At 67.0% G+C, this 54,213-nt stretch carries 59 protein-coding genes (2 of these 59 running past the window's edge); 27 read left to right on the top strand and 32 right to left on the bottom strand.

The window, feature by feature from the left end:
• Window positions 1-111, top strand: the 3' portion of a protein-coding gene (locus J2X09_RS17530) for an NAD(P)/FAD-dependent oxidoreductase (protein ID WP_204732063.1). Its footprint begins 1,215 nt before the window's first position; the window shows 111 of its 1,326 coding nt (coding positions 1,216-1,326); its start codon lies beyond the left edge, outside the window; it ends in the stop codon at window positions 109-111.
• Window positions 112-144: 33 nt separating this feature from the next.
• On the opposite strand, the gene J2X09_RS17525 is transcribed toward J2X09_RS17530, so the two are convergent.
• Complete coding sequence (locus J2X09_RS17525; protein WP_204732064.1) at window positions 145-885, bottom strand: class I SAM-dependent methyltransferase; 741 nt, start codon at window positions 883-885, stop codon at window positions 145-147.
• Between the two features lie 361 nt (window positions 886-1,246).
• On the opposite strand from J2X09_RS17525, the gene J2X09_RS17520 reads away from it, so the two are divergent.
• Window positions 1,247-1,537 (top strand): hypothetical protein, encoded by a 291-nt coding sequence (locus J2X09_RS17520; protein WP_204732065.1) that lies wholly within the window; start codon window positions 1,247-1,249, stop codon window positions 1,535-1,537.
• A gap of 33 nt (window positions 1,538-1,570) precedes the next feature.
• On the opposite strand, the gene J2X09_RS17515 is transcribed toward J2X09_RS17520, so the two are convergent.
• From J2X09_RS17515 to exaC, 6 genes are all read right to left on the bottom strand, one after another.
• The gene (locus tag J2X09_RS17515) at window positions 1,571-1,903 is read right to left on the bottom strand and encodes a c-type cytochrome (RefSeq protein ID WP_204732066.1); all 333 of its coding nucleotides are present in this window, start codon (window positions 1,901-1,903) and stop codon (window positions 1,571-1,573) included.
• 153 nt (window positions 1,904-2,056) lie between these two features.
• A complete protein-coding gene (locus tag J2X09_RS17510) occupies window positions 2,057-2,995 on the bottom strand; it encodes a quinoprotein relay system zinc metallohydrolase 1 (protein ID WP_374726517.1) in 939 nt (312 codons plus the stop codon).
• 38 nt (window positions 2,996-3,033) lie between these two features.
• Window positions 3,034-3,882, bottom strand: a complete 849-nt coding sequence (locus J2X09_RS17505; RefSeq protein ID WP_310308894.1) for a quinoprotein dehydrogenase-associated SoxYZ-like carrier — start codon at window positions 3,880-3,882, stop codon at window positions 3,034-3,036.
• On the bottom strand, window positions 3,882-5,981 hold the full coding sequence (locus J2X09_RS17500) for a TonB-dependent receptor family protein (RefSeq protein ID WP_204732068.1): 2,100 nt from the start codon (window positions 5,979-5,981) through the stop codon (window positions 3,882-3,884). The genes J2X09_RS17505 and J2X09_RS17500 overlap by 1 nt, the downstream gene beginning before the upstream one ends.
• Window positions 5,982-6,112: 131 nt before the next feature.
• Window positions 6,113-6,484 carry a DUF779 domain-containing protein gene (locus J2X09_RS17495; protein ID WP_204732069.1) on the bottom strand — a complete coding sequence of 124 codons (372 nt, stop codon included), beginning with the start codon at window positions 6,482-6,484 and terminating at the stop codon, window positions 6,113-6,115.
• Between the two features lie 127 nt (window positions 6,485-6,611).
• Window positions 6,612-8,132, bottom strand: a complete 1,521-nt coding sequence (exaC, locus tag J2X09_RS17490; protein ID WP_204732518.1) for an acetaldehyde dehydrogenase ExaC — start codon at window positions 8,130-8,132, stop codon at window positions 6,612-6,614.
• A 200-nt stretch (window positions 8,133-8,332) separates the two neighbouring features.
• On the opposite strand from exaC, the gene J2X09_RS17485 reads away from it, so the two are divergent.
• A complete protein-coding gene (locus J2X09_RS17485) occupies window positions 8,333-8,521 on the top strand; it encodes a hypothetical protein (protein WP_204732070.1) in 189 nt (62 codons plus the stop codon).
• A gap of 60 nt (window positions 8,522-8,581) precedes the next feature.
• Here the strand turns inward: J2X09_RS17485 and J2X09_RS17480 are convergent, their stop codons facing one another.
• From J2X09_RS17480 to J2X09_RS17445, 8 genes are all read right to left on the bottom strand, one after another.
• Window positions 8,582-8,992, bottom strand: a complete 411-nt coding sequence (locus J2X09_RS17480; protein ID WP_204732071.1) for a DUF3597 domain-containing protein — start codon at window positions 8,990-8,992, stop codon at window positions 8,582-8,584.
• A 102-nt stretch (window positions 8,993-9,094) separates the two neighbouring features.
• Window positions 9,095-9,940, bottom strand: a complete 846-nt coding sequence (locus J2X09_RS17475) for an ABC transporter ATP-binding protein (protein WP_204732072.1) — start codon at window positions 9,938-9,940, stop codon at window positions 9,095-9,097.
• Entirely contained in the window at window positions 9,937-10,935 is a 999-nt protein-coding gene (locus J2X09_RS17470; protein ID WP_204732073.1) for a FecCD family ABC transporter permease, read from the bottom strand. The genes J2X09_RS17475 and J2X09_RS17470 overlap by 4 nt, the downstream gene beginning before the upstream one ends.
• 2 nt (window positions 10,936-10,937) lie before the next feature.
• Entirely contained in the window at window positions 10,938-11,981 is a 1,044-nt protein-coding gene (locus J2X09_RS17465) for an iron ABC transporter substrate-binding protein (RefSeq protein ID WP_310308891.1), read from the bottom strand.
• A complete protein-coding gene (locus tag J2X09_RS17460; RefSeq protein WP_204732075.1) occupies window positions 11,968-12,702 on the bottom strand; it encodes a molybdate ABC transporter substrate-binding protein in 735 nt (244 codons plus the stop codon). Before J2X09_RS17460 ends, J2X09_RS17465 begins: the two co-directional genes overlap by 14 nt.
• Before the next feature lie 173 nt (window positions 12,703-12,875).
• Window positions 12,876-13,694, bottom strand: coding sequence for an ABC transporter substrate-binding protein (locus J2X09_RS17455; protein WP_204732076.1), 819 nt, complete (start codon window positions 13,692-13,694; stop codon window positions 12,876-12,878).
• Window positions 13,691-14,476: an ATP-binding cassette domain-containing protein gene (locus J2X09_RS17450; RefSeq protein WP_204732077.1), complete on the bottom strand. Its 786-nt coding sequence runs from the start codon at window positions 14,474-14,476 to the stop codon at window positions 13,691-13,693. Before J2X09_RS17450 ends, J2X09_RS17455 begins: the two co-directional genes overlap by 4 nt.
• Before the next feature lies 1 nt (window position 14,477).
• A complete protein-coding gene (locus J2X09_RS17445; protein ID WP_204732078.1) occupies window positions 14,478-15,215 on the bottom strand; it encodes an ABC transporter permease in 738 nt (245 codons plus the stop codon).
• A gap of 121 nt (window positions 15,216-15,336) precedes the next feature.
• Between J2X09_RS17445 and J2X09_RS17440 the strand changes: the two genes are divergently transcribed.
• Complete coding sequence (locus J2X09_RS17440) at window positions 15,337-16,464, top strand: substrate-binding domain-containing protein (protein WP_204732079.1); 1,128 nt, start codon at window positions 15,337-15,339, stop codon at window positions 16,462-16,464.
• A 1-nt stretch (window position 16,465) separates the two neighbouring features.
• Here J2X09_RS17440 and J2X09_RS17435 read toward each other — a convergent pair whose 3' ends face one another.
• Together J2X09_RS17435 and coaBC are read right to left on the bottom strand one after the other, a co-directional pair.
• A complete protein-coding gene (locus J2X09_RS17435; RefSeq protein WP_204732080.1) occupies window positions 16,466-17,056 on the bottom strand; it encodes a nitroreductase family protein in 591 nt (196 codons plus the stop codon).
• An 11-nt stretch (window positions 17,057-17,067) separates the two neighbouring features.
• Entirely contained in the window at window positions 17,068-18,294 is a 1,227-nt protein-coding gene (gene coaBC / locus J2X09_RS17430) for a bifunctional phosphopantothenoylcysteine decarboxylase/phosphopantothenate--cysteine ligase CoaBC (RefSeq protein ID WP_204732081.1), read from the bottom strand.
• Between the two features lie 107 nt (window positions 18,295-18,401).
• Here coaBC and pyrG point away from each other — a divergent pair, with 107 nt between their 5' ends.
• From pyrG to J2X09_RS17405, 5 genes are read left to right on the top strand one after another with little or no spacing between them, the layout of a single operon-like run.
• Complete coding sequence (pyrG, locus tag J2X09_RS17425) at window positions 18,402-20,078, top strand: CTP synthase (RefSeq protein WP_204732082.1); 1,677 nt, start codon at window positions 18,402-18,404, stop codon at window positions 20,076-20,078.
• 20 nt (window positions 20,079-20,098) lie between these two features.
• The gene (gene kdsA / locus J2X09_RS17420; protein ID WP_204732083.1) at window positions 20,099-20,956 is read left to right on the top strand and encodes a 3-deoxy-8-phosphooctulonate synthase; all 858 of its coding nucleotides are present in this window, start codon (window positions 20,099-20,101) and stop codon (window positions 20,954-20,956) included.
• Between the two features lie 38 nt (window positions 20,957-20,994).
• Window positions 20,995-22,281 (top strand): phosphopyruvate hydratase, encoded by a 1,287-nt coding sequence (eno, locus tag J2X09_RS17415; protein WP_204732084.1) that lies wholly within the window; start codon window positions 20,995-20,997, stop codon window positions 22,279-22,281.
• Window positions 22,282-22,292: 11 nt separating this feature from the next.
• A complete protein-coding gene (gene ftsB / locus J2X09_RS17410; RefSeq protein WP_204732085.1) occupies window positions 22,293-22,577 on the top strand; it encodes a cell division protein FtsB in 285 nt (94 codons plus the stop codon).
• A gap of 22 nt (window positions 22,578-22,599) precedes the next feature.
• Window positions 22,600-23,271 carry an AAA family ATPase gene (locus J2X09_RS17405; RefSeq protein ID WP_204732086.1) on the top strand — a complete coding sequence of 224 codons (672 nt, stop codon included), beginning with the start codon at window positions 22,600-22,602 and terminating at the stop codon, window positions 23,269-23,271.
• A 9-nt stretch (window positions 23,272-23,280) separates the two neighbouring features.
• Here the strand turns inward: J2X09_RS17405 and hslO are convergent, their stop codons facing one another.
• The gene (gene hslO / locus J2X09_RS17400) at window positions 23,281-24,258 is read right to left on the bottom strand and encodes an Hsp33 family molecular chaperone HslO (protein ID WP_204732087.1); all 978 of its coding nucleotides are present in this window, start codon (window positions 24,256-24,258) and stop codon (window positions 23,281-23,283) included.
• A 47-nt stretch (window positions 24,259-24,305) separates the two neighbouring features.
• Window positions 24,306-24,830, bottom strand: a complete 525-nt coding sequence (locus tag J2X09_RS17395) for a gamma carbonic anhydrase family protein (protein WP_204732088.1) — start codon at window positions 24,828-24,830, stop codon at window positions 24,306-24,308.
• A gap of 68 nt (window positions 24,831-24,898) precedes the next feature.
• On the opposite strand from J2X09_RS17395, the gene J2X09_RS17390 reads away from it, so the two are divergent.
• From J2X09_RS17390 to dbpA, 5 genes are all read left to right on the top strand, one after another.
• Entirely contained in the window at window positions 24,899-25,723 is an 825-nt protein-coding gene (locus J2X09_RS17390) for a ferritin-like domain-containing protein (protein ID WP_204732089.1), read from the top strand.
• Window positions 25,724-25,784: 61 nt separating this feature from the next.
• The gene (locus tag J2X09_RS17385) at window positions 25,785-26,378 is read left to right on the top strand and encodes a TetR/AcrR family transcriptional regulator (RefSeq protein ID WP_204732090.1); all 594 of its coding nucleotides are present in this window, start codon (window positions 25,785-25,787) and stop codon (window positions 26,376-26,378) included.
• A 3-nt stretch (window positions 26,379-26,381) separates the two neighbouring features.
• Window positions 26,382-26,681 (top strand): YciI family protein, encoded by a 300-nt coding sequence (locus J2X09_RS17380; protein WP_204732091.1) that lies wholly within the window; start codon window positions 26,382-26,384, stop codon window positions 26,679-26,681.
• Entirely contained in the window at window positions 26,678-27,289 is a 612-nt protein-coding gene (locus J2X09_RS17375) for a DNA-3-methyladenine glycosylase I (protein ID WP_204732092.1), read from the top strand. The genes J2X09_RS17380 and J2X09_RS17375 overlap by 4 nt, the downstream gene beginning before the upstream one ends.
• 6 nt (window positions 27,290-27,295) lie before the next feature.
• A complete protein-coding gene (gene dbpA, locus J2X09_RS17370; RefSeq protein ID WP_204732093.1) occupies window positions 27,296-28,690 on the top strand; it encodes an ATP-dependent RNA helicase DbpA in 1,395 nt (464 codons plus the stop codon).
• Window positions 28,691-28,694: 4 nt separating this feature from the next.
• On the opposite strand, the gene J2X09_RS17365 is transcribed toward dbpA, so the two are convergent.
• The gene (locus J2X09_RS17365) at window positions 28,695-29,123 is read right to left on the bottom strand and encodes a VOC family protein (RefSeq protein WP_204732094.1); all 429 of its coding nucleotides are present in this window, start codon (window positions 29,121-29,123) and stop codon (window positions 28,695-28,697) included.
• Window positions 29,124-29,193: 70 nt separating this feature from the next.
• Here J2X09_RS17365 and J2X09_RS17360 point away from each other — a divergent pair, with 70 nt between their 5' ends.
• The 3 genes from J2X09_RS17360 to J2X09_RS17350 are packed head-to-tail and all read left to right on the top strand — an operon-like array spanning window position 29,194 to window position 31,022.
• Complete coding sequence (locus tag J2X09_RS17360) at window positions 29,194-30,126, top strand: SdiA-regulated domain-containing protein (protein ID WP_204732095.1); 933 nt, start codon at window positions 29,194-29,196, stop codon at window positions 30,124-30,126.
• 15 nt (window positions 30,127-30,141) lie between these two features.
• The gene (locus J2X09_RS17355) at window positions 30,142-30,396 is read left to right on the top strand and encodes a DUF3297 family protein (RefSeq protein ID WP_204732096.1); all 255 of its coding nucleotides are present in this window, start codon (window positions 30,142-30,144) and stop codon (window positions 30,394-30,396) included.
• Window positions 30,397-30,446: 50 nt separating this feature from the next.
• Window positions 30,447-31,022 carry a DUF1439 domain-containing protein gene (locus tag J2X09_RS17350; RefSeq protein WP_204732097.1) on the top strand — a complete coding sequence of 192 codons (576 nt, stop codon included), beginning with the start codon at window positions 30,447-30,449 and terminating at the stop codon, window positions 31,020-31,022.
• Window positions 31,023-31,029: 7 nt separating this feature from the next.
• Here the strand turns inward: J2X09_RS17350 and xerD are convergent, their stop codons facing one another.
• Together xerD and J2X09_RS17340 are read right to left on the bottom strand one after the other, a co-directional pair.
• On the bottom strand, window positions 31,030-31,947 hold the full coding sequence (gene xerD, locus J2X09_RS17345; RefSeq protein ID WP_204732098.1) for a site-specific tyrosine recombinase XerD: 918 nt from the start codon (window positions 31,945-31,947) through the stop codon (window positions 31,030-31,032).
• Window positions 31,947-32,924 carry a tripartite tricarboxylate transporter substrate binding protein BugE gene (locus J2X09_RS17340; RefSeq protein ID WP_204732099.1) on the bottom strand — a complete coding sequence of 326 codons (978 nt, stop codon included), beginning with the start codon at window positions 32,922-32,924 and terminating at the stop codon, window positions 31,947-31,949. The genes xerD and J2X09_RS17340 overlap by 1 nt, the downstream gene beginning before the upstream one ends.
• Window positions 32,925-33,094: 170 nt before the next feature.
• Here J2X09_RS17340 and J2X09_RS17335 point away from each other — a divergent pair, with 170 nt between their 5' ends.
• Window positions 33,095-34,009: an AEC family transporter gene (locus tag J2X09_RS17335; RefSeq protein ID WP_204732100.1), complete on the top strand. Its 915-nt coding sequence runs from the start codon at window positions 33,095-33,097 to the stop codon at window positions 34,007-34,009.
• A gap of 110 nt (window positions 34,010-34,119) precedes the next feature.
• On the opposite strand, the gene J2X09_RS17330 is transcribed toward J2X09_RS17335, so the two are convergent.
• Window positions 34,120-34,791 (bottom strand): FadR/GntR family transcriptional regulator, encoded by a 672-nt coding sequence (locus J2X09_RS17330; RefSeq protein ID WP_204732101.1) that lies wholly within the window; start codon window positions 34,789-34,791, stop codon window positions 34,120-34,122.
• 145 nt (window positions 34,792-34,936) lie between these two features.
• Between J2X09_RS17330 and J2X09_RS17325 the strand changes: the two genes are divergently transcribed.
• On the top strand, window positions 34,937-35,809 hold the full coding sequence (locus J2X09_RS17325; protein WP_204732102.1) for a fumarylacetoacetate hydrolase family protein: 873 nt from the start codon (window positions 34,937-34,939) through the stop codon (window positions 35,807-35,809).
• Window positions 35,810-35,849: 40 nt separating this feature from the next.
• Complete coding sequence (locus J2X09_RS17320) at window positions 35,850-36,827, top strand: tripartite tricarboxylate transporter substrate binding protein (RefSeq protein WP_204732103.1); 978 nt, start codon at window positions 35,850-35,852, stop codon at window positions 36,825-36,827.
• Window positions 36,828-36,841: 14 nt separating this feature from the next.
• On the opposite strand, the gene J2X09_RS17315 is transcribed toward J2X09_RS17320, so the two are convergent.
• The 4 genes from J2X09_RS17315 to J2X09_RS17300 form a co-directional block, all read right to left on the bottom strand.
• The gene (locus J2X09_RS17315; protein ID WP_204732104.1) at window positions 36,842-37,297 is read right to left on the bottom strand and encodes an SRPBCC family protein; all 456 of its coding nucleotides are present in this window, start codon (window positions 37,295-37,297) and stop codon (window positions 36,842-36,844) included.
• Between the two features lie 43 nt (window positions 37,298-37,340).
• Window positions 37,341-37,991, bottom strand: coding sequence for a hypothetical protein (locus J2X09_RS17310; protein WP_204732105.1), 651 nt, complete (start codon window positions 37,989-37,991; stop codon window positions 37,341-37,343).
• Window positions 37,992-38,086: 95 nt separating this feature from the next.
• Window positions 38,087-39,097, bottom strand: a complete 1,011-nt coding sequence (locus J2X09_RS17305; RefSeq protein ID WP_204732106.1) for an MlaD family protein — start codon at window positions 39,095-39,097, stop codon at window positions 38,087-38,089.
• 5 nt (window positions 39,098-39,102) lie between these two features.
• Window positions 39,103-39,909, bottom strand: a complete 807-nt coding sequence (locus J2X09_RS17300; RefSeq protein ID WP_310308879.1) for an ABC transporter permease — start codon at window positions 39,907-39,909, stop codon at window positions 39,103-39,105.
• 119 nt (window positions 39,910-40,028) lie between these two features.
• Here J2X09_RS17300 and J2X09_RS17295 point away from each other — a divergent pair, with 119 nt between their 5' ends.
• Window positions 40,029-41,594, top strand: a complete 1,566-nt coding sequence (locus J2X09_RS17295) for an acyl-CoA synthetase (RefSeq protein WP_204732107.1) — start codon at window positions 40,029-40,031, stop codon at window positions 41,592-41,594.
• A 3-nt stretch (window positions 41,595-41,597) separates the two neighbouring features.
• On the opposite strand, the gene J2X09_RS17290 is transcribed toward J2X09_RS17295, so the two are convergent.
• Entirely contained in the window at window positions 41,598-42,407 is an 810-nt protein-coding gene (locus J2X09_RS17290) for a siderophore-interacting protein (RefSeq protein ID WP_204732108.1), read from the bottom strand.
• A gap of 74 nt (window positions 42,408-42,481) precedes the next feature.
• Here J2X09_RS17290 and J2X09_RS17285 point away from each other — a divergent pair, with 74 nt between their 5' ends.
• Window positions 42,482-42,922: a MarR family winged helix-turn-helix transcriptional regulator gene (locus tag J2X09_RS17285; RefSeq protein WP_204732109.1), complete on the top strand. Its 441-nt coding sequence runs from the start codon at window positions 42,482-42,484 to the stop codon at window positions 42,920-42,922.
• Between the two features lie 3 nt (window positions 42,923-42,925).
• Here J2X09_RS17285 and queG read toward each other — a convergent pair whose 3' ends face one another.
• Window positions 42,926-44,011 (bottom strand): tRNA epoxyqueuosine(34) reductase QueG, encoded by a 1,086-nt coding sequence (gene queG, locus J2X09_RS17280; RefSeq protein ID WP_310308875.1) that lies wholly within the window; start codon window positions 44,009-44,011, stop codon window positions 42,926-42,928.
• A 27-nt stretch (window positions 44,012-44,038) separates the two neighbouring features.
• Here queG and tsaE point away from each other — a divergent pair, with 27 nt between their 5' ends.
• Window positions 44,039-44,584, top strand: a complete 546-nt coding sequence (tsaE, locus tag J2X09_RS17275; RefSeq protein WP_310308873.1) for a tRNA (adenosine(37)-N6)-threonylcarbamoyltransferase complex ATPase subunit type 1 TsaE — start codon at window positions 44,039-44,041, stop codon at window positions 44,582-44,584.
• Window positions 44,581-46,035 carry an N-acetylmuramoyl-L-alanine amidase gene (locus J2X09_RS17270; protein ID WP_204732112.1) on the top strand — a complete coding sequence of 485 codons (1,455 nt, stop codon included), beginning with the start codon at window positions 44,581-44,583 and terminating at the stop codon, window positions 46,033-46,035. The genes tsaE and J2X09_RS17270 overlap by 4 nt, the downstream gene beginning before the upstream one ends.
• Here J2X09_RS17270 and J2X09_RS17265 read toward each other — a convergent pair.
• A complete protein-coding gene (locus J2X09_RS17265) occupies window positions 46,032-46,541 on the bottom strand; it encodes an aromatic-ring-hydroxylating dioxygenase subunit beta (protein WP_204732113.1) in 510 nt (169 codons plus the stop codon). The genes J2X09_RS17270 and J2X09_RS17265 overlap by 4 nt on opposite strands.
• Before the next feature lie 114 nt (window positions 46,542-46,655).
• On the bottom strand, window positions 46,656-48,005 hold the full coding sequence (locus J2X09_RS17260; protein ID WP_204732114.1) for an aromatic ring-hydroxylating dioxygenase subunit alpha: 1,350 nt from the start codon (window positions 48,003-48,005) through the stop codon (window positions 46,656-46,658).
• A 234-nt stretch (window positions 48,006-48,239) separates the two neighbouring features.
• Here J2X09_RS17260 and J2X09_RS17255 point away from each other — a divergent pair, with 234 nt between their 5' ends.
• A complete protein-coding gene (locus tag J2X09_RS17255) occupies window positions 48,240-50,939 on the top strand; it encodes a tannase/feruloyl esterase family alpha/beta hydrolase (RefSeq protein ID WP_204732115.1) in 2,700 nt (899 codons plus the stop codon).
• Window positions 50,940-50,957: 18 nt separating this feature from the next.
• Here the strand turns inward: J2X09_RS17255 and J2X09_RS17250 are convergent, their stop codons facing one another.
• Entirely contained in the window at window positions 50,958-51,614 is a 657-nt protein-coding gene (locus J2X09_RS17250; protein ID WP_204732116.1) for a DedA family protein, read from the bottom strand.
• Window positions 51,615-51,650: 36 nt separating this feature from the next.
• Between J2X09_RS17250 and mutL the strand changes: the two genes are divergently transcribed.
• Together mutL and gdhA are read left to right on the top strand one after the other, a co-directional pair.
• The gene (mutL, locus tag J2X09_RS17245) at window positions 51,651-53,564 is read left to right on the top strand and encodes a DNA mismatch repair endonuclease MutL (RefSeq protein ID WP_374726515.1); all 1,914 of its coding nucleotides are present in this window, start codon (window positions 51,651-51,653) and stop codon (window positions 53,562-53,564) included.
• 139 nt (window positions 53,565-53,703) lie between these two features.
• A protein-coding gene (gene gdhA, locus J2X09_RS17240) for an NADP-specific glutamate dehydrogenase (RefSeq protein ID WP_204732118.1) crosses the window boundary here: on the top strand, window positions 53,704-54,213 show its 5' end (the start). 834 nt of this gene lie beyond the right edge of the window; the window shows 510 of its 1,344 coding nt (coding positions 1-510); it begins with the start codon at window positions 53,704-53,706; its stop codon lies beyond the right edge, outside the window.

Here is a 54,213-nt window from a genome sequence, read left to right as displayed (position 1 = left end):
GTCGTGTCGATCACGAACTGGCGCCGCACCTACGCCGGCTGGAAGCGGCACCGCGTCAACATCCGCGACATGGGCCCCCTGCGCGGCGAGACGATCATGAAGGCCGAATGAGGCCCGGGCCGCCTGGCTCCGGGCTGTGCGCGGTCAGGGCCGGACGGCCGTGTACTCCGAGAAGATGCCCAGTTCGGTGTGGCGCTTGACCTGCTGGAAGCCCGCGCGCTCCATCGCCTGCAGAATGCGCTCGGGCGGAATGCAGGCCTCGATGGTGTCCCAGTAGTAGCGCCACAGCTCCGCGCTGTTGCGCTCGCGGGCCACGACGCGCGCCAGCGCCGGCACCACGCGGCGCATGTAGAACTTCACGAGGGCGCGCGAGACGCGGCTTGAAGGCTGGCTGATCTCCAGGATCAGCAGGCGGCCGCCCGGCCGCAGAACGCGGTGGAACTCCTGCAGCGCGGCGTCCACGTCCGAGACGTGGCGAAACGCATAACCAAAGCTCAGGAAATCGGCCTCCCCCGTTTCGCACGGCAGCGACTCTGCCCGGCCCGCCCGCAGTTCAACGTCCGGCAGGTCCACCTGCGACAGCATGCCGGGGCTCGGGTCAACACCGATCAGCCGGCCCTGCTCACCGATCACCGTGCAAGCCTGGCGCGCCAGCAGACCCGTACCGATGCCCACGTCGACGATCTTGTCGCCGACCGCAAGACCCGCGCGGACCAGGGCCTGCCGCCGGTACCAGCCGCCGGAGCCGAACGCCATGGCGCGCTCGATCCGGTCGTAGTCGACGGCGGTCTCGTCGAAGATGCGGCGCACGTATTGCGCATGATCGTCCTCGTCGCGGTAGTACGCGGGCAGCGGGGCATGCGGCAGGTGAGGTGTCGGCTCCATCGGAAATCTGCTCCTTGGGCGGGGGCCCGGACGGGTGGGTGGAATGCGGATCGCGCGGCACCGGTGGCCGCTGGACACGGGTTGCAGCGTAACGCAGGGTCGTGCTCATGCTTGCGGTGTGGCGCCCACGGTGCGCGGTTCGGAGCGGCCATCCACCGTCACGGGCGATGACAACATGACAGTGAACCGGAAGAGCAGGACCGTGACCGACATGAGTGCTCATTCGTTGGCGCAGCCCGAATGGTACTAGCGGACACGGTGCACCCTCTCGAGGCGACACCGGCCTGGCTTCGTCCTCTCCGTCAGGAACACGGCGCGTTGTCCTACCGGCCCGGCCACGCATCCCATGCATCGTAAGTGCATGGATACCCCATCATCGAAATTCCACGCCTGGAAAGCGGCAGAGGCGGAACTGGCGGACATCGAACGGACCTTCCGGGCGATGGCCGCCGACCTCACACCATCCGACCGCGACAACGTCGTGGCTCAACTGGAAGCACTAAAGCTCGCGAGGCTGCGCGTCCGCCTGTTGTTCGAAGAAGTGATGAGCGAGAGCGAGCTGACCGTCAGGCGGCTGGCCGAGGAAGAGGAGTCGATCGACGAGCCGCCCAGGCCCGAGGACCCTCCCGAGCAAGGGCACTGGTTGCTGTAGCGACGCCCAGCCCTGCCGGACGGGTCCTGCGCTTCAGGGCTTGACCGTCAACACCCACTCCGCCAGCCGCTTCACATCCGCTGGCGGGAGGCTGGCGTGCCCGGGCATGGGAATGCGGCCCCACTTGCCCGTCGATCCGTTCTGGATCGACTGGGCCAGGTCGGCTGTGGCGTCTTTCTGGCCGGCGTACTTCTGCGCGACGGCGGCGAAGGCAGGGCCCACCACTTTCTCGCCATTGGCATGGCAGGAGTAGCAGCCACTGGACCTGGCCAGTTCGGCGACGGCGCTCACGTCGGCGGCGCGGGCCAGGGTGGTGGCGCCCGACAGGGCGATGACGAGGGAGGCGGAGAAGATGAATCGGCTCATGGGGCAGTCCGGTTTGTCTCGATGAAGTTGGAATGGGGAACGGCGCAAGGGCTCGGCGCAAACTCCGTGCCCGCGTTTTCGGGGCCACATCTGTTCAGGAATGACACACCGCGAGGCCCAGGGCGCCACACGCTGCGACACACCACCGCCGGTTCAACGTCCGCCCAGTGCACGGCGTTCGTACACCGGATACCACTGCGCCAGCGTGCGGTGCAGTTCGGCGGGTTGCGCGGCCCAGTTCGCGAAACGGGCGGGCACGGGCATGTTCAGCACCTCGGTCAGATCGAGGCCGACCTCGGCGTGGCCCCGCATGTGCCCGGTCAGCCAGCGGATCCAGTCGCGCGTCTGTGCAATGCCCCGCCCGCCCTCATGCACAGGCCCATGGCTGGGCACCACCCAGCGGAAGTGCCCCACCCCGAGCAGGCTCTCGAGCCGGTCCAGGCTGGCGATCCAATGGTCGAAATCGGCGTTCGGCGTGGTGGGCACGCGGTCGGCGAACACGAGGCCGCCTGCGAACAGCACACCGGTGCTGTGGTCAATCAGCACGAGGTCGTCGCGCGTATGGCCCTCGAGACGCACGAGTTCCAGCCGGTGCTGTCCCAGCGTGTGCACGCCGGCCTGCGCGGCGGCGCGCGCGGGTGTGGCTTCGGTGCCCTGCATCCAGTCGCCGCACAGGCGGTACAGGTTCTCGGCGTAGGTGTCGCCCGAGGCTTTCATGCCGTCGATGCTGCCGGGCAAGGCGGTGGTGATGCGATCGGCCCAGGCCTGGTTGCCCAGGAAGTAGTCGGGGTGCAGGTTGAGGTTGAACACCTGAACCACGGGTTCACGGGTGGTGCGCTCGATCAGGTGGCGCTGCTGTTCGCCATAGCGGCGCGATGGGCCGGTGTTGATGACGACCACGCCCGCACCCGTGGCGATGAAGGCGGTGTTGATGATGTTGCAGCCGTTCTCGCGGCCGAAGTCGGCCACGGCGCCTTCGATCACCCAGGTGCGGGGTGCGACAGGCCGCGCCTGCAGTCGGTAGTCGAGCCGCTGCGCATCGGCGCGCGGTGCGGCCTGCGTGGGCTGGGGGTGCAGCGGTGGCGATGCCATGGTGATGAGGGTCGCGGTGAGCACGCAGAGCAAAGGCTTCATGCGGGCACCGCCGCGTCGATGCGGTTGCCGTTGTTGTCGCGACCGACGAGCCTGAAGTGCCCGGTGAGCTGCCGGGGCAGCTCGAAGGTAATGAGCGGGTTCTCGGACACGGGCTCGTGCAGCACGAGGCGCCAGCATGGGCGGTCGGTGGCATCGAGCAGTTCGAGTTGCTCCAGGTGGAAGGCCGGGATGCCGGCCACCAGCCCGGTGTCCATGGGGTGCATGATGCGCACGCGCAACCGCCGGCTGCCTTCGAGCACGCTGCTGAAGAAGCGCGCCTGCACCTGGTTGAGCGTCTGGCTCCAGCTGCCGTCGGCGCGCGTGGCGCCGGGCACGGTGCAGCCTCCGCCTGCGGCCTGCACCCAGGTGCCGCCCGCGTGCCAGCGCCCGTCCTGCGTCTGCACCAGCGCGCGCACGGGCGAGGCCTGTTCCAGCCGCAGGCGAAAGGCCAGCACGGGCAGCGACAGCAAGGGCTCGTAATCGAGCACGTGGCGGATCGGGTTGCGGTCGACCACCACGCGGATGCGGGCCACCGCCGCACCCGCGCTGGCCAGCGCACGGGCATCCACCATCACGGGCACGTTGAGTGCGTCGTCCGCGAACGCGGGGCCTTTCACGGAGACCTGCCCGCTGAACCTCACGGGGCCGGCTCCGACGAAGGCGCGTTGGATGTCGGGCCACTGCGTGGAACCCAGCGGGTCGCCCTCGGTGGGATCGCCAGCACCCCAGGCCATGTGCCACGGCAGGGCGCCCATCAGCACACCGGCACCGAGCAGCTGCCGGCGCCGCAGGCGTTCGCCCACCTGCCAGAAGGCCGAACGCCAGACGTGGTTCAGGGCGTTCATCAGAACGCATAGCTGGCGCTTGCGCCCAGCCCCCATTGCCGGCCAGGGGCCGGTTCGAAAAAGCGGCGGTTGCTCTCGTTCGCAATGACCGAACCCACGTAGGCCTTGTCGGCGATGTTGTCGATGCGCACGTATTGCTTGAATCGCCAGGCGCCCACCCGTTGTTCCCAGCCCAGACGCGCATGGAACACGGTGGCCGCATCGGTGCGGTCGGAATTGAGGTCGTCCACCGCCATGCGGCCGGTGTGCACCATTTCCAGCGCGGCGGTGAAGCCCGGCCAGATCTGCGGCTGCCAGACGACTTCGCCGAACAGCGTGCGCTGCGGCGTGCCGGGAATGCGGTTGCCGCGCGGCACCGTGCTGCCACTGCTGGAGAAAGCCTCGACAAACCGCGCGTTCAGCGTGGTGAGCGCCAGGTGGGTGCGCCACTGCGGCGTCCACTGCGCGCTGTGCGCCAGCTCGATGCCCGAGCGGCGCGTCTTGCCCGCATTGGTGTAGAAGGTGCGCCCACCACTGCTGGAAGCCACGACGATCTCGTCGCGGGTATCGACGTGGAAAAGCGCCACGTCCAGCCGCTGCCGCTCGGAGAGCCGGGTCTTGAAGCCGAGTTCGGCCAGGGTGCTGCGCGCATCGCGCAGGGCGAGGTTGGGGCCACTGGCACCCGCGCGGTAACCCAGCTCGGCAAAGGTGGGCGTTTCGAAACCGCGCCCGATGTTGAAGTACAGGTTGCTGTCTGCACCGAAGTGCCGCGTGAGGCCGATCACCGGGTTGGTGGCACTGAAGCTGGCGCGTCCGCTGTCATCGGGGTTGCCGGGGCGGATGAAGAAGTCGTTCACGCGGAAGACCACGCGGCTGGCGCGCAGACCGGCCACGGCGCTCCAGTCTTCGTTGATGAGCCAGTCGGCCTGCGTGTACAGGCCGGTGCTTTGCACGGTGTCGTCCTCATCGCGCTTGAGCGCGCCCTGCACGCCGAAGTTGTTGATGAAGCCCTGCCGGTGTTCGCCCATGCGCTCCACATCCAGCCCCACGCTGTAGCGCACCTGCCCCAGCCCCACCGCGTCGCGGCGGCTGTAGCGCAGGCCGGCGCCACTGTAGTCACGGTCCAGCCGCACCACACCGCCGGCGGAGGTGGCGGGCAGTTGCGCAGCCAGGGGAATCGAGAGGCGGTTGTCGAGGTCGCGCTGCCCGGCGTACACGCGTGCGGTGAAGTCGCTCTCGCCATCGATCCGGTGGTCCAGCACCACGCCCAGCTGCCGTTGCGACACATCCTTGCCGGCCTTGTAGTCGGTGGAGCGCACATCGGCCTGGCGCGGGTTGGCCTGCATCTGTGCGCGCGTGAGGCCCAAAGGGTCGCCCGACACGGGCTGGTCGAACACGTTGGCCACCACGGTCAGGCGTGTGTCTTCGCCGACGCTGGTGCGCAGCCTGGCGTTGAGGTGGCGGCGCTCGGCGGCGCTGTTGGCGCGCCAGCCATCGGTGCGGAAGTCGCTGTAGTCCACCACGTAGTTCACGCCGCCTTGCTGACCGGCGGCCTGCACCCCGTAACGCCTCAGGCCCTGGGCGCCCGCGTCGACGCTGAAGCGCAACTCGGGGCGCGCGGGTCCATCGGCCGTGAACACCTGCACCACACCGGCGGACGAGTTGCCGTACAGCTGCGCGAGCGGGCCGCGCAACACCTCGATGCGCCGGGCGGACGCCAGGCTGATGGTGGAGGCCTGGCCCTGCCCGTCGGGCATGGTGGCGGGAATGCCGTCAACGATGAGCCTGGCGCCCCGTATGCCGAACGGCGCGCGCGAGCCGGAACCCCGGATGGACAGCTGCAGGTCTTGCGCGTAGTTCTGGCGGTTCAGCACTGTGATGCCGGGCACGCGGTTGAGCGATTCCGACAGGTTCACGCGCGGTCCGGCGGACTCGATCACGTCCTGCCCCACGGCCTGGATCGCGGCGGGCGCGTCGAAGCTTTGCTGCTCCTGGCCGCTGGCCGAGATGACGACCTCCTGCAGGATCTGCGCGTGGGCCCCGTCAGAGAGGGCCAGGAAGGCGGCCAGGCAGGGGGCGGCGCGCAAGGGCCGCATCGGGGCGGTGAATCGCTGGGGCATGTGTGTCTCCGGTATGGCGGCGGGGACGTGCCCTCGCCGTCTTCTTCTGTGTCTCACCTGGGCATGCAACAAGAAACATGCCATGCCCCAGGCGGGCCAGAGTGTTCAGAAATGGAACACCCGGTACAGCTTCACGGCGTTTCCTGCGCTTCCAGCTCGGCCATTTCCTTCACCGTGAACACCCGCGAACGCGTGTGGAACGCCTTGCCCTCGGGGCCTTCCAGCGAGAAGGTGCCGCCATGCCCTTCGATCACGTCGATGATGAGTTGTGTGTGGCGCCAGTACTGGTACTGCGCCTTGCCGATGTAGAACGGGCAGCCGCCGATGTCACCCAGGTAGACGTCGCCCGCCCCGGTGGTGATCTCGCCGAGCAGGTAGCAATTGGCCGCGCTGTTGTCGCAGCAGCCGCCGCTCTGGTGGAACATCAGGCCGGGGCCGTGCAGGCGCTTGAGGTGCTCGATCAGCTCCACGGCCGCAGGCGTGGCAATGACTCTTTCAACCATGAGAGATCTCCTTGGGTCTTACCGGAGCGAAATGTCCCGACAAGAACGCGGCGGGTCCGGCTTCACCGGCCCGCACGCGTTGCCCCCTTGAGGGGGTGACGCGCCGCGGGTGCGGCGCGGGGGTGGATCAGAAGAACCCCAGCTTGTTTTCGGAATAGCTCACCAGCAGGTTCTTCGTCTGCTGATAGTGGTCCAGCATCATCTTGTGGGTCTCGCGACCGATGCCCGATTCCTTGTAGCCGCCGAAGGCCGCGTGCGCGGGGTACGCGTGGTAGCAGTTGGTCCACACGCGACCGGCCTTGATGGCACGGCCCATGCGGTAGGCCACGTTGCCGTTGCGACTCCACACGCCGGCACCCAGGCCGTACAGCGTGTCGTTGGCAATGGCCAGCGCTTCGGCCTCGTCCTTGAAGGTGGTCACGGCCAGCACAGGGCCGAAGATCTCTTCCTGGAAGATGCGCATCTTGTTGTGGCCCTTGAACAGCGTGGGCTGCACGTAGTAGCCGCCCGACAGGTCACCACCCAGGTCGGCCTGGCCACCGCCGGCCAGCACTTCCGCGCCTTCCTGCCTGCCCAGGTCGAGGTACGACAGGATCTTGGTGAGCTGTTCCTTGCTGGCCTGTGCGCCCATCATGCTGTCGGTGTCCAGCGGGTTGGCGTGCTTGATCGCGGCCACGCGCTGGAGCACGCGCTCCATGAACCTGTCGTAGATGCTTTCCTGGATCAGCGCGCGGCTGGGGCAGGTGCACACCTCACCCTGGTTGAAGGCGAATAGCACCAGGCCTTCGATCGCCTTGTCCAGGAACGCGTCGTCCTTGTCCATCACGTCGGCGAAGAAGATGTTGGGCGACTTGCCACCGAGTTCCAGCGTGGCCGGAATCAGGTTGTTGGCGGCGGCCTGCGCGATCACGCGGCCGGTGGTGGTGGAGCCGGTGAAGGCGATCTTGGCGATGCGCTTGCTGGTGGCCAGCGGCATGCCAGCCTCGCGGCCATAGCCGTTGACGATGTTGAGCACACCCGCGGGCAGCAGGTCGGCGATGAGCTCGGCCAGAATCAGGATGGAGATGGGCGTGGATTCGGCGGGCTTGAGCACCACCGCGTTGCCCGCGCCCAGCGCGGGCGCGAGCTTCCAGGCCGCCATGAGGATGGGGAAGTTCCACGGGATGATCTGGCCCACCACGCCCAGCGGCTCGTGGATGTGGTACGCCATCGTGTTCTCATCGATCTCGCTGATGCCGCCTTCCTGCGCGCGCAGGCAGCCCGCGAAGTAGCGGAAGTGGTCCATGGTGAGCGGGATGTCCGCATTCAGCGTTTCGCGGATCGCCTTGCCGTTGTCCACGGTTTCGGCGTAGGCCAGCAGTTCCAGGTTCTGCTCGATGCGGTCGGCGATCTTCAGCAGCACGTTGGCGCGCGTGGCGGCGTCCGTCTTGCCCCACTTGTCAGCGGCGGCGTGTGCCGCGTCGAGCGCGAGCTCGATGTCTTCGGCAGTGGAACGCGCGGCCTTCGTGTACACCTTGCCATTGACCGGCGTGATGACGTCGAAGTACTGGCCCTTCACCGGCTGGACCCAGCGGCCTCCAATGAAGTTGTCGTACTGGGGCTTGTAGGTGATCTTGGCGCCGGCGGCGCCGGGTGCGGCGTAGAGCATGTTGTCTTCCTCTGGGTGGACATGGATGGCAGTGGCCTGCATGCGCAGGTTCCCACCTCACCTCAAGTTTCATGCCACCGGAAATGGCCAGCAAATCGCTGCACGACAGAACACCCGCCGGCGGAACATTGCTCCAGGGCCGCGCAACGCCGCCCTGCGGCTGTGCCAAACCGGCACAGGCGGTGTGCCATCATCGCCCGATGAGCAAAGACGCCAGCGAACGCTCGAAGACCGTCATGCAGGTGATCGGCATCGCCGGCCTCGTGGGCATCATGGCCATGCTCTTCCACAAGGGTTTCACCGACATTTCGGTGATCTGGCAACAGCACTCGGGGCCGGATTTCTGGATCGCGCTGGCGCGCTACCTCTTCCGCAACCTCGCGGGTTGAGCCCCGCAGAAACGGCAACGCCCCGCAAGCGGGGCGTTGTGCCAGGCCGAAAGCGGCCGATCAGCTGAACAGTTCCTTCGGCACGTTGCCGCCGTTGGCCGCGATGTGCGCCAGCACGTTCTTGTGCAGCCACATGTTCATCTGGGCCGAGTCCTTCATCAGCTCATCGGGGCAATACAGCTCCTTGGCCAGTTGCTTGCGCGCCTCCAGGCTGCTGTCGAGTTCCAGCAGCTTGAGCAGGTCGACAATGGAGGTCTTCCAGTTGAGCTTCTGCGGATTGGCCTTGGCTTTCTGCTCCATGAGGGCCATCACGTCGACCATGGTGATGGAGGCCACCGCCGGTGCGGCGGCGGGCGCTGGAGCAGCGGCCGGTGCCGGGGCGTCAGCGGGTGCGGACGGCGGCGTGATCACTGGTGCCGCGGCGGCTTTCGACATGCCGAGCTTTTCGAGAATGTTGCTGAAAAATCCCATGAAGGTACTCCTTGTCGTTGATGGCAGGCGGAACATGGACAAACCATGCGCTCGGCGAGTATGGCCGCTGTGCGATGACAGGGCAAGCGCGTTAACAGATCATCAAGAATTCGCGGCCGGCGATGCCCCCGGCGCCGGCTCGGGCAGGAACGCGGGCAGGCCACCGGCCGCATCGTGCACCGTCAACACACCGGCGCCGTACAGCGCCCGCAGCGCGCCGGCCTCGATCACCTGCCCGGCAGCGCCCTCGGCCATCACGCGGCCTTCGCGCATGAGCATGGCGCGATCGGCACAGCGCAGGGCCTGGTTGGGGTCGTGCGTGGTGAACAGCACCGCGAGGCCCTGGGCCGCGAGCGCACGGATGGCATGCATCACCAAGCCCTGGTTGCCGAAGTCGAGGCTGGCGGTGGGCTCGTCGAGCAGCACCGCGTGCGGCTGCTGCGCGAGCGCGCGGGCGATCAGCACCAGCTGGCGTTCGCCACCGCTGATCTCGTGCACCGAACGCACCGCGAGGTGCGCAATGCCCAGCCGCGCCAGTGCCTCGTGCGCCACGGCGCGGTCTTTCGCGCCGGGCCGCGCGAGGAGGCCGAGGTGGGCGGTGCGCCCCATCAGCACCATCTCCAGCGCCGTGAACCCGAAGGTGCTGGTCTGGCCCTGAGGCACGTAGGCCAGCACGCGCGCGCGCTCGGCCAGCGGCCATGCAGCGAGCGTGCGGCCTTGCAGTTGTACCGCCCCGCCCAGTGCGGGCAGCAGGCCCAGCAGGGTCTTGAGCAGCGTGGTCTTGCCACAGCCGTTGGGGCCGAGCAGCGCGAGCACCTCGCCACCCGTGAGCGAGAGCGAGAGGCCCGAGCCCACCAAGCGGCCCGGATAGCCCACGCCCAGATCGGTGGCCTCGAGCAGGGCGGTCCCAGGAACACCTTCGCCCTTTGGGGCCGACGCGGCGCTCATGTCCATCCCTTCGAGGCGCGCCGCAGCAGCACGATGAAGAACGGCGAGCCGATCAGCGCGGTGAGGATGCCCAGGGGAATTTCCACCGGGGCGGCCGTGCGCGCCAGCGTGTCGATGAGCAGGAGCAACCCGCCACCCAGCACGGCGGAGGTGGGCAGCAAGCGCACGAACGAGGGGCCGACGAGAAATCGCGCCAGGTGCGGCACCACGAGCCCGATCCAGCCCACGATGCCCGCCGCCGCCACGCTCGCGGCCGTCACCAGCGTGGCCGCCGCGACGATCAGCAGCCGCAGGCCGGTGGTGCGCGCGCCGAGCGAGCGCGCCTCTTCCTCGGGCAGCGACATCACGTCCATGCGCCAGCGCAGCAGCAACAGCACCACGGTGCCGAACGCCACCGGCACGATCAGCGACGGCACGTCGTTCGCGTGCGCCGCGGCCAGGCTGCCGAGCAGCCAGAAGGTCATGGCGGGCAACTGGTTGTAGGGATCGGCCAGCACCTTCACCATGCCGATGCCCGCGCCCAGCAGCGAGCCGATGACGATGCCCGCCAGCAGCAGCACCAGCACCGGGTCGCCATGGCGCACGGTGGAGCCCACGCCGTAGACCAGCGCCACCGCCATCAGCCCACCGGCGAACGCCGCCATCTGGATGCCGAAGACACCAAACGAGAAGAAGATGCCGAGCACCGCGCCCAGGGCCGCGCCGGCCGAGGCGCCGAGGATGTCCGGCGATACCAGGGGATTGCGGAACAGCCCCTGGAACGCCGCGCCGGCCACCGCGAGTGCCGCACCCACCGCGATGGCGGCCAGCACACGCGGGCCACGCACCTGGAACACGATGGTCTGCACCTGCTCGTTTGGCGCGGGCGCGCCCTGCAGCACCGACCACACCAGCTGTGCAAGGTCGGACAGGGGAATGTCGATGCGGCCCTGCGTGAGCGCCAGCAGCACCCCCATGACGAGCACCAGCACCGCCCACAGGCCGCCGCCCCGCATGTTCAGTCCCGGCCCGCCAGCACGCGCTGCACCTGCGCAGGCGTGAGGTCGACCTGGTAGAAGAGCTTGTAGAAATCGCGCGTGAGCGTGCCCAGGTCTTCGGGGAACAGCGCGGGAAACACCTTGCTACCCAGCCACCACAGGCCCGGCAGGCGGTTCACGCTGGGCGGAAAGTCGATCCAGCCGAAGGGCAGCTTGGGCGAGAGGTGCACGCGCCCGCTCTTCACCGCGCTCACGCTTCGCCACAGCGGGTTGTTGTGCACGGTCTGCGCGAAGGTCTGGTCGATGGTGACGATGACTTCCGGGTCCCAGGCGAGCACCTGTTCGATCGACAGCGTGGCCAGCCCGCCCTGCAGGCCGGCGGCCACGTGGCGGATGCCCATGGCCTCGAACATCTCGACGTTGATGGAGCCGCCCAGCCCGGTCTCCAGCCCCTCGGGGCCTCGCGCGTAGTACACGCGCGGTGGCGAGGTGGCGCGCGCGACGCGTTCGCGCACGGTGCGCAGCGTGTCGGCGGTGTAGCGCGCGAGCTGTGCGGCCCGTTCGGTGCGGCCGGTGAGTTCGCCCAGCAGCGTGTAGCCCTGCGCCGTGGCATCCAGCCTTCCATCGAGCAGCGCGTAGGGAATGCCGGTCTGCGCCTGCACCCGGTCGGCCAGTTCGACGAAGGTCTGGCGCGTGGAGCCGGCGTCGACGATCAGGTCCGGCTTGCTGGCCAGCAGCTGTTCGAGGTTGGTGGTGTTGCCGCGGCCGGTGAGCCGCCCCACTTCAGGCCGGTTGCCGATGCCGGGCAGCAGGAATTCGAGTTCGGGGCCGCGGTTGGCACGCGGCCAGCCGATGAGCGCGTCGGGCGCGAGCGTGTAGAGCCAGATGGCCGCCGGCGGACCGGCCGGAAAGATGCGCTGCACCCGCGCTGGCACGCTCACGCGCCTGTTGGTGCCGTCGGTGACGCTGCGCGTCTGTTGTGCCCACGAGGGCAGGCAGGCGGCAGCACCGGCGGCGATCAGCAGATCGCGCCGGCGCAGCAGAGCGTGCTCAGGGTGTTCCAAAGCCGTAGCGCGCGAACGTGGCCTGCGCAGGCGGGGCGAGCAAGGCCTTGGCAAACGCATGGGCCTCCGCGGGCGCGCCTTGTCGCACCGTGAGGCCATACGCCGCGCCCACCTGCAGTTCGGTGGGCACCTGCACCAGCTTCAGGCGCGGCACTTCCTTCTGCGAGGCCACGGCGTTGGTGCAGTACGTCAGGAAAACATCGGCCTGGCCCTGTTCCATCACCCAGGCGTAGGTGCCCCGGCCAGCCGGCGGCTTGGGCGAATCGGGGCCGCCAGTGAGCTTGAGCGCCTTGGCGTCGAGCGCCGCGTAGGCGCCGGCACGCACGCCCTCGGCCTTGCGGAACAGTTCCCACGCGTAGTCGCCCGAGGGGTCGGCCTTGGGCGTGGACGTGCCCAGCTTCACCGCCGGGTTGAGCATGGTGTCCAGCAGGTTCTGCGGCGTGGCGTTCACGTTCGCCTGTGTCAGCGCGCACAGGCTGTTGCGCACGAACACGGTGTGCGGTGCCCAGTCACCCGCGGCGGCCAGGCGCTGGGGGTGCTGGGTGTCTGCGGAAGCGAACACCATCGCGCCCTCGCCTTTCTCGATGCGCTCGCGCAGCAGGCCCGAGGCACCGAACGTCAGCGCGATCTTCTGCCCGGTGCGCGTTTCGTGGTCGCGCGCGATTTCGGTGAGCACCTCGCGCAGGCTGCCGGCGGCATAGACCTGAACCGGTTCATTCATGGGTGCATTCTGGGGTGTGGCGCAAGCCGAAAGCAACAGCAGGCAACCCGTCAGTGCCCCCAGCAGCAGCCCCTTTCCAGAGGCACCGCGGAAACGGCTCCGGCGGGCCGCAGGTGTTGCCCCCTGAAGGGGGGATGCGGCTACACGCAGTGAGCGAGCAACGGGGGTAGGCACTATTTCGCCGCATTCGGGAAGAACAGCTGCTCGCCACCAATCCTGTAGCTGGCAATGGCCGCCTGGCCGGCCGGGCCGGTGACCCAGTCGATGAACTTCTGGCCTTCAGCGGTCTTGACCTGCGGGTGCCTGGCGGCGCTCACCAGCATCACGCCGTACTGGTTGAACAGGCGCTTGTCGCCCTCCACCAGCACCGCGAGATCGGCGCGGTTCTTGAAGTTGAGCCAGGTGCCGCGGTCCGACAGCACATAGCCGCCGCTGCTGGCCGCGATGTTGAGCGCCGGGCCCATGCCGCAACCGCATTCCTTGTAGCCCGTGCCCTTGTTGGCGTCGGTGTCGGTCATCTTCCAGAAGCGCAGCTCGGCCGCGTGCGTGCCGCTCTTGTCGCCACGCGAGATGAATTCGGCGTTGGCCGTGGCGATCTTCTTCAGTGCCGCCACGATGTCGTCGCCCTTGGTCTTCGCTGCATCGGCCTTGGGGCCGATGAGCACGAAGTCGTTGTACATGACCTCCTGGCGCTTGGCGGAGAAACCGTCGGCGACGAACTTCTCTTCGGCCACCTTGTCGTGCACGAACAGCACGTCCGCATCGCCCCGGCGCGCCATGTCGATGGCCTGGCCGGTGCCCAGCGCCACCACCTTCACGTCGATGCCGCTGGCCTTCTTGAACTCGGGCAGCAGGAAGGAGAACAGGCCCGACTGTTCGGTCGACGTGGTGGACGCCACCACGATGCTCTGCGCGAAGGCGCCCGCACTGGCGAGCAGGCCGGCGGTGCCGAGCACAGCGGCGAGGGTGAGTTGGCGGAAGGTGCTTTTCACAGGCTTTCTCCTTGGACAAACAAATGGGCCTGCGGGCAGAGGGACCGCAGGAGATCGTGGTTGAAAAAATCCTTCACCGGCAGATCCGCCAGCAGGCGGCCTTGCTCGAGATACACGACGCGGCTGGCCAGGCGCTTGACCTGGCCCAGGTTGTGGCTGCTGAAAACCAGCGTGGTCGGCCGCCCGGTGGGCTGGCCGTCCACATCGCGCTGGCCGGCGGCGGTGAACTCGGCGATGAGCGCTTCCACCTCGCGCTTGGCGTGCGGGTCCAGGCTCGCCGTGGATTCGTCGAGCAACCAGACGGCCGGGCGCAGCGCCCAGGCACGCGCGAGCGCCAGGCGCTGCTGCTGGCCACCCGACAGGGCGCGGGCGTTGCGCTCGGCCAGATGGCCCATCTCCACGCGCTCCAGCGCCTGCAGGGCCAGCGCCCGGGTCTGCCGCGCGGGCACGCCGCGCAGCCACAGGCCGAGCTGGATGTTGCGCCGCGCGCTCATGCGCAGCATGTGCGGTCGCTGGAACAGCATGGCCACGCGCTGGTGGGCCGGCGTGTGCAGCTCGCCGGTGCTGGGGCGCTGCAGGCCGTGCAGCGTGCGCAGCAGCGTGCTCTTGCCACTGCCGTTGGCACCCACCAGCGCCACGCGCTCGCCTTCCCCGATGCGCAGGAAGATGTCGGTGAGAGCCTGCAGGCGCGACGCGGGGCCCAGGTGGACCTGCACACCGCGCAGGTCGAAGCAGGGTGTGGCGGCCACGGCGTGGCGGGCGGTGGAAGGCATGCCACTCATGTCAGGTCGCCACGGGCACCACGGCCGTGCCACCCGCGCCGTCCGCGCGCTCGCGCCAGCGGCTGAGCAGCGACACCATGGCGTTGAGCACCAGCACCACGGCCAGCAGCACCACACCCAGGCCGAGCGCCAGGGGCAGGTCGCCCTTGCTGGTTTCCAGCGCGATGGCAGTCGTCATCACACGGGTGAAACCTTCAATGTTGCCGCCCACCACCATCACCGCGCCCACCTCGGAAACCGCGCGCCCGAAAGCCGTGATCAGCACGGTGAGCAACGCGTAGCGCTCGTCCCAGGCCAGCAGCAGGCTGCGCAGCACGGAACCTGCGCCCAGCGAGGACAACTGCTCGCCGTGGCTGCGGTCGGCGTCTTCCACCACCTGACGCGTGAGCGCGGTCACCAGCGGCAGCACCAGCACGGCCTGCGCCAGCACCATGGCCTTGAAGCTGAACAGCCAGCCCAGAAAGCCCAGCGGGCCGGAGCGCGACAGCAGCAGGTAGATGACGAGACCGACCACGACCGAGGGGATCGCCAGGAAGGTGTTGAGCACGGTGAGCACCGCGCCACGGCCGGTGAAGCGGGCGGCGGCGAGCCAGGCGCCCATGACCAGTCCCAAACCGCAGGCGATCAGGCAGGCGGTGGCACTGACCGCGAGCGAGCGCATCACCACCGTCCACAGCCCCGGGTCGCCGGAAAGAATCAATCGCAGCGCGGTGGCGACGCTGTCGGAAAACGTGTTCATATGTTCGTCCGAGCTTATGGGACCGCTCTGAAATTGAGAGTACGTAATGACGCGGTATGAAATGGCCTGCATAGGCTGGCCAGGCCGGGCGACATCGACGTTTGGTGCACACTCGGCGTCCATGCGAAAGATCGAGCTCTCTTACACGCTGACGCCCCCCTCGTCAGAGCGCTCGCCCCATCCCGCCCTGTTGCGCAATCCCATGATGGATGTGCTGCACGCGGTGCGCAGCAGCGGTTCCATCTCGGGTGCGGCGCGGGAACTGGGCCTGTCGTACCGCCACGTATGGGGCCAGTTGAAAGACTGGGAGGCCGGACTGGGCCAGCAGCTCATCTTCTGGGAACGCGGCCAGGCCGCTCGCCTGACCCCCTTCGGTGAACGCCTCCTGATGGCCGAGCGCCTTGCGCAGGCGCGCCTGGGACCGCAGATGGAGAGCCTTCGGGCCGAACTGGAGCGGGCCTTCTCGATGGTGTTCGACGAAGGCCGGCACGGAAGCCCGGGTGGCGTCCTCACGCTTTACGCCAGCCACGATCACGCCCTCACCGAGCTGCAGCGGTACGCCGACAAGGCCACCGAGAACCGCCATCCCGCGCCACCCCTGCACATGGACATCCGCTTCTGCGGCAGCGTCGACGCCATTCGGGCGCTCAACGAAGGCCGGTGCGAACTGGCTGGATTCCACACCCAGCCCTTCGCGGCAGCCGGCAGTCTGAGCGCACGCGCGTACCGGCCACTGCTCAAACCTGGCCTGCACAAGATCATCGGCTTTGCCCGCCGCTCGCAAGGCCTGATGGTGGCACCGGACAACCCGCTGCGCCTGCGCGAAGTGGGTGACGTGGCACGCCTGCAGGCGCGGTTCGTGAACCGGGCCATCGGCACCGGTACGCGCCTGCTGCTTGATGAGTTGCTGGCCCAGGCCGGGCTGCTCCCCCAGGACATCGTGGGCTACACCCACGTCGAGAGTTCACACGCCGCGGTGGCGCATGCGGTGGCGAGCGGCACTGCGGACGTCGGCCTCGGTACCGAGTACGCGGCGCGCGCGCAGGGTCTGGGGTTTGTTCCCCTGACGCAAGAGCGCTATTTGCTGGTCTGTCTCAAGAGCGCACTCGAACAGCCCGCCGTGCAGCAATTGCTGCAACGCCTGCGCAGCCGCACCTGGCATGACCACCTCAACAGCCTGCCCGGCTACGCCACCGATCACTGCGGTGAGGTGGCGGCCATGAAGCGACTCTTGCCCTGGTGGGATTGACCTAGGCAGGCGGCCAGTCGCTCATCACGTCGGCCGCGTCGGGCTTGTCAAACTTGGGGGTTCCTGTCTTGCGCGGCGTGCCCAGCACCATCCAGCCCACCAGCTGTTCGCCGGGGCCGCAGAAGGCCTGCATCACCGGCACCGAGCGCACCTTGGCGCCGGAGAGCATCTTGCCCCCGTAGCCCATGGCGTGGGCGGCATTGAGGAAGTTGGTGAGGGCGCCACCGACGGTCATCCATTGCTCATGCACGGTGGCCACCGGGTGGCCGGTGTCGATGCGCGCAATCACGGCGACCAGCAGGGGGATGCCCAGCGCGCGGTGACGATCAAGAGCCGCATCGGCAGCGCTCTTGCCGGCGTTCGCAGCAGCCTGTTCGAACAGATCTGCGAGTCTTTCGAGCGCGGAGCCTCTCACGGCGGCAAAACGGAAAGGGATCAAACCCGCGTGGTCAGGGGCACGTAGCGCGGCAGCGGTCATCTGCAGCAATTCGTCCTGCGCGGGCGCGGGGTCCACCAGGTGCTTGCCTCCCACCGAGTAGCGGCTGAGCAGGACACCGACAGTGCTGCCGCTCGTCGGATCCGTTCGTCTCATGGGCGAAACATTCAAGACGTCAGTCGCCGCGCGATCTCGCCCACCAGCTGGCGCGCCAGCACCAGTTTCGGCGCCCGGGGCAGTTCCTTCATGCCTTGCTCGTCGACCAGCAACAGCGCGTTGTCGTCCTGGCCAAAAGTGGCCGGGCCGATGTTGCCCACCAGCAGCGGCACGCCCTTGCGCTTGCGCTTGGCTTGCGCATGCTCCTCCAGGTCGTGGCTTTCGGCCGCGAAACCCACGCAGTAGAGCGCACCGCTTTTCGCACGCGGCGAGGCAGCGATGCTGGCCAGGATGTCCGGGTTCTCGACGAAGGACAGCGTGGGTACCGCGCCGGAGCCGTCCTTCTTGATCTTGTGTTCCGCCGATTGCGCCGGGCGCCAGTCGGCCACCGCTGCGGCGGACACGAAGACCGTGGCGCTGGGCAGCAGCAGATCCAGGCTCTTCTGCATGTTCAGCGCCGATTTCACGTTCACCCGCCCCACGCCGCGCGGCGTGGGCAACCCGACGGGGCCCGCCACCAGCGTGACCTGCGCGCCGGCTTCGTGCGCCGCCCGCGCGATGGCAAAGCCCATCTTGCCGCTGGACAGGTTGGTCAGGCCGCGCACCGGGTCGATGGCCTCGAAAGTGGGACCGGCGCTCACCAGCACGTGCTGGCCCGCCAGGGGCTTGGGCTGGAAGAAGCGCCCGATGTCGTAGAGCAGCTCCTCGGGCTCCAGCATGCGGCCGTCGCCCGTCTCGCCACAGGCCTGTTCGCCCGCCCCCACATCGAGCACGGTGGCGCCATCGGCGCGCAGCTGCTGCACATTGCGCATCGTGGCCGGGTGGGCCCACATCTCGCGGTTCATGGCGGGCGCCAGGATGAGCGGCACCCGGTCGATCGGCCGGGCGAGGCACATCAGGCTGAGCAGGTCGTCGGCCCGGCCATGCACCAGCTTGGCCATGAAGTCGGCGCTGGCGGGCGCCACCACGATTGCATCGGCCTCGCGGCTCAGGTTGATGTGGGCCATGTTGTTGTCCACCCCGCCCGACGTGCGCGAGTCCCACTGCGAGGTGAACACCGGCCGGCCGGAGAGCGCCTGCAGCGTCACGGCGGTGGCGAACTGCTCGGCCGCCTCGGTCATGACCACCTGCACGGTCGCCCCGTCCTTGACGAGCGCGCGGCAGAGTTCGGCGGCCTTGTAGCAGGCGATGCCTCCGGAGAGGCCCAGGACGATGTGTTTACCCGTGAGATCGTTCATGGGCGCAATGTAGCAGTGAGTACCGGCAGGGGTAGCACCTGCGGGGAAAGGGTCGGCCTTTATAATCGCCATTTCCACCTCCTGCGAGCAACCGGCTCGCCCGAGACATGACCAAATTTGTGTTCGTCACCGGCGGTGTGGTGTCCTCCCTGGGCAAGGGCATTGCCTCCGCATCACTGGCCGCTCTCCTCGAGTCCCGCGGCCTCAAAGTCACCCTCATCAAGCTCGACCCGTACATCAACGTGGATCCGGGCACCATGTCCCCCTTCCAGCACGGCGAGGTGTTCGTCACCGACGACGGCGCCGAAACCGACCTGGACCTGGGCCACTATGAGCGTTTCATCGAAACGCGCATGAAGAAGACCAACAACTTCACCACCGGCAAGATCTACCAGTCGGTGCTGGAGAAGGAACGCCGTGGCGACTACCTCGGCAAGACGGTGCAGGTGATCCCGCACGTCACCAACGAGATCCAGGAGTTCATCCAGCGCGGCGCGGGCATCGGCACGGCCGACGCGGTGGACGTGGCCATCGTCGAGATCGGCGGCACCGTGGGCGACATCGAGTCCCTGCCGTTCCTTGAAGCCGTGCGCCAGATGAGCCTGCGTCTGGGTCCGAACAGCTCGGCCTTCGTGCACCTGTCCTATCTGCCCTGGATCGCCACCGCTGGCGAACTCAAGACCAAGCCCACGCAGCACACCGCCAAGGAGCTGCGCGCCATTGGAATCCAGGCCGATGTGCTGCTCTGCCGGGCCGACCGCCGCATTCCCGACGAGGAACGCGCCAAGATCAGCCTGTTCAGCAACGTGCCCGAATGGGGTGTGATCTCGATGTGGGATGTCGACACCATCTACAAGGTGCCACGCATGCTGCACGAGCAGGGCCTTGATGGCCTGATCTGCGACAAGCTGCGCATCAACACCCCGCCGGCGCAGCTCAAGCGCTGGGACGACCTCGTGTACGAGGTCGAGCACCCACAGAACACCGTGAAGATCGCGATGGTCGGCAAGTACGTGGACCTGTCGGACAGCTACAAGTCGCTCAACGAAGCGCTGCGCCACGCGGGCATGAAGAGCCACGCCAGGGTGCAGATCGAGTACATCGATTCCGAAACCATCAACCCCGGCAACGTCGGCAAGACGCTGGGGGCGTTCGATGCCATCCTGGTGCCTGGCGGCTTCGGCAAGCGCGGCATCGAAGGCAAGATCTGCGCGGCCCGCTTTGCGCGCGAACAGAAGGTGCCCTACCTGGGCATCTGTCTGGGCATGCAGGTGGCCACCATCGAGTACGCGCGCCACGTCGCCGGCCTGAAGGACGCCAACAGCACCGAGTTCGAACCCGACACGCCCCACCCCGTGATCGCCCTGATCACCGAGTGGAAGGACGCCGATGGCAGCATCCAGCAGCGCAGCGCCAGCTCCGACCTGGGTGGCACCATGCGCCTGGGCTCGCAGAGCTCCGACGTGGCCGATGGCACGCTGGCCCACCAGATCTACGGCCCCGTGGTCACCGAGCGCCACCGCCACCGTTACGAAGCGAACGTGAACTATCTGGACCAGTTGCGCCAGGCCGGCCTGGTGATCTCGGCCCTCACCCAGCGCGAGCAACTCACCGAGATCGTCGAGCTGCCGCAGAAGGTGCACCCCTGGTACGTCGGCGTGCAGTTCCATCCCGAGTTCAAGTCCACCCCGTGGGACGGCCACCCGCTCTTCAACGCCTATGTGAGGGCCGCGCTGGCGCACCAGGCGGCCACTTCAGATAACCGCAAGCCCGTCGCTGCCTGACCGTCCAAGGAAATCCACCCATGAAACTTTGCGATTTCGACATCGGGCTCGACCACCCCTTCTTCCTGATCGCCGGCCCCTGCGTGATCGAGTCCGAGCAGTTGCAGATGGACGTGGCCGGTCAGCTGAAGGAGATCACCGGCAGCCTGGGCGTGCCCTTCATCTTCAAGAGCAGTTTTGACAAGGCCAACCGCAGCAGTGGCACGAGCTACCGCGGCCCGGGCCGCGACAAGGGCCTGGAAATCCTCGCAAAGGTGAAGCGCGAACTGGGCGTGCCCGTGCTCACCGATGTGCACAGCGAGGACGACATTGCCGATGCGGCGAAGGTCTGCGACGTGCTGCAGACGCCCGCCTTCCTCTGCCGACAGACCGACTTCATCCGCGCCGCGGCCCAGAGCGGCAAGCCGGTGAACATCAAGAAGGGGCAATTCCTCGCGCCGCACGACATGAAGAACGTGATCGACAAGGCGCGTGCGGCGGCGAAGGAAGCCGGCCTGAACGAGGACAGCTTCATGGCCTGCGAGCGCGGTGCCAGCTTCGGCTACAACAACCTCGTCTCCGACATGCGCGGTCTGGCCATCATGCGCGAGACCGGCGCGCCCGTGGTGTTCGACGCCACCCACAGCGTGCAGTTGCCAGGCGGACAGGGCACCAGCAGCGGCGGCCAGCGCGAGATGGTGCCGGTGCTCGCCCGCGCGGCGGTGGCCGTGGGTGTGGCCGGCCTGTTCATGGAAACCCACCCGGACCCGGCCAAAGCCCTGAGCGACGGACCCAATGCCGTGCCCCTCAAGCACATGAAGGCGCTGCTCGAAACCCTGCTCGCGCTCGACACCGTGACCAAGAAGAACGGTTTTCTCGAGAACCGTTTCAACGCCTGATTTCCCATTTCTGTTTCTCACCCAAAGGTATTGAATCCATGAGTGCAATCGTTGACATCGTTGGCCGTGAAGTTCTGGACAGCCGCGGCAACCCCACCGTCGAGTGCGACGTGCTGCTGGAGAGCGGCGTGATGGGCCGCGCGGCCGTGCCGTCGGGCGCGTCCACCGGTTCGCGCGAAGCCATCGAGTTGCGCGATGGCGACAAAAGCCGCTACCTCGGCAAGGGCGTGCTCAAGGCGGTGGAGAACATCAACACCGAGATCAGCGAAGCCGTTCTGGGCCTCGACGCCTCCGAGCAGGCCTTCCTCGACAAGACCCTGATCGACCTCGACGGCACGGACAACAAGGGCCGCCTGGGCGCCAACGCGATGCTCGCCGTCTCCATGGCCGTGGCCCGTGCCGCCGCCGAAGAGGCCGGCCTGCCGCTGTACCGCTACTTCGGTGGCATGAGCGCGGTGCAGATGCCCGTGCCCATGATGAACATCATCAATGGCGGCGCGCATGCCAACAACTCGCTCGATCTGCAGGAACTGATGATCATTCCCGTGGGCGCACCCAGCTTCCGTGAAGCCCTGCGCTGGGGAGCCGAAGTCTTCCACGCACTCAAGGCCATCCTGCACGACAAGCACATCAGCACCGCTGTGGGCGACGAAGGCGGCTTTGCCCCTTCGGTTGAAAACCACGAAGCGGCTCTGCAACTGATCCTGCAGGCCATCGACAAGGCAGGCTACACCGCCGGCGACCAGATTGCCCTCGGCCTGGACTGCGCGGCCAGCGAGTTCTACAAGGATGGCAAGTACGTGCTCGAAGGCGAAGGCGGTATCAGCCTGAGCGCCGAACAGTGGACCGACATGCTGGCCACGTGGTGCGACAAGTACCCCATCGTGTCCATCGAAGACGGCATGGCCGAAGGCGACTGGGACGGCTGGAAGGTGCTGACCGAGCGCCTGGGCAAGAAGGTCCAGCTGGTGGGTGACGACCTGTACGTCACCAACACGAAAATCCTGAAAGAAGGCATCGAGAAAGGCATTGCCAATTCGATCCTGATCAAGATCAACCAGATCGGCACGCTGACCGAAACCTTTGCCGCTATCGAGATGGCCAAGCGCGCCGGCTACACCGCCGTGATCAGCCACCGTTCGGGCGAAACCGAGGACAGCACCATCTCCGACATTGCCGTGGGCACGAACGCTGGCCAGATCAAGACCGGCTCGCTCTCGCGCTCTGACCGCATGGCCAAGTACAACCAGTTGCTGCGCATCGAGGAAGACCTGGGCGACGTGGCCGTGTACCCAGGCCGCGACGCTTTTTACAACCTCAGGTAAGCTCCGGCGTCATGGCCCGCCGCCTCATCCCCGTCCTGCTGGTTGCGCTGCTCTTCATCGTGCATGCGCAGCTGTGGTTCGGAAGAGGCAGCGTGCCACAGGTGTCCAGCATGAAGCAGCAGCTGGCCACACAGGACCAGGCCAACCGCGACGCGCAGTTGCGCAACGACCAGCTCATGAGCGAAGTGCGCGATCTGCAGGACGGTCTGGACATGGTCGAGGAACTCGCCCGCCAGGAACTGGGCATGGTCAAGCCCAACGAAATCTTCGTGCAGATCGCAAAGGGCAGGAACTGACCTCCGCGTCGCAGCCGGCGCCATGACCCCGCGATACCCCGCCTTCACCGTCGCGCTGCTCGGTGGCGAATCCAGCGGCAAGACGACGCTGGCCATGGAACTCCAGCAGCACCTCTCCAGTGCGCACGGTCTGCAGGTCGTCCGTGTGACGGAACATCTGCGCGAATGGAGCGAGGCCGCCGGCCGGGCTCCGCATGCCCATGAACAGGCTGCCGTGGCGGAGGCGCAATCGCAGCGCATCGCAGCCGCGCAGTGCAGGCCCGGCGTCGATGTGGTGCTGGCTGACACGACCGCGCTGATGGTGGCCGCCTACAGCGCGCTCTACTTCCAGGACCGCTCGCTGCTCGCGCCAGCCCTGGCCGCTCAGTGCCACTGCCATCTCACGCTCCTGATGGGGCTGGATCTGCCCTGGGTGCCAGACGGCCTCTTTCGGGACAGCCCGTCGGTGCGCGACGCGACCGACGGCTGGTTGCGGCGTGAGCTTCAGGGTGCGGGCATGGCATTCCAGACGGTGTATGGGCAAGGCCCGGCACGCCTGCAACAGGCCTTGCGCGCCCTGGGCGCTGCGCTGGGCAGGCCCCTGGTAGCGCAAGACCCGGCCCTGGCCACCGGCCTGCGCCCATGGTCGTGCGAGAACTGCAGCGACCCGGACTGCGAACACCGCCTGTTCACCGGCTTGCTCGCGCGCACCTGAGGCGTGGCCTCAGTGCTTCTGGTCGCTGGCCGGCGCCTGCTGGGAAGGTTGCAGGAAGACCTGGGCCGCGTCCACCGGATCGAAGCGGTACTGGGCGCCGCAGAACTCGCAGCCCACCTCCACCTGGCCCTGTTCGGCCAGGATGGACTCGACCTCGTCGCGCCCGAGGCCGCGCAGCATGCTGCTCACGCGCTCGCGCGAGCAGGTACAGGCGAAACGCGGGCCGCTCTCACCCGTCAGGGGGTCGAAACGGCGCAGGTTCTCCTCCCAGAACAGCCGGCGCAGGATGGTGTCCGCGTCCAGGGTCAGCAGTTCTTCGCGCTTGAGGCTGGAAGCGAGGATCGCGATGCGGTTGTAGTCCTCGTTCACACCGATCTGGTCTTCGTCGCGCGCGGTCGACTGGCCTGCGAGGTTGCCCTCGCCCTGCAGCGGCAGCCGCTGGATCAGCAGGCCGGCCGCGATCTTGTCGTCGGCCGCAAGCACGAGCCGCGTGTCGAGCTGCTCGCTCTGCAGCATGTAGTGCTCGATGACTTCGCTCAGTTTCTCCAGCTTCTCACGCCGGTCACCAAACAGCGGCACCACGCCCTGGTAGGGCTGCTGACCAGGCAGGCGGTCCTTGGGGTCGAGCGTGATGGCACAACGCCCCTGGTTGTTGACGTTGACCATGTGCGACAGCGGCGCATCCTCGGCCACCTCGCCCACCACCGAAGCGGTGGAGCGCAGGCTCAGGTCAGGCTGCACCTCGGCCACGGCCAGCTTCACGGGGCCGTCGCCCATGATCTGCATGACCAGCGCGCCATTGAACTTGATGTTTGCCTGCATCAGCGTGGCCGCCGCCGTCATCTCGCCCAGCAGCTCCGTGACCGCAGCCGGATACCCTCCGGCATCGCGATGGCGCCGCAGGATCTCCTGCCAGGCGTCGGTCAGGCGCACGAGCATGCCGCGCACCGGCAGGCCTTCAAAGACGAATTTGTGGAGTTCGGACACGCAGGGCTTTCAGGACATTCAAAAAAACGAAGGATGGCAGATCGGGATCAACCGATCTTTTTCAAGCCTTTGCGGTAGCGCCCGGCATTCTCGATGTAGTGCTGCGCGCTGCGGCGCAGGCCTTCGATCTGCTCGGGCGTGAGCGCCTTCACCACCCGGGCCGGGCTGCCCATGATCATGCTGCCGTCCGGGAACGTCTTGCCTTCCGTCACCAGCGAACCCGCACCCACGAGGCAGTTCTTGCCGATCCTGGCGCCGTTGAGCACGGTGGCACCGATACCGATGAGCGATTCGTCACCGATGGTGCAACCGTGCAGCGTCACCATGTGGCCCACGGTCACGTTCGTGCCCAGGGTCAGGGGATAGCCGATGTCGGCGTGCATCACGCTGCCGTCCTGCACGTTGCTGCCCGGGCCGACCGTGATGGTCTCGGTGTCGCCCCGGATCACTGCCCCGAACCACACGCTGCTGTTGTCGCCCAGCACCACGTTGCCCATGACCTGCGCGTTGTCGGCCACCCATGCCGAGTCGGCCATGCGCGGGGCCACGCCGTCGAGTTCGTAAATCGCCATAAGGGGAGTCTCCGTCGGTTCTGAAACCTAGAATTGTAGGGATGCATGCCTCCGAGCCACTGTCACCAATGCCCCTGATCTCTCTGCGTGCACAGGCGCTGTGGGCGCTCTGCGTGGCCGATCCCGGCGTCAAGGTGGCGGCCACCCATGCACTCTTCGAGGCCTGGCAAGAGGGCCGCACCCGGCTGAACACCGCCGAGCACCTGACGCCCGCACCCTCGGCCAGCCTGCCCGGGAGACCCAAGCAACCTGTCCTCGTCCCACCGGTGGACGTGCCCCAGCGCTCGCCCTTCACGCCACCAGGCCTGGCGATGTTGCTGCACGCGGTCACCCACATCGAATTCAACGCGATCAACCTGGCACTCGATGCCGTCTGGCGTTTCCCCGGCATGCCGGTCGGGTTCTACGCCGACTGGCTGCGCGTGGCGCACGAAGAAGCCATCCACTTTGACCTGCTGCGCACCCACCTGCAGAGCCTGGGCCACGACTACGGTGATTTTGCCGCCCATGGCAGCCTGTGGGAGATGTGCGTGAGAACCCAGGGCGACGTGACCGCCCGCATGGCACTGGTGCCGCGCACGCTGGAGGCGCGTGGGCTGGACGCCACCCCCCCGATGCAGGCGCGCCTGCGCAAGGTGGGCACGCCGGCGGCCTTGCGGGCGGTGGAGATTCTCGATGTGATCCTGCGCGACGAGATCGGGCATGTGGCGGTGGGCAACCGCTGGTACGGCTGGCTGTGCGCACAGCAAGGCATCGAACCCCTGTCGCACTACCGGCGGCTGGCGCGCGAGCATGCGGCGCCGCGCCTCAAGCCGCCGTTCAACGACGCGGCCCGCCTGGCGGCCGGGTTCAGCCCATCGGAACTCGCCGAACTGGCCCAGCCATCGGCTTGACAATCCAGGACGGTCATCCTAATCTTGCGACCTAGGACGCTTGTCCTAGTATGGAATTGTCATGACCAGGACACGCGAGCAGATCATCGACGCGGCAGACCAGTTGTTCTATGAACAAGGGTTCGAGCACACCTCTTTCTCGAACATCGCGGACACCGTGAAGATATCGCGCGGCAACTTCTATCACCACTTCAAGACCAAGGACGACATCCTGCAGGCCGTGATTGATAGCCGCCTCACCAGAACCCGGCAGATGCTGGCGCAATGGGAGCAGGACAGTGCCACGCCACAGGCTCGCATCGTCGCATTCATCGACATTCTGATTCGCAACCGCGCCGAGATCATGCGTCACGGGTGCCCGGTGGGCACGCTCTGCACGGAGCTGGCGAAGCTCGATCACGGTGCTCGTGAAAGCGCCAACCAGATCATGACCCTGTTCCGCGATTGGCTGCGCGAACAGTTCAAGGCGATGGGGTGCCCACGCGATGCCGACATCAAGGCACTGCATCTGCTGGCCCGTACCCAGGGTGTGGCCACATTGGCACAGGCCTTTGGCGACGAGGCGTTCATCCGCCACGAGGTCGAACAGATGCGCCAGTGGCTGGCTCAGTGCACCCCCGACTCCAACCATCATCGCCCTCCCCGAAAGGCTTGAACCATGCATCTCGTTCTTCTCAGGTTTTCGCATCGCAAGGCCGAGGCGCCCCGCTACATGGAAGGCCACAAGGCCTGGTTGCAACGTGGTTTTGAGGAAGGTGCCTTTCTGCTGTCCGGCAGTCTGGAGGGCGGGCAAGGCGGACTGTTGCTGGCCAACGGCCAGGATGCCGACGCCCTGCTTGCGCGCGTGAACCAGGATCCCTTCGTGATCGAAGGCGTGGTCAGCGCCGACATCGTGGCCGTGTCGCCCAACCGCGCCGCCCCCCGCCTGGAGTTCCTGATCCCGAAGGCGGCTGCATGAGCACCACGTCCCTGTTGCCAGGTCCGGATGGACAGATGCGCTGCCGGTGGTGCGCGAGCGCACCTGAATTCCTCGCGTACCACGACCAGGAATGGGGATTCCCGGTGAAGGACGATCGCCGCCTGTTCGAAAAGATCAGCCTGGAGGCGTTCCAGTCCGGCCTGAGCTGGCGCACCATCCTCGCCAAACGGGAGAATTTCCGGGCCGCATTCCACCAATTCGACTTTCATCGCATCGCCCGCTACACCGAGCGCGACGTGCAGCGTCTGCTGGCCGATGCCGGCATCGTGCGCCACCGCGGCAAGATCGAAGCCGTCATTCACAACGCGCGATGTGCGGTGGAAATGGAGGCAGCAGAAGGCTCACTCGCCACGTTCTTCTGGCGCCATGAACCCGATGCAGCGGAACACGGCCTGCCACAGACCGCGTCCACCTCACCGACCTCGATCGCTCTGTCCCGAACACTCAAGCAGCGCGGCTGGAAATTCGTCGGCCCGACGACCGTGTTCGCGTTCATGCAGGCGATGGGCCTCATCAACGACCACGCAAGCGGCTGCATCTCTCGCCAGGCGGTGGAGCGGGCACGCAAGGTGTTTGCCCGACCATAATCGGGCATGACTTCCGCCTCCCCGACCGCGTTCAGCGCCCTGCCGCTTTCCCCCGCCATGCTCTCCAACCTGGAGCAGCTCGGCTACACGGCGATGACGCCCATCCAGGCCGCCGCCCTGCCGCCCGCGCTGCTGGGCAAGGATCTGATCGCACAAGCCCAGACCGGCAGCGGCAAGACCGCAGCCTTCGCCCTGGCGTTGCTCGCCAACCTGAACCCGCGCCGCTTCGCGGTGCAATCGCTGGTGCTCTGCCCCACGCGTGAGCTCGCCGACCAGGTGACCACCGAGATCCGCCGTCTGGCGCGCGCGGAAGACAACATCAAGGTGGTCACACTGTGCGGCGGTGTGCCCCTGCGCGGCCAGCTGGCCACGCTGGAGCACGGCGCCCACATCGTGGTCGGCACGCCCGGCCGCGTCATGGACCACCTGGAACGCGGCAGCCTGCAACTGGAGGCGCTCAACACGCTGGTACTGGACGAAGCCGACCGCATGCTCGACATGGGCTTCTTCGACGACATCGCCAAAGTGGCCCGGCAGTGCCCCCCGGCACGGCAGACCCTGCTCTTCTCGGCGACCTACCCGGAAGGCATCGCGAAACTCAGCGCGCAATTCATGCGCGAACCTGTCTCGGTGAAGGTCGAGACGCAACACTCGGCGGCCCGCATAGAGCAGCGCTGGTACGAGGTGACCGACACGCAGCGCCTGGACACGGTGGGCCGGTTGCTCGCCCATTTCCGGCCCGCAAGCACCATCGCCTTCTGCAACACCAAGGCCCAGTGCCGTGACCTCGTGGCTGTGCTGCAGGCGCAAGGCATCAGTGCGCTCGCGCTGTTCGGTGAGCTGGAGCAGCGCGAGCGCGACCAGGTGCTGGTGCGTTTCGCCAACCGGAGCTGTTCCGTGCTCGTGGCCACGGACGTCGCCGCGCGCGGGCTGGACATCGCCAGCCTGGCGGCCGTGATCAACGTGGACGTGACGCCCGACCCCGAGGTGCATGTGCACCGCATCGGCCGCACCGGCCGAGCCGGCGAAAGCGGTCTGGCGCTCAACCTCGCCAGCCTGGACGAGATGGGCAGCGTGGGGAAGATCGAACACCTGCAGGGTCGCGAGTCGACGTGGTACCCGCTGGCCGGACTCGAGCCCGCGAGCGGCGAGCCCCTGGTGCCCCCCATGGCGACGTTGCACATCCAGGGTGGCCGCAAGGAGAAAATCCGCCCCGGCGATGTGCTGGGCGCCCTCACGGCAGACCTGGGCTACACGCGCGAACAGGTCGGCAAGATCAATGTCAACGAATGGTCCACCTATGTCGCGGTGGAAAGGGGCATCGCCCAGCAAGTCGCCAGCCGACTCAACGCCGGGCGCATCAAGGGCAAGAGCGTGAAGGTGCGCGTGCTCGAGGACTGAGGCCCTAGAACGTGACCTTCACCGAAGGCGCACTGCGGCGGGCCTCGCCGTGGTACACAGCCTCGATGTTGTTGCCATCGGGGTCGAGGACGAACGCACCGTAGTAGCCCGGGTGGTACTTGCGCTCGCCCGGCGCGCCGTTGTCACGACCGCCGGCGGCCAGCGCCTCCTGGTGGAACGCGTCGACCATGGCACGGTCCTGCGCCTGGAAAGCCAGGTGGTGGCGACCGGTGAGCTCGCCGTTTGCAGCCTCGCTGTCCGCCGTTGAAATGAAGAGTTCGTCTGCCCAGATGTAGTCGTCACTGGCACCACCCAGGGGGATCTTCAATGCCTTGAACACCGCCTCGTAGAAGGTCTTGCTGGCGGGAAAATCCTTCACCACCAGCTGGATGTGGTCGATCAGCCGGCCCCGGTGCAGTTCTTGCGTTTCCATGGATAGCGCTCCTGTTCATTCCAAGGTTGGAAGGACCATCCTAGCGGGGGCGAACACTAAACTCCGTGCGATGGCCCGCGCAAGAATCTGCAAACCCTGCCTCTGGACCGCCCTGCTGGGCATCGGCTTTCTCTTCATCTGGTATTTCAAGGTGCTGGCCCTGGGCTACTACTGGCTGAGCACCACCGTCAACGCCGCGCAGTGGGAAGGCTCCTCCCTCTGGTTGCCGGGCTATCAGGTGGCGGTGGAGGCCCGGCCGATCGAAGGCCTGACGCGCAACACCTCCGGCCTCACCTTCAACAACGAAACCGGCACCCTGTTCACGGTGATCAACCGCCCGCCACAGATTGCCGAACTGACCACGGACGGGCGGTTGCTGCGCGTCATCGAGCTCGAAGGGGCCAGGGACCCCGAGGGCATCACCTATGTACAGGGCGACACCTACGTCATCTCCGACGAGCACAGCGACAGCATGTACTGGGTACGGATCGGGCCTGACACGCGGCATGTGTCGATCGCAGCCCGATCCAGCCTGGGCATCCGCATCGACAGCGTGCACAACAGCAGCTTCGAAGGGGTTTCGTGGGACAGCGAGCAGAACCGTCTGTTCGTGGTGAAGGAAAAGCTGCCCCTGCGCGTGCTGGTCATCAAGGGGCTGGATGTCTTCAGCGAATCCCGGGGCTTCAACATCGACATCAGCGAATGGAAATCGTCCAGCGCTGCCTCGCTGTTCATGAGCGACCTCTCTTCGCTCACGCTGCACGAACCCACGGGGCACCTGCTGTTGCTCAGCGATGAATCCGCGCTGGTGGTGGAGTACGCACCCGATGGCCAACCCATCGGCATGCTGCCGCTGTGGCGGGGTTTCAATGGCCTGCAACGCAAGGTGCCGCAGCCCGAAGGGTTGGCGGTCGGGCCTGACAGCGCCCTCTACGTGCTCTCGGAGCCCAACCTGTTCTACCGCTTCGAACGCATTCAGAAACCGGCGGTCGCCGCGAACTGACCGACAATCGACGCCATGAACGACACCGCATCCTCCTCCCACCCACCGCTCCCCGACCGCCTGTCCATCGATCCGCGCAGCCCGCACCATGTGGCTGCCGTGTTCGAGCACGATATCGGCATCCGCCTCAACGGCAAGGAGCGCTTCGACGTCACCGAGTACTGCATCAGCGAAGGCTGGGTGAAAGTGCCTTCGGGCAAGACACTGGACCGCAAGGGCAACCCGCTGCTGATCCAGCTCAAGGGCACCGTGGAAGCGTTCTACAAATAGAGACGACTTCGCGCGAACCTGCAACGCTCCCTGGCCTCCAAGCCATTGCCATGCAACGCAGAACCCTTCTTCTGACCCCTCCCCTCGCCCTGCTCGGCGCTGTCCAGGGTTGGGCGGCCGACATCGACACCGAGGACCGTCCGTCCGGGCCAGCGGGTTACCCGGTGTCCCTGGAGCAGATGCAACAGGCTGTTGGCGAACGCTTTCCGCGCCGCTACCCCGTGCAGGGACTGCTGGATCTGGAGTTGCGCACACCCCGGCTGAAACTGTTGCCGCAACAGAACCGCATGGGTGTGACCATGGCGGTGCTGGCGGCCGGCCCCGCGCTCAACCGGGCGCATCAGGGCAACTTCGACGTGGATTTCGGTCTGCGCTACGAGGCAAGCGATCGCACCCTGCGGGCGCACCAGCTGCGGCTGGCCCGGCTGGATTTTCCCACCCTGCAGCCGCGCGTGGTGGACATGCTCAACGCCTATGCACCCCTGATGGCCGACCAGACGCTGCGGGAAGTCGTGCTGCACAAATTCACCGCGAAGGATCTCGCCTCAGTGGATGCCATGAACATGCAACCCGGCGCCATCACGGTCACCGACAAGGGCCTGGTGGTCGGCCTGGTGCTCAAGTAAGGCCCGCTCAACCGCGCGGGTGGTGCTGCGCGACGATGGCCTTGAGGCGCTCGCGGGCCACGTGGGTGTAGATCGTGGTCGTGGAAATGTCGGCATGCCCCAGCAGCATCTGCACGGCGCGCAGGTCGGCGCCGTGGTTGAGCAGGTGCGTTGCGAAGGCGTGGCGCAAGGTGTGCGGCGACAGGGGCACGGTGATGCCGGCCTGGGCAGCATATTTCTTCACCAGTTGCCAGAACATCACCCGCGTCATGGCTTCACCGGCGCGCGCGCCGCGCGAGGTGACGAACAGGTCTTCGCTCTGCAGCCCATTGAGGATATCGCCACGCGCCGTGCCCAGGTAGCGCTGCAGCCACTGGCCTGCAAGCTGGCCAAAGGGCACCAGACGCTCCTTGTTGCCCTTGCCAGTGATGCGCAGCACATGCTCGTTCATGCCGACGTGCCACGTCTTGAGCGACACGAGTTCGCTTACACGCAGGCCACTGGCATAGATGAGTTCGAGCATGCAACGGTCACGCAGGCCCAGCGGCGTGCCCACGTCAGGCGCATTCAGCAGCGCCTCCACCTGCGCTTCGGACATGGTCTTGGGCACACGCAACGGCTGGCGCGCGGGCACCAGGCGCAGCGTGGGGTCGGTGGCAATGGCGCGTTCGCGCAGCGCCCAGCGAAAGTAGCGCTTGAACACCGTGAGCCGCCGGTTGGCGGTCGTGGCGCGGGTTTCCGCGTGGCGTTCGCTGAAATAGGCGTTGAGATCGGCCTCGCTGGCATCGGGCAGGGTCTTCCCGCGCCCGGCCAGCCACTGGCCAAGCAGCACGAGATCGCGCCGGTACGCGTCAAGCGTGTTGCGCGAGAGACCTTCCTCGAGCCAGAGACTGTCGACGAAGGCCCCGGCGATGCCCTCACTGGCCGACGCCAGGGCCTGGTCCATCACTCCAGCTTGAGCTTCTGCTTGGCGACCACTTCCTTGTAGACCTCGAACTCGGCCTTGATCTGCGCAGTGAACTCGGCGGGTGTGTTGCCCACGATGAGCGAGCCGGTGTCCTCGATGCGCTTCTTCACAGCAGGGTCGGTCAAGGCCTGCTTGGTCGCGTTGTAGACCTTGTCCACCACGTCCTGCGGCAGGCCCTTGGGGCCGATCAGGCCGTAGTAGGCCATGCGGTTCACCGGCTCCAGGCCCACTTCCTTGAAGGTGGGCACGTCGGGCAGCACGGCCAGACGCTGCGGTGCGGCCACCACGATGGCGATGAGTCGGCCGGACTTGATGTGCGGCAGCGCGGACGGCAGGTTGTCGAAGATGATGGGCACTTGGCCACCCACGGTGTCGTTGAGCGCAGGACCCGCGCCACGGTACGGGATGTGGGTGATGAAGGTGTTGGTCAGGCTCTTGAAGAGCTCGGTCTGCAGGTGGCCGATGCCGCCGGTGCCGGAGCTGGAATAGCTGTACTTGCCGGGGTTCTTCTTGAGCTCGGCCACGAAGCTCTTGTAGTCCTTGGCGGGAAAGCTCGGGTGCACCGCGATCACGTTGGGCGTGGCGGCGATGTTGATGATGGGCGTGAAGTCCGTCAGCGTGTTGTACGGGATCTTGTCGTTGATGGCCGGGTTGGCCGCGGTGGTGGAGACCGTGGCCATGCCGAGCACGTAGCCGTCGGCCGGCGTGCGCGCCAGCTCGGTGGCGCCCACCACGCCACCGCCACCAGCCTTGTTCTCGACCACCATGCTCTGGCCCAGGGCCTTGCCCAGCGAGTCGGACATGACGCGCGCGATGATGTCGGTGGTGCCGCCAGGTGCGAACGGCACCTGCAGCTTGATGATCTTGTTGGGATAGGCCTGCGCCCACGCGCCGCCCCCCATGGCTACCGAGGCGGTGGCCAGACCAATCGCAACCATCTGACGACGAGAAACCATGACGTGTACTCCTTGACGTTGATACTGAAAACTTCACAGGGAGACGTGCATGCTAACCGCGGTCGCCCCTGACCAGCCGTCCACTTTAGACGGGGATGGCGGAGGTGAACATGGGGAGACTACATAAGTAATAACCCGGAAAGCGCTCGGGCAACCGCTATGCTCACGCGGTGAACTTCGCCCAACTGCTCTTCCCGGACTTCTCCCTGATCCTTTGCGGCTATCTGGTCTGCCGCTTCACGAAGCTGAACCGCACGGTGTGGGAACAGGTCGAGAGCCTGGTCTACTACTTCCTGTTCCCGGTCCTGCTGTTTCACAGCATCGTCAAGAGTCCGCTGGACCTGTCGGCGGCGTCCAGCCTGGTGGGGGCGGCCATCTCGCTGGCCGTGGGGCTGATCGCATTGTCGTATTCACTGCCCCACTGGCCCTGGCTGGGCAAGCGGATCGACGTGCGCCTTCACGCCGCCAGCGCACAGGTGGCGTTCCGCTTCAATTCGTTCATCCTGCTCGCGCTGGCGGACCGGGTGGCGGGTCCACAGGGGTTGTTGATGGTGGCGGTGCTGATCGGCGTGTGCGTGCCGATCTTCAACATCGGCGCGGTCTGGCCGATGGCGCGCCATGCGAACCGGGGTTTTGCGCGGGAGCTGGTGCGCAATCCGCTGATCGTGGCCACGGCATCGGGTCTGGTGGCGAATCTGCTGGGTTTCTCGATGCCGTACTGGCTCGAGCCGACGGTGAACCGCATCGGGCAGGCTTCGCTGGCGCTGGGCCTGATGGCGGCGGGGGCTGGCATGCAGTTCGGCTCGATGGCCACGGCGAAGGCGCTGGCGGTGGCGGTGCTGGCGATCAAGCACGCGGGCGCGCCGGTCCTGGCGTTCGGTCTGGCGCGGTTGTTCCAGCTGGACGCCGTGCAGACCACTGTTCTGCTGACCTTCTCCGCCGTGCCAACCGCATCAAGCTGCTACGTGCTGGCCGCGCGCATGGGCTACAACGGGCCATATGTGGCAGGCTTGGTAACGCTGTCGACCCTGCTGGGGATGGTGAGTCTGCCGTTTGCTTTGGGTGTGCTGGGGAGCATTCCTTAGGGCGTTTCTGGCCCGCAGGTCCTGGAGTCAGAGGCCGCCGGGGGACATCCGCGGAGCAGAGCGTCCAGGTGCCCCATCCCGCGCAGCAGCAGAGCGAAATCCACGACGGCCTAGTACCCCAGCAGGTTCTGCCGCACATGCAACAGGTGCGCCAGCGTCAATTCACGCGCCCGCACCCCATCCCGGTCCCGCAGCGCCTCCACGATCGCGCGGTGCTCCGACTGGTAGGCCAGGCGTCGCTCCGGCGTCACGCTCTTTTTCTTGAGCTGGCCCCAGTCGCTTTGCGCCCGCACCGTCTTCATCAAGTTGAAGACATTGCCCACGAAACTGTTGTGCGCCGCGTCCGCGATCGCCTGGTGCAACTCCGCATCCCAATGCTCGAACGCTTCCAGCGTCTCTGCGCTTTCCGCATTCACGCAGCAGGTCTCCATGCGCTGCAAGTCCGCCTGGTTGGCATTGCGGATCGCCATCTCGATGATCGCCGGCTCCATCGCCAGGCGCGCCTCCATCAACTCCGCCGGGCTCGTGTGCCGGGACGAATCCTGCTGCACGCGCTGCCCCAAGCGTGCGCTGACACCCTCGGCCACGTAGGTCCCGCTGCCCACAGTCTGCTCGATCAGGCCTTGCTGCCGGAGGTCGGACAAGGCCTTGCGCACCGTGGTGCGGCTCACACGGAAATGCGCTGACAACTCGCGCTCGGGCGGCAGCCGGTCACCGGCACGCCAGTGGCCGGACCGCAGTTGATCGAGAAGGGCGTCTCGCAGGGGCGTGGACATGCTCATGAGGGGCAATGTACCAAAACAGACCAATTTGCACGGAGTCCCCTCTCTCCGTGATTACCCGAACCCCGATATTCTTCTTATCGACTACGATGGCCTCTCTGGTATTTTTTGGTATTTTTTGGTATTTTTCTGACAAGGAGTCTGCGTGCGCCTCGCCACTTTCGTTCATCAGGGCCAACGGCAAGTCGGCCTCGTTTCGGCCGACGGACAGACCGTCACCCCGTTTTCTCTGAACACCGCCGACGCCCAACGCGGCGTGCTACCCCTGATCGAAGGGGTTGCGGCGGGCAAGTCGCTGCCCGCCCCCACCGGTGGTGCGTTGAAGCTGGCCGACGTGAAGCTCGAAGCCCCTCTCCCCGTGCCGCGCCGCAACCTGTGGTGCGTGGGCCGCAACTACCACGAGCACGCCAAGGAGCTGCAAGGGTCGGTATTCAAGAACAACAACAGCAACCCGGCGGCGTGGCCCATCGTGTTCACCAAGGTGCCCGAGTGCGTGATCGCCGACCAGGCCGATGTGCTGCTGCCGGGTGACGACATTTCGCCGCAGATCGACTACGAGGCGGAACTGGCCGTGATCATCGGCACCGGCGGCAAGAACATCACAAAGGCCGACGCAATGAAGCATGTCTTTGGCTACACGATCGTCAACGACGTGACCGCGCGCGACGTGCAGATGCGCCACCAGCAGTGGGACATGGGCAAGAGTTTCGATACGTTCTGCCCCATGGGGCCGTGGATCGTGACCGCCGACGAACTCGACGGCCAGCACACGCGCGTGCGTTGCTGGGTCAACGACGAGCCGCGTCAGGATGGCCGCACCGAAGACCTCATCTTCGACATCCCGACACTCATCGAAACCATCTCGCGCGGCATCACGCTCTACCCCGGCGACGTCATTGCCACCGGCACACCGGCGGGTGTGGGCCTGGGCCTCACACCGCCCACGTTCCTCAAGACCGGTGACGTGGTGCGCATCGAGATCGACGGCATCGGCACGCTGCAGAACCGCTTCGTCTGACCACAGACGCCTTTTTGACGAACAACGACAGGAGACAAGGATGAACACCGCCGCACTCAAGCTCTGCAGCCTGGCACTGGCGCTGGCCGCCACACTGGGCATCGCCCAGGCGCAGGACGCCTACCCCAGCAAGGCCGTGACCATGGTCGTGCCATTCCCGCCCGGTGGCGTGGCCGACGTCGTCGGTCGCCCCGTGGCCGAAGCCATGGCGCGCCATCTCAACCAGCCCGTGGTGGTGGTGAACCGCGCGGGCGCGGGCGGTGGCATCGGCATGGCGCAGGTGGCCAAGGCCGCACCGGATGGCTACAACGTGCTGATGGCGCTGTCGTCCATCGTGGTGCTGCCGGAAGCGGACAAGATCCTCGGCCGCGCGCCGATGTTCGAGCTTTCGCAGCTCATCCCCATCGCGCGCATGACGGCCGACCCCACGGTGCTGGTGGTGCGCGCCGACAGCCCCTGGAAGACCTACGCGGAGTTCATCGCCCACGCCAAGGCCAACCCGGGTCAGATCACCTTCGGTTCGTCCGGCAACTACGGCACCATGCACGTGCCCATGGAACAGCTCAAGGCCAGCACCGGCAGCTACATGCTGCACGTGCCTTACACCGGCGCGGGCCCGGCCATCCTGGGCATGCTCAGCGGCCAGGTCGATGCGGTGGCCACCGGCCCGGCCAGCGCAGTGGGGCAGATCAAGGCCGGCAAGCTGCGCGCGCTGGCGCACTGGGGCGAGGGCCGTCTCGCACTGTTGCCCGATGTGCCGAGCTTCCGGGAGCTGGGTGTACCGATCAGCTACTCGCAGTGGTCCGGCATCTTCGTGCCGGCCGGTACGCCGCCCGCGGTGGTGAACAAGCTGCGCGAAGCGGCGCGTGTGGCCGCTCAGGATCCGAAGACCGTGCAGGTGATGACCACGGCAGGTACCTCGTTCCAGTTCCAGGATGCAGCCGAATTCGACAAGTTCGTGCGCGACGACGCCAGGGCCATGGCGGCCGTGGTGCAGAAGATCGGCAAGGTGAACTGAGATAGCGGCGGCGTTCAGCCGCCCGCTTGGGCCTCGCAAAGCCCGCGCAACCGCACCAACGCCTGGGGCCACATGGCGTCCATCATCTCGGCCCAGGCGTCTGCCGCTTCCAGGGTGATGGTGAGGCGGGTGCCCCCGCCCACCGCTTCGAGCCGATAGTTCTCGAACGCGGGCGCCCAGGCTTTCACGGTCTCGCTCTCGGTGTCGTCCTGGCCATCGGCTGTCACCATGCCGATGTGCTTGATGGAGACGAACTCGTGCGGCTGGTTGCGCGCGATGACCGACAGCATGCCCTCGCCCGTCGACGACAGGAAGCGGATGGTGCAGCCCTCGTCCCATGAGCCCTCATAGGTCGATCCACCGGGGTCGAACGGCTGCGTCCATTGCTCGTAGGTCGGTCGCTCGAGCATGGTATTCCACACCACCTCACGCGGTGCGCGGATGGTGGTCGTGTAGGTGAGTAGCTTCATGGCGTGGCTCCTTTCCGGTGTGAACAGGCCTGCCAGCCGCCGCTCAGCGGCTCGCGGTGCCCAGCACGAGATCGATGCGCCGTTGCAGGCGCGCGGCCTCCTCCTGCGCGCCCGCGGCCTGGGCGCGTTGCTGCTGCAGGGTGAGCCAGGCCGCCAGGGGCCGTCGCCAACCCTGCGCCGACGCCGTGTCCACCGCCTGGTTCAGCACAGCGGGCGTGGCGCGGCCATTGCGCAGCAGGACACCCGCCGCCACCAGCCGCGACAGCGGGTCCTCCACCGCGGCCAGTGCTGTCTCGGGCGCGCCAGCGCCCAGCAGTGCGCGCTGCGCTTGCGGCAACAGGGCGGCATCCGATGGTTGCGCGGTGCCCGCGAGATAACGTGCGTACGCCTGTTCGGCGGGCGCCGCATCCTGCGCGAGCGCGTCAAAACCCGTGCAGGGCTCGAACACCAGTGCAGCCACGCGCGTGGCGCAGCGCAGCAGTTCCGCGCGCGCCAGCAAGTCTGCCCTGCCCGTGCTGGTGAGTTCGCGGCGCACCCGGGCGAACTCGGCCGACTCGATGACCGAATTGCCTTGCAGCCAGGCCTCGGTCGCCCGTTCGGCGCTGCCCTTGGCGTTCATCTGCCATTCGGGTGCAGGGGGCTTGCTGGAACAGGCGGCCAGCACCAAACCAGCAACCAAAGAGGCGACCCCCATCCAGAGATGCCGCGGAACCGGCTTTGCCGGGCCGCAGGCATCGCCCCCTTGAGGGGGTGACGGGACCGAAGGGACCGGCGCGGGGGGGAGTGTCCTCATGGCAGTTTGATCTCGTTGTCGCGGGCAAACGGCCACTTGCGGTTGATGTCGTTGATCATGGTGTCCACCTTGCGCAGGCTGGACTCGACCTCGCCGCGCAGATAACCGAGGTCGCTTGTGGCCTCGCGCGTGTTGCCGGCGATGCCCTGCACCTCCACCAGCACGGCATCGACCTTCTGCAGGCTGGTGCGCGCCTCGGCCAGCAGGCCATTGAGTTCGCGCACGGTCACCCGCGCATCGCCCACCAGGCCGGTGTCGCCAGGCGCCCCGCCCTGGCCGAAGACCTGGCGGTCGGCGTTGACGGCGAGGCTGTCCAGGCGCTTCGTGAGGGAGTCGACGCGCAGCAGCAAGGCGTTGGTGCGGTCGATGGTGACCAGCAGCTTCTTCGCATCGTCGTCGTTGCCCATCAGCACGCCCAGACCACCGTGCGGGCCCTTGAGGCGCTCGGTGGCCACCTGCACGCCACCCAGGGTGCCGGCCACCGCCCCATCGCTCGCGGTGAGTGCGGCCAGGTTGTCGAGCACCTGGCGCATGCTCGCGGCCAGCTTCGGGATCTCGGCCGCGGTGTCACCGCGCAGCACCGTGCGTTCGGCCCCATCGGGCAACGGCGGGTCTTCGAGCACCCCGCTGTAGGCGCGGATGCGCGTACCGCCCACCAGCCCGCGTTCCATGGTGAAGATGCTGGAGGTGCGCAGCCATTTCGCGTCGGTGCGCGGCACATCGATCAGGATGCGTGCGTTGCCATCGTCGCCCAGCTCGATGCGTGCCACACGGCCGATGGCGAATCCCGCAAAGGTCATGTCCATGCCGACAACAACACCTTCGGAGTCGTCCGAGATCAGCACCAGCCGCTGCGTGGGCTCGAGCACGCCGCGCGCATACAGGATGTAGGCCGCCGAGCCGACCAGCAGCACGGCCATGAGCATGAGCAGCAGGCCGGCCTTGAACTCGAGGTTCTTGACACGCGGGGCCTCGGGGGATGGAGGTGGCGGGGGTGTGGGGTTCATTCGAGTCAGTAGTAGTTGCCGACCAGCGACACCACCTCGATCATCAGCACGACCGAGAACAGGCGGGCGAATTCACTCATGTCGCTGCGGCGGCTGTAGCGGCCATCGGCATCGGCCAGGGCGGCGGCGGCCAATGGCACCACCGCCACCGCGAGGCTGAAGAACAGCGTCTTGAGACTGAAGATCAGCGTGACGGCCGGGGAGAACACGCCGCCCACGGCGCGCGTGTAGCCCGGCAGGCCCCAGGGCGAGAAGCCGTACACGGTGAGGTAGGTCAGCACCAGCGCCACCACCGAGCTCAGGCCAGCCAGCAGCATCACCGAAAACATGCTGCCGAGCGCGCGCGGCAGCAATTGGTCCACCAGCAGCGATTGCCGCTCAGGAAGCCGGCCCTCGCGCTGCTGCAGCGCGAGCTGCCGGCGCACCTCCTGCGCGCCCGGCATGGCGTAGCGCACGGCCACGAACATGGCCACGTAGAGCGGGATGAGCTCCAGCACCAGCGTGCGCACCAGCACTTCCAGCGCGTACTGCGACAGGCCATAGCTGTAGGCCGTCGCCACCACGATGCGGATCAGCACCAGGCTGACCAGGGCGGAGAGCACCAGGAACCAGGCGAGCAGGGGCGCCGTGGCACGGTACAGGCTGGTGAGCACCGCCTCGCGGTGTGCACCTTCGCGGTAACTGGCGGGTGAGAGGGCGAGCACCAGGATCTGTGCGCCGACAAACAGGGTGTGCCACCAGGTGCGCCAGGCCGCGCGCAGGCTGCGCCTCCAACGGCCCATCGTGTCGTGCGCGGCGTTCACCGGATTCATGCGGCCATGATAGCCGTGGCACCCTCCACACCAGCTGCACAGGCCATGGCAAATGTGACAGCATGCAGTCGAAGAGGCGGTCAGAATCCGCCGAAACGATTCCGCCCCAGGAGACAACCATGCCCGCTTCCAGCATCCACCCCGTGGTGCGCCGCCAGACCATTGCCGACGCCCTGCGCCGCACCGCGCTGCGGCTGCCTGCGAAGGCCGCCATCGTCTGTGGCGACACCCAATGGACCTACGCCGAGTTCGATGCCCTCGTGAGCCGCCTGGCAGGGGGCCTGGCGCGCATCGATGTGGATCAGGGCGACAAGGTGGCCGTGCTGGCGCGCAACTCGCATGGCTTCGCCGCCCTGCGCTTCGCGCTCGCCCGAAGGGGCGCGGTGATGGTGCCGATCAACTTCATGCTCAAGGCCGACGAGGTGGCCTACATCCTGCGCCACGCGGGTGCGCGCACGCTCGCGACCGACAGTGGCCTGGCCGAGCTGGCGCACGCTGCGGCGGCACTGGACACCCGGGTGGAACAGAAAATCTGGCTGCCCTCGGAGGAACCGAGCGAACCGGTGGCGGGCATGCACCGCTTCGACGAGCTCGCGGCCTGCCAGGACCCCCTGCCCGACGTGACCCTGACCAGTCACGACCTCGCGCAGATTGTCTACACCAGCGGCACCGAGTCCACCCCCAAGGGCGCGATGCTCACACACGACGCCGTGCTGTGGCAATACGTGAGCTGCGTGATCAACGCCGAGATCGCCGAAGGCGACCACGCGCTGCACGCCCTGCCCCTGTACCACTGCGCGCAACTCGATGTGTTCTTCGGCCCGGCCATCTACATCGGCAGCAGCAACGTGATCACCTCGAAGCCCGTGCCCGACCACCTGATCGCGCTGATCGAGAAGTACGGCATCACCAGCTTCTTCGCGCCACCGACGGTGTGGATCGCCCTGCTGCGTTCGCCCGCGTTCGACGAGACACGCCTGCGCAGCCTGGCCAAGGGCTACTACGGCGCGTCCATCATGCCGGTGGAGGTGCTCAAGGAGCTGGCCTCGCGCCTGCCGGCCGTGCGGCTGTGGAATCTGTACGGTCAGACCGAGATCGCGCCGCTGGCGACCATGCTCGGACCGGACGACCAGCTGCGCAAGCCAGGCTCCTGCGGCAAGGCGGTGATCAACGTGGAGACGCGCGTGGTGACCGACGACATGCGCGACGTGGCCGTGGGGGAGGTCGGCGAGATCGTGCACCGATCGCCCCACCTCATGCTCGGCTACTTCAACGACCCCGACCGCACCACCGCGGCCTTCGAGGGTGGATGGTTCCACAGCGGCGATCTCGCGGTGATCGACAACGAGGGCTACATCACGGTGGTCGACCGCAAGAAGGACATGATCAAGACCGGCGGCGAGAACGTGGCCAGCCGTGAGGTGGAGGAAATGGTCTACCGGCTGCCTGCGGTGAGCGAGGTGGCGGTGATCGGCCTGCCCGACCCGAAATGGGTGGAGGCGGTGACGGCAGTGATCGTGGTCAAGGCCGGCCTGCAGCTCACCGAGGCCGAGGTGCTGGCGCACTGCAACCAGCACATGGCCACGTTCAAGGCGCCCAAGCGCGTGGTGTTCACCGACAGCCTGCCCAAGAATCCCAGCGGCAAGCTGCTCAAGCGCGAACTGCGCCAGCGCTACGCGGCCTGAGCGTCAGTCACCCAGTGTCTCGTGGTGGCCCACGCTGCCACGCTTCCAGTAGGCCGAAGCGCGCACGCGGGATTTGTCGAGGCCATGCCCGTCGATCAGCGCCTTGCGGACCGCCGCGATACTCACCGCCTCGCCCCCAGCCCAGGCGAAGCCTTCGCCCGCGGGAAGCACCAGGCCCCGCACCACTTGTGCCAATGCATCGGGTGACCCGCTCTGCACCCAGTGCGTCTGCAGCTTCGCGCGGCTGGTCAGCTCACGGCGGTCCCGCGCATCGGCGGTCTCGATGACAGCGATGGCCTGCGCCGTCTCAGGCAATTCTTCCAGGCGCCGGGCGATCGCGGGCAAGGCAGACTCGTCGCCCACCAGCAGATGCCAGTCAAACCCCGTGGGCACCACGAACGAACCACGCGGACCGCCCAGGCCCACCTCGTCGCCCGGCTTCGCGGACTCGGCCCAGCTGGAGGCGATGCCCTCCCCGTGCAACATGAATTCGATGTCCAGCGTGCCGGCGGCCCGGTCGAACTGGCGTGGCGTGTAGTCGCGCATCGCGGGTTTTTCCGCACCGGGTGGCAGCGCCAGGCCATCCGGGCCTGGCTGCGGCAGCACAAGCGGAGCACCGGCCTGCGCCGGCAGCATGAGCTTGGCATGGTCATCGAACGAGGCACTGACGAAATCGTGCAGGGCGTCGCTCGAGAAGCGCACACGGAGGAAATGGGGGCTGACGCGCTCGATGCGCTGCACCCGCAGGCGGCGCACCTTGATCTCGTGGCGCACACGCGCCACGGCAAGTGAGGAGTTGGTGCTTGTGTTCATGATTCGTATTGGTTGATAATGACAACTATCATGCCTTGATTGGATGACACTGTCAACAACATGGACACCCCACGATGACAAGACAAGCGAACACCGAGGTGCTGGACCGCCTGCATGCGCTCATGCACGGCCTGCGGCGCCATTTGCAGGACGCCGTGCGACTCGAGGGCGAAGGCCTGGGGCCGATGGAGATCCGCTGCCTGTCCTACTTCATGCACCACGACGGCGCCACGCAGAGCGACCTGGTGCAGCATGCGGCGCGCGACAAGGCGCAGATCGCGCGCATCGTGAAAGGCCTGCACGAGCGCGGCCTGCTGCAGAGCCGGCCGGATCCGGACGACGGGCGCAGCCAGCGCGTGAGCGTGACGGCCGAAGGCCAGGCCTTGCAGCGCAAGATGCAGCAGCACCGCGTGCGCTTCGAGAAAACCATGACCGCCGGCCTCGGTGCCAGCGAGCGCGCCACCCTCCTCGCCCTGCTCGACCGCCTGCAGGACAACGTGGCCGAGGACGCCTGACGATCAATGCGCCGTGGCCTGCACCCTCGCCCAGGCAACGTGCTCGCGCACGAGCGCGCTGGGGTGGTCGGCGCGCGTCTGCAGCACACGCAACAAGGCTTCGTCCTGCGTGGCTCGCAGCGCGTTGCCCAGCGCCACCGCGATGTTGCGCAGCCAGCGTTCGTGGCCGATGCGGCGGATCGGGCTGCCCTCGGTGCGGCGCAGGAACTCCTCTTCGCTCCAGGCGAACAGCTCGCCAAGCGTCGATCCGCCCAGGCCCTCGCGGGCATCGAAATCGGGCAGCGGGCTGCGGCGGGCGAACTTGTTCCAGGGGCAGATCAGCTGGCAATCGTCGCAGCCGTAGATGCGGTTGCCCATCAGCGGCCGCAGCGCGTCCGGAATCGGACCGGCATGTTCGATCGTCAGGTAACTGATGCAACGCCTTGCATCCAGCCGACCGGGCGCGGTGATGGCCTGCGAGGGGCAGATGTCGATGCAGGCGCTGCACGCACCGCAGTGTTCGGACACGGGCTCCGTGGGTGGCAAGGCGAGATCGATGTAGATCTCGCCCAGGAAAAACATGGAGCCGCCCTCGCGGTGCAGCAGCAGCGTGTGCTTGCCGCGCCAGCCCTGACCGCTGCGCTGGGCGAGCTCGGCTTCGAGCACGGGCGCGGAATCGGTGAACACCCGGTGGCCCAGCGGCCCCAGCGCGCCCTGGATGCGTTCGGCCAGCGCCTGCAACCGGTTGCGCAACACCTTGTGGTAGTCGCGGCCCCGCGCATAGACCGACACGATCGCCTCGCCTGGCCGCTCGAGCCGCTGCAATTCATGGGCCTGCCAGTCATGAGGCGTGCCACGCGGCAGGTAGTCCATGCGCGCCGTGATCACGCTCAGCGTGCCCGGCACCAGCTCGGCCGGGCGGGCCCGTTTCATGCCATGGGCGGCCATGTAGGCCATGTCACCGTGCCATCCAGCCGACAACCAGGCCTGCAAACCCGGTTCAGCGGACGACAAATCCACACCGGCGACGCCAATTTGGGAAAATGCAAGCTCCTGGCCCCAAGCCTGTATCTGCGAGACGAGTTGAGCGGCATCAAAAGCGAACTTCATGGAAGACCGATTGTAGGAACCACACCGGTGCCTGCGGGCACCGCGTCCCCCGGCCACGGCTGGCAGGGCCGATGGGCCTCGGAAGAAGACACCCAGGCCTTCGCGGCCCGCCTCGCCGCCTCTCCCGCCATCACGCACGCCACGCTGACGCTTCAAGGCGACCTCGGCGCTGGCAAGACCACGCTGGTGCGCCACCTGTTGCGGGCGCTGGGCGTGCGCGGGCGCATCAAAAGCCCCACCTACGCGGTGGTGGAGCCGCACAGTGCGGCCGATTCCCCTGCGATGCCAGAGGGACAGCCGCTGCAGATCTGGCACTTCGATTTCTACCGCTTCAACGACCCGCGCGAGTGGGAGGACGCCGGCTTTCGCGAACTTTTCGCCAGCCCGGGCCTCAAGCTCGTGGAATGGCCCGAGCGCGCCGGCGAATTCCTGCCGGTGGTGGACATGGAGATCGACATCCAACCCGACGACATGACATCTCACGCATCAACCGACCTCGACGACACGCGGCGCACCGTGCGGGCCACGGCGCTCACCGACACCGGACAACGCCTGCTGGAGGCGCTGGGATGAGCAGCGATCTCAGCCGCCGCACCCTTCTGCGCACCGGTTCGCTGGTGTTGCTGCTCGGCGCGCAGCAGATCGCACGGGGCGCCAGCGTGGTCGCTGTGCGCATCTGGCCAGCAGAGGACTACACGCGGGTGACCATCGAGTCCGATGCAGCCTTGAAAGCGAAACAGTTCTTCGTGCCCGACCCGCCGCGCCTGGCCGTGGACATCGAAGGCATCGACCTGCTGCCCAGCCTGCGCGAGCTGGTGGGCAAACTCAAATCCGACGACCCCAACATTGCGGGCATCCGTGCCGCCCAGAACGCGCCCAATGTGGTGCGCCTGGTGATCGACCTGAAGAAGCCGATCAAGCCCCAGGTGTTCAGCCTCGACCCCGTGGCGGCCTACCAGCACCGCCTGGTATTCGACCTGTACCCGGCCGACCCGCCGGAACCGGTGGACCAGCTGATCGCCCAGCACATGAAGGACATGGACGCGGCGAGCGAACGTGCGGCGCGCCTGCTCGGCCTGGAGGCCGACAAGGTGACCCGCCCGGCTCGGCCGGAGGACGACCCCTTGGGCGCACTCATCGCGGGCCGCGAGCGCACCACCCGACCTGCGACCAGCCCCAACGCCAGCCCGAACCCGGCACAGCCGCCCCAGGTACAGACCGAGGACGCTCCGAGCGCGGTGGCCGAGGCGCCGTCCCGTGGCAGCCCCGCCAAGCAGCCCCCCGGCGGCAAGGGAAAGACCGAGCGGCTGATCATCGTCGCACTCGACCCAGGCCATGGCGGCGAAGATCCCGGCGCCATCGGTCCCGGGGGGACACAGGAAAAGCGTGTGGTGCTGCAGATCGCGCAGAAGCTGCGCGACCGCATCAACGAGACGCGTGTCAACGGCAACCCCATGCGCGCCTACATGACGCGCGACAAGGACTTCTTCGTGCCGCTGCAAGTGCGTGTGCAGAAGGCCCAGAGTGTGCAGGCCGACCTGTTCATCAGCATCCACGCCGACGCCTTCATGACCGCCCGGCCACAAGGTGCCAGCGTGTACGCACTGAGCACGCGTGGGGCCAGCAGCGCAGCGGCGCGCTGGATCGCCGACAAGGAAAACGCGGCCGACCTGGTGGGGGGTCTCAACACCAAGACGGCCGACGCGAACGTGCGGCGCGTGCTGTTCGACATGAGCACCACAGCCCAGATCAACGACAGCCTCAAGCTCGGCACAGCCATGCTGGGCCACGTCAAGCGCGTGGGGCGGTTGCACAAGCCTCAGGTGGAACAGGCCAACTTCGCCGTACTGCGCGCGCCCGACATTCCCAGCGTGCTGGTGGAAACGGCCTTCATCAGCAACCCGGACGAAGAGAAGCGCCTGAACGACCCGAAGTACCAGGACGAGCTGGCCGACGCACTGGTGCGCGGCATCGTCTCCTACTTCTCGAAGAACCCGCCGCTGGCGCGCAACCGGCAGATCTAGACCGGATAGATCAGCGAGTTCAGCACCATCTCGCTGTCATAGACGCAAAGCCGGCTCTGCAGTTTCAGGCCGGCATCGGTGTGCACGAACGCATCGATGTAGCGACCCACCTGATAGACCTCGCTCACACTGCCGGGCTTGGTGCGGAACACCGCGTAGTTGGCTTCGGCGCGGATCGGGTCGTCCGCCGTGCCGGCGCCCGCATGGGTGACACGCGCAGGGCTCACCACATGCCGCGTGTAGTACGGGCCGTGGTAGATGGTCTGGCTCGTGCCGTAGATGCGGTCGCGCATCATCCCCTGGCTCTCCAGGGCGATCAGCGCCAGCGGCAGCTTGCGGTCGAAGTTCTCGCGGGCCTGCACCTTGTAGCGCGCGTCCTCCACGAAACACTCGGGCCATTCGTTGAAGCGGCGCTCGTCGAGCGAAGCGGCGTAGGCCGCGTTGAAGCGGTCGATGGCGTGGTGCAGCAGCAGGCTCTGCAGGTCCATATCAACTATGGGGGTCATGGGTGGTTCATCCAGAGAAGACCGTGTCATTTCAAGAGGTGCCGTGGAACCGGCTTTGCCGGGCCGCCAGCACCGTCCCCTTGAGGGGGTCGCGCAGAGCGCGGCGGGGGTGTCTCACTGAATCCCCATCGCTTTCTTCCAGTAGGCGTACATCGAACGGATCAGGGTTTCAGTGACCATGTGCTCGGTGGGCGGCTGACCCACGTCGTCTTCGCGCCCGCCCAGTTCCACCAGCGTGGCACCCTCTTCGCCCCATTGTTTGAAGCCGTCCTGGCTGAACTCGATCACCTCGCCGTCGTCGGCACTCACGAAGCCAGCCGGCCCGAACAGGTTGGCCTGGCGCAGGCGGCGTTGCGTCATTTCCTCGGTGTCGTCGGCGAAGCCGAAATGCGTCCAGACGAAATCGAACTCACCGGCGCCGCGCGGCACGATGTGGCGTGTCGACAGCGAGTTCACCTGCTGCTGGATGATGAGGCTGGGAAACAGCGTGATCATCGTCACCGTGGGGGTGATGGTCGCTCCGGGGTTGGAGGGATCGTCCACCGTCCACCAGGGCTCGGGCACCACGTCGAGCAAGCGCGCGTCGTTGAGCGCCATGTTCGCCTTGAAGCTGGTGACGCCTTCGGTCACCACCTTGTTCGCGCCACCGTCGTTGCGGCGCGAGATCATCACCGCGTGGCGGCCCTTCTCGTCCATCACCATGCGGCTTTTCTGGTCGGCACGCCACAGGCCAAAGGTGACGAACCAGGTGTGCAGCAGGCCAGGGTGGTACGGGTCCTTGATGTTCTCCATCATCAGCTTCCAGTTGCCTGGAATGCGCTGGCGGTTGTAGCCCAGCAGCTGGAGCTGGCGCCCCTGGAAGATGCGGTCCAGCCAGGGCATGACCTGCGGCCCGATGTACTGATCGAAGGGCTCGGCCTCTTCGCTGAACGTGGCGAACACCATGCCGTGCAACACCGCCACGCGCAGCTTGGTGAGGCCATTCTTGCCAATGTCGAAATCGGCCGGCATGCCGCCATGGACACAGTCGCCCTCAGGGCCGTCGGCCTTGACACCGTCCTTGAACGGCAGGCCGGCCAGGTCGCCGTTGAGCTTGTAGGTCCACTGGTGGTAGGGACAGACGAAGCTGCGGGCGTTGCCTGTCTGGCCATCCATGGGGGCCTGACAGAAGCGCACACCCCGGTGGGCGCAACGGTTTTCCACCACGCGAATGCCATGGTCGGTCGCACGGTCCTTCGGTGCGATGCGGTCGCGCACCATGATCACCTGGCGTTCACCGATCCAGCTCAGCCGGTAGTCACCGGTGTTGGGAATCTCGATTGCCAGGCCGACATAGCACCAGTGCGGGCCGTAGAACAGGCGCTCCAGCTCTCGCTGGTACAGGGACGGATCGGTGTAGGCCCAGAAGGGCACCCGGCTGGTGCCGGGCTCGCGCCAGCGCGACAGGGTTTGCGGTGCGTTCATGTCTCCTCGCGTGCGGGAATGGCCCCGCGTTTCGGAAAATGATACGCCTACTTATCAATTGAGCCAAACCCGACCCCGCACAGGGTGGCGGAAGCCTGGATGAGCCCATATTGATACCCAGAAGATATTGAAATCACATATTTCATATATTTGACGTTCACCCGATGTCTCCCTATCGTCCGCCCACCCAGCGGCGCCACGCATGCCGCGGCGGACAACAACGGAGACAACGACATGAGACATTCGCACCGCGCGGGGCATGCCCGTCGCCCCTTCCTTTCCCTGTTCACCTGTGCCTCGCTCTGTGTGCTGCTCGCCGCCTGCGGCGGAGGTGGGTCCGACAGCGCATCGGGCAACGACGACGATGGCGAAACACCACCGGTGGTGACACCGCCCGTCGACCCGGTGGCAGCCTGCGCCGCCCTCAATGGCTTCACGCTCGCGGCGGCGGAACTCAGCCTGCCCACCACGGGCGCCTCGGTCACGGCGGCCACGTACCTCACCGGAGGCACCCTGGGTGACCACTGCCAGGTGCGCGGCGTGATCCGGCCGGTCGACCCCAGCGCGCCGGACATCACATTCGCCGTGAACCTGCCCACCACGTGGAATGAAAAGGCGATCCACTTCGGCGGTGGCGGCTTCAACGGGCGGCTGATCGACGGCACAGAACAGATCCGTTTCGGCCCACCCGACAAGCCCGCGCCACTGGCGCTGGGCTACGCCACCTTCGGCGACGACAGTGGCCACCAGAGCAGCAGCATCACCGACGGCTCCTTCGCCACCAACGACGAAGCCCTGGCCAACTACGGCGGCCTGGCACTCAAGAAGACACACGACGTGGCCATGAAGCTCGTGCAGGCGCGCTACGGCAGTGCACCGAAACAGGCGTACTTCCTCGGCACATCGACAGGCGGCCGGGACGCACTCGCGCACATCCAGCGCTGGCCGGCCGACTACATCGGCGTGATCGCCAACGAACCGGCGCTCAACTACAGCGGCACACGCCTGAGCAACATCGCCGTGGGCCGTGCGCTGTACCTCAACGGCGGTGCGGGCTGGCTCAACGTGGCGAAGACCCTGCTCGTGCAACGCACCGCCATGGCCGCCTGCGACACGCTCGACGGCGCGGCCGACGGCATCGTGAGCAACGTGGAGAGCTGCCGCCTGCTCAACACGCAGGTGCTCAACACCTTGCGCTGCCCGGGCGCTCTGGACACTGGCAACACCTGCCTGTCCGACGCGCAGCTCGACACGGTGCGCGCCATCGAGTCGCCGCTGGAGTTCACCACCTACACACTGGCCAACGGCGTGACGCGGGCCGGCGGCTACAACCTGCTGGAGGGCACCCTGGTGGCCGGGCCCTACACCTCGCGCGACCTCGGCACACGCCCGGCGCCCGGCAACCCCGCCACGTCGGCCGACGCCAACATGTACGTCACTGGCGACCAGTGGGCCAAGTACTTCGTCACGCGCGTGGCGTCGTTCGATTCACTCGGTTTTGATCCGCTCGACCCCGGCATGTACACGGCACACGTGCAGGCCGCCTCGGCACAGACCGACGCCACCAACCCCGACCTCTCGGCCTTTCTCGCGCGTGGCGGCCGCCTGATCATGCTGCACGGTCTGGCCGACGAGGTGATCAGCCCGAACTCGACCATCGACTACTACCAGCGTGTGGTCGCCACGGTGGGGCAGCCTGCTGTGGACGCGGGCATCCGCTTCTACACCGTGCCCGGCATGGGGCACGGTACGGGCGTGTTCATCCCGAACTGGGACTCGCTCGCCGCACTGGAAAACTGGGTCGAGCGCGGTCTGGCCCCTGCCACGGTGACCGCTTTCGACGCGGTGGCCGGAACCTACGGCCGCACACGTCCGCTGTGCGAGTACCCGGCCTATCCCCGGTACCGGGGCAGCGGCAGCCTGGACGCGGCCATGAACTTCAGCTGCGTCACCGAAGTGGGCGACCCCCTGGCCTGCAGCCACCTGCCCGGTGCACCCACCAGCTACAAGGGCGGCAACACCCGGGGCGAGGAGCTGACGATGCAGCTGGACCCGGCCACCTTGGCCTACACGATCACCATCGACGCCAGCCTGCAACGCCCCGTCGGCACGCAACGCACCGGCACGCTGCTGTCGCAGGGCCAGTGCAGCTACGCCAGCGCGGAAAACGGCGCGGTCTTCACCCTGAGCGCGGGCGGGCTGGTGCATGGCGGCGTCGCCGCGGCCAGCGGCGGCGGCCATCTGCCCCTGCTGGCGTTCCGCGATACCTTCGTGAACACCACGGCGGGCGCGGGCTTCAACACCATCGCGGCGGACTTCAACGCCGTCGGTACCGACTACAGCGCCGCCGGCGCACTCACCACCTGGGCCGGCACCGGCAAGATCCGCAACGCCGGCACCTGGCAGACTTGCCAGGCCACATCCACGCCACCGGGCTTCATGCTCTACGAAGCCAACTGCTCACCCGCGACCAAGGGCTACCTGCAATACAACGCGGCACGCAACGCCTACGAACTCATGCTCACCTCCACCTGCGGAGGTGCGGGCTGCCCCTCGACACCGACATCGGGCGGCACCGCCATCGGCTCGGTGGTGGCCGGCATGGTCGCGGGCAATCCGGTGCCTCTGGTGCTGCTGCGCGAGCCCGATGCCAGCAGCTCGGGCATGCGGCTCTATGCGCGCCAGGCCACCATGCTGCCGGGCACGGGCGATGGCCGCTACGCGACGAACAGCAGCGATGGCAGCGCGATCGCGGACGCCAACGTGCTGGGCAGCGCGCTCACGCGCGGCGGGCAATCCGACGTGCTGGACTTCGACACGCCGGTGGCGGGGGTGGCACGGACCCGCGCATCGCAACCGGCCTACCTGCTCTTCAACAGTGGCGTGCTTGGTCAGCTGGAAGACAACCGGCTGCTGCTGGGCGCCAGGCATTGAAGCCAGGCGCGGTGGCGCTCAGGCAGCGCTGCCGCGCTTGGCGTCGCGGCTGGCCTTCCAGCCGCCGTAGATGGCGATCAGGCCCGGCACAAGGATCAGTGCCCAGATGATCATGCTGAGGTTTTCCTGCACCCACGGCAGGTTGCCGAACAGGTAGCCGGCCCCGGTCAGGCCCACCACCCAGATCAGCGCACCGATCACGTTGAAAGCGGTGAACTTGGTGCGTGTCATTTCGGCCACACCGGCCACGAAGGGCGCGAAGGTGCGGATGAAGGGCATGAAGCGCGCGAGGATGATGGTGATGCCACCGTACTTCTCGTAGAAGGCATGCGCCTGGTTGAAGGCGTTGCGGTTGAACAGGCGCGAGTTCTCCCACTGGAACACCTTGGGACCAAAATAGCGGCCGATGGTGTAGTTCGTCTGGTCCCCCAGGATCGCGGCGATCACCAGCAGCACCATCACCAGCGGCAGGCTCATGAGCCCCGCACCGCACAGCGCTCCCACCACGAACAACAGGGAATCCCCCGGCAGGAAGGGCATGACCACCACACCGGTCTCGGTGAAGATGATCAGGAACAGCAAGGCGTAGACCCAGGCGCCGTAGTTCTGCACGAATGTCTGCAGATGCTGGTCCACATGCAGGATGAAGTCGATGAGGAAGGTAACGATTTCCATGGCAGGGGCATTATCACTGCCACCTACAATTTGCCCGTGACCAGCCTTCCGCCCCTTCCCACCGCTCCTCGCCGCCCCATCCTTGAACTGCCCGACGAGCTGATCAGCCAGATCGCAGCCGGCGAGGTGGTGGAGCGCCCGGCCTCGGTCGTGCGCGAGCTGGTGGACAACGCGCTGGACGCTGGCGCGACGCAGATCACGCTGCGCCTCCAGGCCGGCGGCGTGCGGCTGATCAGCGTGGAAGACAACGGCTGCGGCATCCTGTGCAACGAACTGCCTCATGCGCTCAAACGCCATGCCACCAGCAAGATCGCCAGCCTGTCCGACCTCGAATCGGTCGGCACCATGGGCTTTCGCGGCGAGGCGCTGGCCGCCATCTGCTCCATCGCCGAGGTGTCGCTGCTCACGCGCGTGGACACACCGGATGAACCGCACGGGTGGCTGCTCGACGGCCGCAGCGGCGAACTGCAGCCCACCGCGCGCGCACCGGGCACCACAGTGGAGGTGCGCGAACTCTTCTTCGCCACGCCCGCGCGCCGCAAGTTCCTCAAGACCGACGCCACCGAACTCGCCCATTGCATCGAGGCCGTGCGCCGCCACGCGCTGGCCCGACCCGACGTGGGTTTCGCCATCTGGCACGACGGCAAGCTGGTGGCGCAATGGCGCGCGGTGGCAGGTCACGGTATCGAAGCATTGCGCCAGCGCCTGGCCGATGTGCTGGGTGAGGATTTCGTGGAGCAGGCGGTGGTGGTCGACTGGCCAGTGGACGCGCCAACCGACACCGAAGGCCAGCCGCAACGCCTGCGCGTGTGGGGCTTCGCCGGCGTGCCGGACGCCGCCCGCTCGCGCGCCGACTGGCAGTTCGCCTATGTGAATGGCCGCTACGTGCGCGACAAGGTCATCACCCATGCCGCGCGCAGCGCCTATGAAGACGTGCTCCATGGCCACCGCCAGCCGGTGTACGCGCTGTTCGTCTCGCTCGACCCGTCGCGTGTGGACGTGAACGTGCACCCTACCAAGATCGAGGTGCGTTTCCGCGACAGCCGCGAAGTGCACCAGGGCGTGCACCATGCGGTGGAAGCGGCGCTCGCAAAGCCCCGCTCCGGCAACGCCGCCGAAACGCCCGCGCCAGCATTCCCTGCAGCCCGGGCCCCGGCCATGCCTGCCACGCCGGCCTGGACGCCGCCCGTCCGCCAGGCCCCGTTCTCGTTCGCCCCGCGCGAGCCCGAGGTGGGCCACCGCGTGAGCGACGTGGGCGCGCTGTGGAGCACCGTGCCCGCCACGGCATCCACACCGCAACCGACTCCGGGCGAACCCTCCGCATCCGCACCGCAGGGCACGCCATCGCAACCCCTGCCCGAGGGGGACTGGCCGCTGGGCCGTGCCATCGCGCAGTTGCAGGGCGTGTACATCCTGGCCGAGAACGCACACGGTCTGGTGGTGGTGGACATGCACGCCGCGCACGAACGCATCGTGTACGAACGGCTCAAGCAACAGCTGGACGACCAGCAGGTGGCCAGCCAACCTCTGCTCATCCCGGCGACCTTCGCCTCCACCCCCGACGAGGTGGCGACCGCCGAAAGCTGTGCCGGGGTGCTGGCCACGCTCGGCCTGGAGGTGACCGCGCTCTCTCCCAGGACGCTGGCCGTGCGTGCGGTACCGACCACGCTGGCGCAGGGCGATCCGGTGGAGCTGGCGCGCAGCGTACTGGCCGAACTGGCACAACACGACGCCAGCACCGTGGTTCAGCGGGCGCGCAACGAGTTGCTGGCCACCATGGCCTGCCACGGCGCCGTGCGTGCCAACCGGCGCCTCACGCTGGACGAGATGAACGCGCTGTTGCGGCAGATGGAAGTGACCGAGCGTTCCGACCAGTGCAACCACGGTCGGCCCACCTGGCGGCAAATGGGCATAAAGGAGCTCGACGCGCTGTTCCTTCGTGGCCGCTGACGCCGCGCAAACGCACCAAAACAAAGCGGACAGTGCGCGCTTCGGCTCACCGGTGTTGAAACACGCCAAAACGGGGCGTTTTGCGACGCGAAATGCAGGTTACGCATAATCTCATGCACCTTTTTGAAGCATGAGACACATGAAATACACCTCGGCCCATCAATTCCTCGAACACGTCGCCCAGCAAAACCCCGGTCAGCCCGAATTTCACCAAGCCGTCTCCGAGGTGATGGAAAGCCTGTGGCCTTTCATTGCCGCACACCCCCGGTACGCCGAACACGGCTTGCTCGACCGCCTGGTCGAACCCGAGCGCGTGGTGATGTTCCGAATCTCCTGGGTCAACGACCATGGCGATGTGCAGGTCAACCGCGGCTACCGCATCCAGCACAGCTCGGCCATTGGCCCGTACAAGGGCGGCATGCGTTTTCATCCGTCGGTGAACCTGTCGATCCTGAAATTCCTGGCGTTCGAGCAGACCTTCAAGAACGCGCTGACCACCCTGCCCATGGGCGGCGGCAAGGGCGGCTCCGACTTCGACCCCAAAGGCAAAAGCCCTGGCGAAGTGATGCGCTTCTGCCAGGCCCTGGTGAGCGAGCTGTTCCGCCACGTCGGTAGTGACACCGACGTGCCGGCTGGCGATATCGGCGTG

The sequence above is a fragment of the Hydrogenophaga laconesensis genome, from assembly GCF_031457235.1.
GTDB lineage: Bacteria > Pseudomonadota > Gammaproteobacteria > Burkholderiales > Burkholderiaceae_C > Hydrogenophaga > Hydrogenophaga laconesensis.
This window is presented reverse-complemented; position numbering and strand designations above follow the sequence as displayed.

Coding starts and splice junctions, on each gene's coding strand:
- J2X09_RS17350 (WP_204732097.1), top strand. CDS start 30,447: ATGCAACGCAGAACCCTTCTTCTGACCCCTCCCCTCGCCCTGCTCGGC.
- kdsA (WP_204732083.1), top strand. CDS start 20,099: ATGAAACTTTGCGATTTCGACATCGGGCTCGACCACCCCTTCTTCCTG.
- J2X09_RS17495 (WP_204732069.1), bottom strand. CDS start 6,484: ATGGTTGAAAGAGTCATTGCCACGCCTGCGGCCGTGGAGCTGATCGAG.
- J2X09_RS17505 (WP_310308894.1), bottom strand. CDS start 3,882: ATGAACGCCCTGAACCACGTCTGGCGTTCGGCCTTCTGGCAGGTGGGC.
- J2X09_RS17260 (WP_204732114.1), bottom strand. CDS start 48,005: ATGAACGCACCGCAAACCCTGTCGCGCTGGCGCGAGCCCGGCACCAGC.
- J2X09_RS17380 (WP_204732091.1), top strand. CDS start 26,382: ATGCATCTCGTTCTTCTCAGGTTTTCGCATCGCAAGGCCGAGGCGCCC.
- ftsB (WP_204732085.1), top strand. CDS start 22,293: ATGGCCCGCCGCCTCATCCCCGTCCTGCTGGTTGCGCTGCTCTTCATC.
- J2X09_RS17470 (WP_204732073.1), bottom strand. CDS start 10,935: ATGCGGGGCGGCGGCCTGTGGGCGGTGCTGGTGCTCGTCATGGGGGTG.
- J2X09_RS17285 (WP_204732109.1), top strand. CDS start 42,482: ATGACAAGACAAGCGAACACCGAGGTGCTGGACCGCCTGCATGCGCTC.
- dbpA (WP_204732093.1), top strand. CDS start 27,296: ATGACTTCCGCCTCCCCGACCGCGTTCAGCGCCCTGCCGCTTTCCCCC.
- J2X09_RS17520 (WP_204732065.1), top strand. CDS start 1,247: ATGGATACCCCATCATCGAAATTCCACGCCTGGAAAGCGGCAGAGGCG.
- J2X09_RS17355 (WP_204732096.1), top strand. CDS start 30,142: ATGAACGACACCGCATCCTCCTCCCACCCACCGCTCCCCGACCGCCTG.
- J2X09_RS17500 (WP_204732068.1), bottom strand. CDS start 5,981: ATGCCCCAGCGATTCACCGCCCCGATGCGGCCCTTGCGCGCCGCCCCC.
- J2X09_RS17485 (WP_204732070.1), top strand. CDS start 8,333: ATGAGCAAAGACGCCAGCGAACGCTCGAAGACCGTCATGCAGGTGATC.
- J2X09_RS17445 (WP_204732078.1), bottom strand. CDS start 15,215: ATGAACACGTTTTCCGACAGCGTCGCCACCGCGCTGCGATTGATTCTT.
- J2X09_RS17365 (WP_204732094.1), bottom strand. CDS start 29,123: ATGGAAACGCAAGAACTGCACCGGGGCCGGCTGATCGACCACATCCAG.
- J2X09_RS17475 (WP_204732072.1), bottom strand. CDS start 9,940: ATGAGCGCCGCGTCGGCCCCAAAGGGCGAAGGTGTTCCTGGGACCGCC.
- J2X09_RS17250 (WP_204732116.1), bottom strand. CDS start 51,614: ATGGAAATCGTTACCTTCCTCATCGACTTCATCCTGCATGTGGACCAG.
- J2X09_RS17435 (WP_204732080.1), bottom strand. CDS start 17,056: ATGAGACGAACGGATCCGACGAGCGGCAGCACTGTCGGTGTCCTGCTC.
- J2X09_RS17390 (WP_204732089.1), top strand. CDS start 24,899: ATGCCCCTGATCTCTCTGCGTGCACAGGCGCTGTGGGCGCTCTGCGTG.
- queG (WP_310308875.1), bottom strand. CDS start 44,011: ATGAAGTTCGCTTTTGATGCCGCTCAACTCGTCTCGCAGATACAGGCT.
- J2X09_RS17265 (WP_204732113.1), bottom strand. CDS start 46,541: ATGACCCCCATAGTTGATATGGACCTGCAGAGCCTGCTGCTGCACCAC.
- exaC (WP_204732518.1), bottom strand. CDS start 8,132: ATGCTCTACGCCGCACCCGGCGCCGCCGGCGCCAAGATCACCTACAAG.
- J2X09_RS17330 (WP_204732101.1), bottom strand. CDS start 34,791: ATGAGCATGTCCACGCCCCTGCGAGACGCCCTTCTCGATCAACTGCGG.
- J2X09_RS17340 (WP_204732099.1), bottom strand. CDS start 32,924: ATGGTTTCTCGTCGTCAGATGGTTGCGATTGGTCTGGCCACCGCCTCG.
- J2X09_RS17270 (WP_204732112.1), top strand. CDS start 44,581: ATGAGCAGCGATCTCAGCCGCCGCACCCTTCTGCGCACCGGTTCGCTG.
- J2X09_RS17395 (WP_204732088.1), bottom strand. CDS start 24,830: ATGGCGATTTACGAACTCGACGGCGTGGCCCCGCGCATGGCCGACTCG.
- J2X09_RS17515 (WP_204732066.1), bottom strand. CDS start 1,903: ATGAGCCGATTCATCTTCTCCGCCTCCCTCGTCATCGCCCTGTCGGGC.
- J2X09_RS17295 (WP_204732107.1), top strand. CDS start 40,029: ATGCCCGCTTCCAGCATCCACCCCGTGGTGCGCCGCCAGACCATTGCC.
- J2X09_RS17510 (WP_374726517.1), bottom strand. CDS start 2,995: ATGGCATCGCCACCGCTGCACCCCCAGCCCACGCAGGCCGCACCGCGC.
- J2X09_RS17405 (WP_204732086.1), top strand. CDS start 22,600: ATGACCCCGCGATACCCCGCCTTCACCGTCGCGCTGCTCGGTGGCGAA.
- J2X09_RS17320 (WP_204732103.1), top strand. CDS start 35,850: ATGAACACCGCCGCACTCAAGCTCTGCAGCCTGGCACTGGCGCTGGCC.
- J2X09_RS17375 (WP_204732092.1), top strand. CDS start 26,678: ATGAGCACCACGTCCCTGTTGCCAGGTCCGGATGGACAGATGCGCTGC.
- J2X09_RS17440 (WP_204732079.1), top strand. CDS start 15,337: ATGCGAAAGATCGAGCTCTCTTACACGCTGACGCCCCCCTCGTCAGAG.
- pyrG (WP_204732082.1), top strand. CDS start 18,402: ATGACCAAATTTGTGTTCGTCACCGGCGGTGTGGTGTCCTCCCTGGGC.
- J2X09_RS17450 (WP_204732077.1), bottom strand. CDS start 14,476: ATGAGTGGCATGCCTTCCACCGCCCGCCACGCCGTGGCCGCCACACCC.
- J2X09_RS17305 (WP_204732106.1), bottom strand. CDS start 39,097: ATGAACCCCACACCCCCGCCACCTCCATCCCCCGAGGCCCCGCGTGTC.
- J2X09_RS17315 (WP_204732104.1), bottom strand. CDS start 37,297: ATGAAGCTACTCACCTACACGACCACCATCCGCGCACCGCGTGAGGTG.
- J2X09_RS17310 (WP_204732105.1), bottom strand. CDS start 37,991: ATGGGGGTCGCCTCTTTGGTTGCTGGTTTGGTGCTGGCCGCCTGTTCC.
- J2X09_RS17290 (WP_204732108.1), bottom strand. CDS start 42,407: ATGAACACAAGCACCAACTCCTCACTTGCCGTGGCGCGTGTGCGCCAC.
- J2X09_RS17360 (WP_204732095.1), top strand. CDS start 29,194: ATGGCCCGCGCAAGAATCTGCAAACCCTGCCTCTGGACCGCCCTGCTG.
- J2X09_RS17525 (WP_204732064.1), bottom strand. CDS start 885: ATGGAGCCGACACCTCACCTGCCGCATGCCCCGCTGCCCGCGTACTAC.
- J2X09_RS17460 (WP_204732075.1), bottom strand. CDS start 12,702: ATGAATGAACCGGTTCAGGTCTATGCCGCCGGCAGCCTGCGCGAGGTG.
- J2X09_RS17255 (WP_204732115.1), top strand. CDS start 48,240: ATGAGACATTCGCACCGCGCGGGGCATGCCCGTCGCCCCTTCCTTTCC.
- eno (WP_204732084.1), top strand. CDS start 20,995: ATGAGTGCAATCGTTGACATCGTTGGCCGTGAAGTTCTGGACAGCCGC.
- xerD (WP_204732098.1), bottom strand. CDS start 31,947: ATGGACCAGGCCCTGGCGTCGGCCAGTGAGGGCATCGCCGGGGCCTTC.
- J2X09_RS17480 (WP_204732071.1), bottom strand. CDS start 8,992: ATGGGATTTTTCAGCAACATTCTCGAAAAGCTCGGCATGTCGAAAGCC.
- J2X09_RS17300 (WP_310308879.1), bottom strand. CDS start 39,909: ATGAATCCGGTGAACGCCGCGCACGACACGATGGGCCGTTGGAGGCGC.
- J2X09_RS17385 (WP_204732090.1), top strand. CDS start 25,785: ATGACCAGGACACGCGAGCAGATCATCGACGCGGCAGACCAGTTGTTC.
- coaBC (WP_204732081.1), bottom strand. CDS start 18,294: ATGAACGATCTCACGGGTAAACACATCGTCCTGGGCCTCTCCGGAGGC.